Raw genomic sequence first — 56,156 nt, 5'->3', positions numbered from 1 at the left:
GGGCGGCCCGAACGCGCACCTGCTGCCCGTTCCGATGATGAACATCCTGAACGGTGGCTCGCACGCCGATTCGAATGTCGACATCCAGGAATTCATGATCGCCCCGATCGGCGCGGAGTCCTTCTCCGAGGCGCTGCGCTGGGGCGCCGAGGTCTACCACACGCTCAAGAAGGTCCTGAAGCAGAAGGGCCTCTCCACCGGCCTGGGCGACGAGGGCGGCTTCGCGCCCAACCTGGAGTCCAACCGCGCCGCGCTCGACCTCATCCTCGAAGCGGTCAAGGAGGCCGGTTACGTCCCCGGCCGTGACATCGCGCTCGCGCTCGACGTCGCCGCGTCCGAGTTCTACAAGGACGGCTCCTACGAGTTCGAGGGCAAGTCGCGCTCGGCCGCCGAGATGACCGAGTACTACGAGGAGCTGGTCGCCGCCTACCCGCTCGTCTCCATCGAGGACCCGCTCTTCGAGGACGACTGGGCCGGCTGGAAGGTCATCACCGACAAGCTGGGAGCCAAGGTCCAGATCGTCGGCGACGACCTCTTCGTCACCAACCCGGAGCGCCTCGCCCGGGGCATCGAGGAGGGCTCGGCCAACGCCCTGCTCGTCAAGGTCAACCAGATCGGCTCGCTGACCGAGACCCTGGACGCCGTCGAGCTGGCCCAGCGCAACGGCTTCAAGTGCATGATGTCCCACCGCTCCGGTGAGACCGAGGACGTCACGATCGCCGACCTCGCGGTGGCCGTGAACTGCGGTCAGATCAAGACCGGCGCCCCGGCCCGCTCGGACCGCGTCGCCAAGTACAACCAGCTTCTGCGCATCGAGGAGATCCTCGACGACGCGGCGGTGTACGCGGGCCGCAGCGCGTTCCCGCGCTTTCGCTCCGCGAACTAGTTGACCAGAGGGCGGGCGGCGCGCAACGCGTAGCCCGTCGCGGGCGGTGAACCGCCCGTCGTCCGTACGTCCCCGGCCGCGGTCCCGTACCGTGTCCGGGGACGTACGTACGTGACAGGGGAGGCGGGCCATGGCCGGGAACCGCGACCGGTTCTCCACCTCGACCAGACTGCGGCTGCTCGGCGAGCAGACCGCGGCCCGGGTCTACCGCTCGCAGAACCGCAGGCAGGACCGCCGGTCCCGGCTCACGGGACGGGCGGCCTTCCTCGCGCTGGTCGTCTGCACCCTGGTGGTGGCGCTCGCGTACCCGATGCGGGAGTACGTGTCGCAGCGGAACGAGATCGCCGACCAGGAGCGGCTGAGCCAGGAGGCCCAGCGGCAGGTGGAGGAGTTGCGCGACGAGAAGGCGCGGCTCCAGGACGACGCGTACATCGAGCGGCTGGCCCGCGAGCATCTGCACTACCTGCGGCCGGGGGAGACGGGTTTCACCGTCATCGACCCGGCGGAGGCGGAGGAGCGGCGCGCGGAACAGGGCGCGGCGGACCGGCCCTGGTACTCGAACGTCCTGGACGGCGTGGACGAGGCGGACCGCCCCGGCACCTAGCCCCCCACCCCTCCCCGCACGCAAGCACCGCATGACATGAATCCGCTGACATGAATCCGTTTGACATGAATCCGGAACGGCAGAACCAGGCAGGCATGAAGACGCCCCCTCCGCAGACCGTACGCACCGAGCCCACCGAGGCGGACGTCGCCGCTTTCAAGGAGCAGCTCGGCCGCCCGCCGCGCGGGCTGCGCGCCATCGCGCACCGCTGCCCCTGCGGACAGCCGGACGTGGTCGAGACCGCCCCGCGGCTCCCCGACGGCACGCCCTTCCCGACGACGTACTACCTGACCTGCCCGCGCGCGGCCTCGGCCATCGGCACGCTGGAGGCGAACGGTGTCATGAAGGAGATGACCGAGCGCCTCGCGACCGACCCCGAGCTGGCCGCCGCGTACCGCGCGGCGCACGAGGACTACCTCGCGCGGCGCGATGCCATCGAGGTGCTGGAGGGCTTCCCCAGCGCGGGCGGCATGCCGGACCGGGTGAAGTGCCTGCACGTCCTGGTCGGCCACTCGCTGGCGGCCGGCCCCGGGGTGAACCCGCTGGGTGATGAGGCGCTGGCGATGCTCCCGGAGTGGTGGGCGAAGGGCCCGTGCGTCACGCCGTGCGGTTCCGGTCCGTCCGACGCGGGGACGGGTACGGCATGACCAGGGTCGCGGCCGTCGACTGCGGTACGAACTCGATCCGCCTGCTCGTCGCGGACGTCCACCCGGAAACGGGCGAACTGGTCGATCTCGACCGGCGGATGACGGTCGTACGGCTCGGCCAGGGCGTCGACCGGACGGGCCGGCTCGCGCCGGAGGCGCTGGAGCGTACGTTCGCCGCCTGCCGGGAGTACGCGGCGGTCATCGCGGAGCACGGCGCCGAGCGGATCCGCTTCGTGGCCACGTCCGCCTCGCGCGACGCCGAGAACCGCGACGACTTCGTGCGCGGGGTGCTGGACATCCTGGGCGTGGAGCCCGAGGTGATCACCGGCGACCAGGAGGCGGCGTTCTCCTTCACCGGCGCGACGAAGGAGCTGCCCGGCCAGGACAGCTTCCTCGTGGTGGACATCGGCGGCGGCTCCACCGAGTTCGTCGTCGGTGACGACCGGGTGCGGGCGGCCCGGTCGGTGGACATCGGCTGCGTACGGCTGACGGAGCGCCATCTCGTACGGGACGGCGGCGCCGTCCTCGACCCGCCGACGCCCGCCGCGATCGCCGCGATCCGCGCGGACATCGAGGCGGCGCTCGACCTCGCGGAACGGACCGTCCCGCTGCGCGAGCCCCGTACGCTGGTCGGCCTGGCCGGCTCGGTGACGACGGTGGCCGCGATCGCGCTGGGCCTGGAGACCTACGACTCCGCGGCGATCCACCGCTCCCGCGTCCCGTACGAGCGGGTCAAGGAGATCACCGACCACCTGCTCGCCGCCACCCACGCGGAACGGGCCGAGATCCCGGTGATGCACCCGGGCCGGGTGGACGTCATCGGCGCGGGCGCTCTCATCCTCCTCGCGATCATGGAACGGACCGGCGCCCAGGAGGTCGTCGTCAGCGAACACGACATCCTGGACGGAATCGCCTTTGGCTGCGCGCTCGACGGGTCGTGACGGTACGGAAGCGAACGGGCCGCCCCGGGTCCTCGGACTCGGGGCGGCCCGCTGTCAGATGGCGCGGTAGACGTCGCGCCGGTCGCCGACCTTGACGACGAGGATGACGAGCGCGCCGTCCTCGACCTGGTAGGCGACCCGGTAGTTGCCGACCCGGAGCCGGTAGAGGTCCGAGGGCCCGGCGAGCTTTTTGACGTCGGCGTCCTCACGGTACGGATCGTCGCCGAGCGCGGTCAGCGCGGTCAGGATGCGCATGGCGGCATGTCGGTCGATGGCCCGGAGCTGCCGCTGTGCCGCCGTCGTGAACCGGAACGCGTACTTCACGCCGCGTCTTCCGCGTGCTCGGCGAACAGGTCTGCCAGTAGTTCCCCCATGGTCACGGTGGGGCCGCCCTCGGCCAGTACCGCTTCCGCCTCGCGGGCCAGCAAGAGGTCGGCCGCCTCTTCCAGGGCCTCGAAGTCCGTGATCGGCACCACGGCGGCCACGGGTACGCCGTTGCGGGTGATCACTGTGGGCGTGCCCTGCTCGGCGCGGTTGATGTGGTCCGCGAGGTGTGCACGGGCTTCGCGTACGGTCACGGTGCCTTCAGTCATGGAGCCAGTGTACGCCTCGGCGTGTACACGGGTTCAGGTTCACCCGTGTTCCGCGCGGAGACGTGACCCCCGTGGACACCCGGTGATCCGCATGGAAACATTGCGCTCTCTTCGCCCGGGTTTACCGAGCGAATCGAGACGGGGGGAACAATTGATTCCGCATAAGCGTGTCCGTATGCCTCGCCCGCTGCTGAGAGCGGGAATGGTCGTCGCGGCGACCGCGCTCGTCGGCACGATGGTGACCGGGGGAACGGCCTCCGCCGTACAGGCCGCTCCGCCGATTTCGACGGGGGCCGTGTTCAACGATCCCCTGGGTTCTTCCGATGCGCAGAACACGGTGAAGAACCACATCATCGGCGCCATCAACAATACCCAGAGCGGGCGGCTGATCCGTGCCGCGCTCTATGCCCTGAACGATCAGGATTACACGAACGCGCTGAAATCCGCCCATGCGCGCGGTGTCATGGTCAGGGTCGTGCTCGACGCGAAATACGCGGACTCGGCGGCGGCCAGGAGCCTGGTCGCCGAGTTGGGGACGGATCGTACCGCCACCTCGTGGGTGCGGGTCTGTACGGCGGGTGGGGCGTGTATCTCCACCGGTCACAGTTCGATGATCAACCATAATAAATTCTTCACCTTCTCCCGGATCGGCAGCGCGGGAGAGGCCGAGGACGTGGTGATCCAGACGTCCGCCAACCAGACAAGTCTCAACACCGCGAAATACTGGAACAACGCCTATACCGTGGTCGGAAATACCGATCTCTACACGGCGTACGTGGGCTATTTCAATGACCTGGCAGCGATGAAGAAGAACGCCAACTACTTCACCAGCGGCAAGGTCGGTACGGAGAAGTACTACTTCTTCCCGCAGAGCACGGGCGACATCGTGGTGGGCCTTCTCGACAATGTCTCCTGCGCCGCCCGGAGCAAGGTGAGCGTGGCGGCCTTCGCGCTGCACCGGGACGAGGTCGCGGACAAGCTGAGCTCCATGGCCGCCCAGGGCTGCGTCATCCGGATCGTGTACGCGGAGAGCAACGACGCGGCCAAGCTCGCGGGCCGGCAGAACATCGACATCCGCCGACTCAACACGGCAGACGGCCACCTCGTGCACTCGAAGTACTTCCTGGTCGAGGGAACGTACGCGGGCCACGCCGACACCAAGTGGACCTTCACCGGCTCCCACAACCTGGACTACGCGTCGCTCCGGCGGAACGACGAGGCCCTGCTCCGTCTGGAGGGCGCCGCGCCGTACGACGCGTACAGCCAGAACTTCACGAACCTGCTGAACGCCGCCACCCGGGACTGACGCGGCGTCCCGGGGCTGATGCCGCGACCCGGGACTGACGCCGGTACCGCCCCTTTCGCGGCGCCCCCGGATCCCTTCGCCGGAAACTTCGTGAACTTCTTCACAAGGAAAACGCTCCCGGTGGGCGCCGTACCCGGTCGGGAGGGTCCGCTGTCAGGAGCGCCGACCCTCCGAGCCCTTGTACCGGGTGGTTCGGGGGGTGGGGCGGCGGCGCGAATCGTATGGCCGGTTCGGCGTGCGGGGGGCGGTGGAATGGCCAGCTCACGAGGGGTGGACAACGTCTAAACGCCCGGTCTGGTTCCCCTGGGTCGACATGACCTGGATCACGTGAGCCGCGCAGTGTAACACGAGGGGGGTAACACCTTGTGAAGGGGCTCACGAGCACCCCCTCCGAGGGGGGTGGATACTCGATGGCATGAGCACCACGGAGCGTCCCAGGATCCTCGTTGTAGGCGGTGGGTACGTAGGCCTGTACGCAGCTCGTCGCATTCTGAAGAAGATGCGCTACGGGGAGGCGACCGTCACGGTCGTCGACCCTCGCTCGTACATGACGTACCAGCCCTTCCTCCCCGAAGCCGCCGCCGGCAGCATTTCGCCTCGGCATGTCGTCGTACCGCTGCGACGCGTGCTGCCCAAGGCTGAGGTGCTCACCGGCCGGGTCACCACCATTGACCAGGACCGCAAGGTCGCCACGGTCGCGCCGCTCGTCGGCGAGTCCTACGAGCTGCCCTTCGACTACCTCGTCATCGCGCTCGGCGCGGTCTCCCGTACCTTCCCGATCCCCGGCCTCGCCGAGCAGGGCATCGGTATGAAGGGCATCGAGGAGGCCATCGGCCTGCGCAACCACGTCCTCGAACAGCTCGACAAGGCTGACTCGACGACCGACGAGGAGGTCCGCCGCAAGGCGCTGACCTTCGTCTTCGTGGGCGGCGGCTTCGCCGGCGCGGAGACCGTCGGCGAGGTCGAGGACCTGGCGCGCGACGCGGCCAAGTACTACACGAACGTCAAGCGCGAGGACATGCGCTTCCTGCTCGTGGACGTCGCCGACAAGATCCTCCCCGAGGTCGGCCCGAAGCTGGGCGCCTGGGGCAAGGAGCACCTCGAAGGCCGCGGTGTCGAGGTCTACCTCAAGACCGGCATGGACTCCTGCGTCGACGGTCACGTCGTGCTCAACAACGGCCTTGAGGTCGACTCCAACACCATCGTGTGGACCGCGGGCGTCAAGCCCAACCCGGCGCTCGCCCGCTTCGGTCTGCCGCTCGGCCCCCGCGGCCACGTGGACACCAGCGAGAAGCTCCAGGTCCAGGGCACCGACTACATCTGGGCCGCCGGCGACAACGCCCAGGTCCCGGACCTCGTCGGCCGCAAGGCCGGCAACCCGAACGCCTGGTGCCCGCCCAACGCCCAGCACGCGCTGCGCCAGGCCAAGGTCCTCGGCGACAACGTCATCTCGGGCATGCGCGGCTTCCCGCAGGGCGACTACAGCCACGCCAACAAGGGTGCGGTCGCCGGTCTCGGGGTCCACAAGGGCGTCGCGATGATCGTCATGGGCAAGATGAAGATCAAGGTCAAGGGCCGGCTGGCCTGGTACATGCACCGTGGCTACCACGGCATGGCCATGCCGACCTGGAACCGTAAGATCCGCGTCTTCGCCGACTGGACGCTCGCGATGTTCCTCAAGCGCGAGGTCGTCTCGCTCGGCGCCATGGAGACGCCGCGCGAGGAGTTCTACGAGGCCGCGAAGCCGACCCCGGCGCCCGCCGCCGCGTCGGCCGCGCCCGCGGAGAAGGCCAAGGCTTCTTAACGCACGCGGTACTGAAAGGGCCGTCCGCCATCCGTGGTGCGGGCGGCCCTTCCGCATGCCCGGACGCATGCCGACCGCACACCCCGACCGCACACCCCGACCGCACACCCCGACCGCACACCCGACCCCATGCCCGACCGCATACCCCGGACGCATGCCCGACCCCGTGTCCGGACCGCACACCGACCCCGTGTCCGGAGCGCGCGCCCCGGCGTGCGCCGGTCGCTCTGACGGACCAGCAGGCCCGTCCTGGATCTCCGCGCCCCGAAAGGGCACGGGCGGGGTACGGGTCGAAGGTGCGGGGCCGCACCCGGCCAAAGTCCGTGGTAGATGCAAGTATTTTGCCGTCTCATTGCCCGTCACAGGGACTGCATCCGTACCCGACCGGTGTTTACGTGGTGTTGAGCATGTCCGGTATCCACCACCACGGAGGTGTACGCCATGGCCGACGCCGCGCTGCGGCTGACCACTCTTGCCGAAGAGTTGCTGGGGGCCCCGCTCCCGGTCCGTATCCGCGCCTGGGACGGCAGTGAATCGGGTCCTCCCGGCGCCCCCACCCTGATCATCCGTCATCGCCGCGCACTGCGCCGTCTCCTCTGGAAGCCCGGTGAGCTGGGGCTCGCCCGCGCCTGGGTCGCCGGGGAGATCGACGTGGACGGCGATCTGTACGCGCTCCTCGAACGTCTCGCCGGGCTCATCTGGGAGCGCGGCGCCGACCCCAAGGACAAGGTCCACCCCGTACGCGACCCCCGGATGCGCGCCGCGGCCCGCGGGCTCGTGGAGATCGCGGGGCCCTGGCCGCCGCCCGCCCCGCCCGTCGAGGAGATCAGACGCAGACACGGCGCCCTGCACACCAAGCGCCGCGACAAGGAGGCGATCAGCCACCACTACGACGTCGGCAACGACTTCTACGCACTGGTCCTCGGCCCGTCCATGGTCTACTCCTGCGCCTACTGGGACGCGGACCCGGGCTTCACCCTCGAAGACGCACAGCGCGACAAGCTCGACCTGATCTGCCGCAAGCTCGGCCTCCGGGAGGACGAGCGGCTCCTGGACGTCGGCTGCGGCTGGGGCTCCATGGCCATCCACGCGGCCCGCGAGTACGGCGCCCGGGTCACCGGGATCACCCTCTCCCGGGAGCAGGCCGCGTTCGCCCGCAAGCGCATCGCGGAGGAGGGGCTGACCGACCGTATCGAGATCCGCGTCCAGGACTACCGGGACGTCAGGGACGGCCCGTACGACGCGATCTCCTCCATCGGGATGGCCGAGCACGTGGGCTCGGTCCAGTACCGCGAGTACGCCGACGATCTGTACGGCCTGCTCAAGCCGGGCGGCCGGCTGCTGAACCACCAGATCGCCCGGCGCCCCGAGAAGGACGAGGGGCAGTACCACATCGACGACTTCATCGACTCGTACGTCTTCCCCGACGGCGAACTGGCGCCGCTCGGCCGCACCGTCTCCACCCTGGAGGAAGCGGGCTTCGAGGCCCGTGACGTCGAGTCGATCCGGGAGCACTACGCGCTGACCCTGCGCCGCTGGGTGGCCAACCTGGAGGAGCACTGGGCGGAGGCGGTGCACGCGACCTCCGTGGGCCGCGCCCGCGTCTGGCGGCTCTACATGGCCGCGTCCGCGCTCTCCTTCGAGCGCAACCGGATCGGCGTCAACCAGATCCTGGCCGTCCGGCCCCCGGACGACGGCGCGTCCGGGATGCCGCTGCGGGCCCGCCGCTGGGGCGCCTGAGCGGACGAGAAGGGTCGGGCCCCTGGAATCCGCCAGGGGCCCGACCCTTCCGTACGCCGTCGTACGCCCAGGTACGCCTTCGTACGTCTCCGTACGCCGTCCTCGCCAGCCGCTACTCGGTCTTGATCGCCGTCAGCATGTTGAGCTTTGCCGCGCTGCGCGCCGGCCACAGCGACGCCAGGACGCCCACCAGCGCGGCCAGCGCCAGGAAGAGCGCGATCCGGTCCCACGGCATGAACAGCGCGTACCCGGGGATCGCGTTCTTGATCGTCTGGCCGATCGCCCAGGCCAGGAAGGAGCCGAGGCCGATACCGACCACGGCGCCGAAGAGCGAGATCACCACGGCCTCCAGCCGGATCATCCGCTTCACCCTGCGCCGGTCCAGACCGATCGCCCGCAGCATGCCGATCTCCTGCTGCCGCTCGAACACCGACATCGCCAGGGTGTTGATGACCCCGAGGACCGCGATGATCAGAGCCATCGCCAGCAGGCCGTACATGATGTTCAGCGCCGTGTTGATCAGGCCGCTGGTCTGGTTCCTGATGTCCTGCTGGTCCATCACCGTGATCGCCGGGTTCTTGCCCAGGGCGTCCACGAGGGCCTGCTCATGGGCGCTGCTCGCGCCGCCGTCCGCCTTCACCCACACCTCGCGGACGTACTGCTTGGTCTCGTGCGGGTTGGCCAGGTCGGTCGAGATGAGCAGGGGGGAGAGGAACTCCATCCCCTTGTACGTCGCGCCGATCTTCAGGTTCTCGGTCTTCCCGTCGGCGAACTTCACCGGGACGGTGTCGCCGGTCTTCCAGCCGTTGGACTTCGCGGTGTCCTCCGCGACCGCGACCGCGTCGCCGGAGAGCGAGCTCAGCGAGCCGGAGACCGTGGTGAGGTTGAAGACCTTCTCGATGTCCCCGGGGGTGACCGCGGAGCCCGAGTGGTACTCGCCCTTAATGTCCAGGTCGACCGGCTGCTGCGGGGAGACCGCGCTGATGCCGGGCGCCTTCTCCAGCGCGCGGACGGCGGTCGGGTCCAGCGGGCTGCTGTTGGCCATCATGACCATGTAGTCGGCCTTGATGTTGTCCGTGGTCATCTTGTCGATGGCCTGGCCGACCGTGACACCGAGCACCGTCAGAGCGGTGACCAGGGTGAGTCCGATGGCCAGCGCGGAGGCGGTCGCTCCGGTACGCCGCGGGTTCCGTACGGCGTTCTGGCTCGCCAGCTTGCCCGACACCCCGAAGGCCCGTACGAGCAGCGGCCGGACGAGCGCGATGACCGGCCGGGACAGCAGCGGGATCAGCACGATGACGCCGATCATCGTGACGAACGCGCCCGCGGCCAGGATGAACCGGCCGTCGGAGCCGATGTTCGCGCCCGCCAGGATCCCGGCCGCGCCGAGCAGGGCGATGACGAGGCCGATGGAGTTGCGGATGACGAGGGACTTGGTGGTGGCCACGGCGTGCACGCTGCTCATCGCCGCCACCGGCGGGATCTTCGCGGCCCGGCGGGCGGGCAGCCAGGCGGCGAACACGGTGATCAGCACCCCGACGGCGAGCGCGGCACCGATCGCGACGGGGGAGACGACCAGCGGCCCGCCCGGGATCTTCGCGCCGAACGAGTCCATCAGGCCGCGCAGTCCGATCGCCAGGCCGAGGCCGAGGGCGAAGCCGATCACCGAGGCGATGACCCCGACGATGGTCGCCTCGGCCAGCACCGAGCGCTTGACCTGCTTGCGGGAGGCGCCGACGGCGCGCAGCAGCGCCAGTTCCTTGGTGCGCTGGGCGACCAGCATGGTGAAGGTGTTGGAGATCAGGAAGATGCCGACGAACAGGGCGATGGCGGCGAAGGCCAGCAGCATCTGGTTGATGCCTTCGAGGCCCGTCTCGATGTCCTTCGCCTGCTTCTCGGCCAGCGCTTCGCCGGTCTCCGCCTCTGCGTTCTTCGGGAGGATCTTCTTGACCTCGGTGAGGAGCGCGGCGTCGGAGGCGCCGGACGCGGCGGTGACCGTGGCGTCCGAGTAGTAGCCGGGCTCCAGGTAGAGCTTCTGGGCGACCTTCGTCTCGAAGAGGACCAGGCTGCCGCCCGCGTTGACCGCGCCGTCCTTGGAGGTGAAGACGCCGGAGAGGGTGTACTCCTTCACCGGCCCGTTGGTGGCGACCCGTACGGAGTCGCCGACCTTGTACTCACCCTTGGCGGCGGTCGACTTGTCGAGCGCGATCTGGCCGGCCTCGCGGGGGCCGGAGCCGTCGGTGAAGGTGTACGCCGAGTCCTTGCCGTTCTCGCCGGGCGAGAAGTTGGAGCCGGTGTTCGACCAGCCGTCGCCGATCAGCTTGCCGTCGGGGTCGGCGACCCCGGCGAAGCCGTTGACGCGTCCGGTGACGGAGGCGACCCCGTCGAGGGCCTTGATCCGGTCCATGGCGGCCTCGCTGAGGCCCGGGTCCGACGTGCGTTGCTCCTCGTCGCTGCTCTCGCGGAAGTCGTAGGAGGTGACGGAGACGGCGACGTCCTTGTAGTTCTTCGCCGACTCGTTGCGGAAGGCGTTGCCGAGGGTGTCGGTGAAGACCAGGGTGCCGGAGACGAAGGCGACGCCGAGCATGACGGCGAGCACGGTCATCAGCAGCCTGGCCTTGTGCGAGAGCACAGTGCGCAGGGCGGTACGGAACATGGTGGGAGTCCTGGTGAAGGTGGGCCGGACGGGACGGGACAGGGCGTACGGCGGGGACGTACGGGCGTACAGAGACGTACAGGCGCGTACAGGTGCGTACGGACGCGTGTACGGGCAGGCGTACGGCCGTACGGTCAGGCAGGTGGCCGTACGGTCGGGAAGGGCGGGCGTCCGGTCAGCTCGTGCGGCCCTTGGCGTCGAACGCCTTCATCCGGTCCAGCACGCCGTCGGCGCTGGGCGCGAACATCTCGTCGACGATGCGCCCGTCGGCGAGGAAGATCACCCGGTCCGCGTAGGACGCGGCCACCGGGTCGTGCGTCACCATCACGACGGTCTGGCCCAGCTCCCGCACCGAGTTGCGCAGGAAGCCCAGCACCTCGGCGCCGGAGCGCGAGTCCAGGTTCCCGGTCGGCTCGTCACCGAAGATGATCTCGGGCTGCGAGGCGAGGGCGCGGGCGACGGCCACGCGCTGCTGCTGGCCGCCGGAGAGCTGCGTGGGCCGGTGGCCGAGCCGGTCGGCCAGTCCGATCATCGTGATGACCTGGTCCAGCCACTGCTTGTCGGGCTTGCGACCCGCGATGTCCATGGGGAGCGTGATGTTCTCCAGGGCCGTCAGGGTCGGCAGCAGGTTGAACGCCTGGAAGATGAAGCCGATCTTGTCCCGGCGCAACTGCGTGAGCTTCTTGTCCTTCAGGGTGGACAGCTCGGTCTCGCCTATGCGTACGGAGCCGCTGCTGAAGCTGTCGAGGCCGGCCACGCAGTGCATCAGCGTGGACTTGCCGGAGCCGGACGGGCCCATGATCGCCGTGAACTCGCCCTGGTGGAAGTCGACGGAGACATGGTCGAGCGCGACCACTTGGGTCTCGCCCACTCCGTAGACCTTCGAGAGATCGGAGGCGCGGGCGGCCACCGTGGTGGCGCGGTGGGCGAGCGGGGTGGTGGTCACGGAAGAACACTCCTGTCGGGACGGAGCCGGAAACGGGGCCGGCGGCGAGGACGCGGCGAGTGGAGGAACCCCTCCCTCGGCGACCCCTCCATCCTCGGCGCGGCAGGCCCCCCGGGTCGTCCCTCCCGATGCCCGTTCCCGTGGCCCTCTTGGGGCTGACCGTCGGGGCGCGTTCTCCTCCTCGGGTATGACACCGTCCCTGAGAAGCTGTACGTACGCCCCCCGAGGGATCCCCGATCATCCGTGACCATCCGCGCGCCCACATGTGCGCCGGAGGCGCCCCGGCGCTCGTCCGGAGCTGCGACTGTGCCGGATGCGTGACCGGGCGGCGACTTTTCGTCATTCTCGTGCGCCTCGGTACGAGATGACCACCCGCGCCCGGCATGTGCCGATGGCTCGTTACGTGCCCTGACGCACCCTCAGACCTCAATAAAATAAGACAACATCGGGTAGGCGCTCGGCTGTTCGAGTGGTGTGTCCCGATAGGCTCCTGTGCCAACGCGGCGTCGCGCGCCTTGCCCGGATGGTGGAATGCAGACACGGCGAGCTTAAACCTCGCTGCCCCTCGGGGGCGTGCCGGTTCAAGTCCGGCTCCGGGCACATCACGCGCCACGTGCCGGTCGGCGCCGCGATCCTTTCGGGGTCCATTTGGGGTGGTTCTGTGACGAGCGGCACGTCGCGAGCGTCCCGATTTAACGAAAGATCCTCCCCGAGCACTAGGGCGTACGCTTTGCTGTCCCATTACTCTTGTCGCAAGGCCGCGCTGGGCGGCCATGGAGGAGTGAGATGAGGAGCAGCAACCCGGTCTTCTCGCGACGGGGCTTCAGCCGCGACAACGGCCACGCGGGCTTCAACGCGGCGCCGCAGGCCGGGGGCCCCGCCGTAGGAACCAACCCGTACGCGACGAACCCGTACGCGACCAACCCCTACGCGCAGCAGCAGGGCGCCCCGGTCGGCACGCCGCAGGCACCGCCGAACACCGGCGCCATGACCATCGACGACGTCGTCACCCGTACGGGTATGACGCTGGGCACGGTCGTGCTCACGGCGGTCCTCTCCTGGGTGCTGCTGCCGGTCGACCAGGCGAACATCGGCAAGTCGTACGGCGTCGCCATCGGCGCCGTGCTCATCGCCTTCGTCCTGTCGATGATCCAGTCCTTCAAGCGCAAGCCGTCCCCGGCGCTGATCCTGTCGTACGCGGCGTTCGAGGGTGTCTTCCTCGGAGTGATCAGCAGCGTCGTCAGCACCTACATCGCGCCCGGCGTGGTGGTCCAGGCGGTGATGGGCACGATGGCGGTCTTCGCCGGCGTGCTGTTCGCGTACAAGATGCGCTGGATCCGCGTCACGCGCCGCTTCTACGGCTTCGTGATGGCCGCCGCGATGGGCTTCGTGCTCCTCATGGTCGCCAACATGCTCTTCAGCGTCTTCGGTGGCGGTGACGGCCTCGGCTTCCGCAGCGGCGGCCTCGGCATCCTCTTCGGGATCATCGGCATCATCCTCGGCGCGTGCTTCCTGGCGCTCGACTTCAAGCAGGTCGAGGACGGCGTCGCGTACGGCGCTCCGCGCGAGGAGTCCTGGCTGGCGGCGTTCGGTCTCACGCTGACCCTGGTCTGGATCTACATGGAGATGCTGCGGCTCTTCTCGATCCTCAGCGGCAACGACTAGCAGGACCGGGCGGTACGGCCGGGAGACCGGTGGCGGCCGACCGAGTGACGGAGGGGTCCGCGGGCATCGAGCCCGTGGACCCCTCCGTCGTGTTCCGTCGTGGTCGGTGCGGGTCGGCCGGTCAGGTGAGGCGGCGCGCCGCGCGCCTCAGGTCGTACTCGTGGACGATCGCTTTCGCGTGTCCGTACGCGAGGTCGTGCTCACTCCGCAGCCAGCTCACCTTTTCCTCGAAGCGGAAGAGGGACGGGCCGTCCTCGACGGTGCGGAGCCAGTCGGAGATCTCACGACCGGTGCAATGGGGGATACGGGCGAGCAGATTGCGATGGGTCTCTTCGGAGAAGACAAGGGACATCGGCGCCTCCGGACGCTCTGCGCGTGCTGGTCCTTCTGGACGGGATCCTTTCGGTCCTTCGGGTCCTTCTGGTCCTTTACGCCCACCGTGCCTGAGCCGGGGGCCGTTGGCAAGAGCTGTTGGCAAGCCGGTGGCCGTGTGTCCGGGCGGCCGCGTAGGGTCGGGCGGGTGCTCGATACAACGCCTCTGACGGCTGCCGTGGACCGTTTCGCCGACCGGCTCAGGACCGCCCCGCAGAGCCGGCTCCAGCGCGGCGCCGCGGCCCGCGCCCTCGAACTGGCCAGGGAGTTGTCCGTACGGGCCCAGCGTCTGGAGAGCCCGGGGGCGGCGGTACGGGTCATGCCGGACGCCGGCGTCTTCGCCGTCGCGGACCAGCTCACGGTCGCGGCCGTGGACCTGGCCGAGGCACTGCGAACGGCCCCGTCCGAGGCGGAACTGGACGAGGCCGTGCGGTCGGTGGGGAAGGCGGTCTCCGAGGCGTCGCTCTGACGCTCCCAAGAGCTCGGAGCTCGGAGCTCGGAGCTCAGGGCTCAGGGCTCAGAGTGAGGCTATGACGCGGTCCGCCAGGATGTAGATGTGCTCGGCGCCGGTGTCGCCGTGCCGGTAACCGTCGCCGCCGCAGGAGAACGTCAGGGTGTACGCGCCCGACACGCCGGACCCGCCGAGCAGGAACGGGGCCTCGCCCTCGCGCAGCGCGTCGGAGAGCCGCTCGGCGGTCTCGCGGTGGCCCGGGGTCATGCACAGCGTCGTACCGTCAGCGAAGACGTAGACGTCGAGCGTGCCCAGCGGCCCGGGGCGGACGTCGGCCAGCGCCGTACGCGTCCGGGCCAGCTCCTCCAGCCGGGCGACGGTGCGCTCGTGGTCGGTGACGACCGGGGTCTGCACGGGGACGAAGTCCGGGTGCGAGGGGTGGCGGCGGCGCGCGGCGGCCAGCTCGGGGGAGTCCTCCGCGAACTCGACGGCCTCGCTCATGCCGGTCATGCCGCCCATGCCGAGCGCCGTGCCGACCGGCTCCGTCAGCTCACCGGCCGCCGAGTGGTCGGGGTGCCCCGTGTAGTCGTCGAACGCCTCCGCGGCGTCCAGGTCGAGCGCCTCCAGGGCCTCCAGCGACTCCAGGCCGACGAAGTCCATCTGGCGCGGTACGAAGAACGGCGTGTCCTCCGCGCCGAGGCCGGAGAGCCCGCCCAGCATCGACGGGGAGTCGGTCGCGTCGCGCGCCTCCTGCGCGGCCCAGAAGGCCCGCGCCTCGGCCAGCTCGCGCTCCCGCTCCTCCGCCAGCGCCTCGGCGACGGCGGTCCGTATGGCGTCGGTCTGCGCGGGGTCGGACGCGCTTCTGGCCTGCGGAACGGCGGCGGTGAGACCGCCCGGGTGCGCCGCGGCCAGTTCACCGCGCAGGGCGCTGACCTGGCGACGCAGCGAGTGAGCGGCGTGCAGGGCAGCGACGCCCACGGCCGTGGCGGTGGCCGTGGTCAGCAGCAGGGCAAGAGACATGGTGCTCACTGACTACTCCCGATTCCGATCGATACCCCCGACTTCCTACCTCAGCTTGTCGGGGGCGGGGACCGCGCGGCAGTGCATTACGTCATGAAATGGACAGGTCTTTCGGCCTTACGTATCGTCGGTTCAAGGTCCTGACCAGGGCAAACGAATCTCCCCCGGGCATAGGTCACATCCTGGGGGAGATTCAGTCACGACTGGGGTTCGGGGGCGTCAGGGTCACCCTTCCGGAATCGTATGGATACGCAGAGTGAGCGAGAGGGGGCCGCGCCTCAGCTCAGCCGCTCGATCACCATCGCCATGCCCTGCCCGCCGCCGACACACATCGTCTCCAGCCCGAACTGCTTGTCGTGGAACTGGAGGCTGTTGATCAGCGTGCCGGTGATGCGCGCGCCGGTCATGCCGAAGGGGTGGCCCACGGCGATCGCGCCGCCGTTGACGTTCAGCTTCTCCAGGGGGATGCCCAGGTCCCGGTAGGACGGGATGACCTGGGCCGCGAACGCCTCGTTGATCTCGACCAGGTCGATGTCGCCGACGGTCAGCCCGGCGCGGGAGAGCGCCTGCCGGGACGCCTCGACCGGGCCGTACCCCATGATCTCCGGCGACAGGCCGGTGACGCCGGTGGAGACGATCCGCGCCAGCGGGGTCAGGCCCAGTTCGCGCGCCTTGGTGTCCGACATGATCACGAGCGCGGCGGCGCCGTCGTTGAGCGGACAGCAGTTGCCGGCGGTGACCCGTCCGTCGGGGCGGAAGACGGGCTTGAGGCCCCGTACGCCCTCCAGGGTGACGCCCGCGCGCGGTCCGTCGTCCGCCGCGACGACCGTGCCGTCCGGCGTGGTCACCGGGGTGATCTCGCGCTCCCAGAAGCCGTTCTTGACGGCTTCCTCGGCGAGGTTCTGCGACCGTACGCCGAACTCGTCCATGTCCTCGCGCGTGACGCCCTTGAGGCGGGCCAGGTTCTCGGCGGTCTGCCCCATCGCGATGTACGCGTCGGGCACCAGGCCGTCGGCGCGCGGGTCGTGCCACTCGGCGCCCTCGCTCTGCGCGACGGCGGCGGTCCGCGCCTCGGCGTCCGCGAAGAGCGGGTTGTGCGTGCCCGGCATGCCGTCCGAGGAGCCGTTGACGGAGCGCGAGACCATCTCCACGCCCGCCGAGATGAAGACGTCGCCCTCGCCCGCCTTGATGGCGTGCAGGGCCATCCGGGAGGTCTGGAGCGACGAGGAGCAGTAACGGGTGATCGTGCAGCCCGGGAGGTGGTCCATGCCGAGCTGTACGGCGACGATACGGCCGAGGTTGTGGCCCTGTTCGCCGCCCGGCAGGCCGCAGCCGAGCATCAGGTCGTCGATGTCGCGGGGGTCCAGCTCGGGGATCCGGTCGAGCGCGGCGCGGATGATCGTGGCGGTCAGGTCGTCGGGCCGCAGGTCCTTGAGCGAGCCCTTGAAGGCACGGCCGATCGGGGAGCGGGCGGCAGAGACGATCACGGCTTCGGGCATCACGGCTCCAGGGGTGCGGAAGGTGCGGGTGCGGGGCGCAGGGTGCGGAAAGGGGTAGGGGTCGGATTCGGATACGGGGTCGGATCCGGAGGCGGGACTCACTGGGAAGTTACCCGTACGTAGCGCACGGGTCACCCGGCCCGGCATGTGATGCGGGCCTCTTTTCTAAGCGCTTGCTCACGTCCCGACGCGCCGTCTCACGCCTCCCGTCCCACCCCGTGCGCCTCCGCCGTGCTCGCGTCCTCCGGCGTCGCCTCCGCAGGGGACGGCAGCGGGTGCCGCCTGCGCCGGTGCTTGAGCAGGGCCCACGGCGCCCGGACGCCCGTGACCTCCGTACCGGCCCGGGACGCCGCCGCCGAGGCCGCCTTCGCGACCGGCAGCATGTCCTCGTCGCGCGAGGCGTCGAGGTGGTCCGTCTCCGGCCACAGGCCGAGCACCGCGCAGAGCGTGGGCAGGACCGCCATGGCGGCCGTCGCGTACCCCTCCGCCGACGGGTGGTAGTTGTCCGGGCCGAACAGCTCGCGCGGGTTCGCCGCGAACTCCGGGCCCAGCAGATCGCCCAGCGAGACCGTACGGCCGCCCTGCTCCACCGCGACGATCGTCTGCGCCGCCGCGAGCTGCCGGCTCGCGCGCCGGGCCAGCCAGCGCAGCGGCTGGTACACCGGCTCGATCGTGCCCAGATCCGGGCAGGTCCCGACGACCACCTCGGCTCCGGCCGTACGCAGCCGCCGTACCGCCGCCGCCAGGCACCGTACGGACTCGGTGGCCGGCATCCGGTGCGTGACGTCGTTCGCGCCGATCATGATCACGCAGACGTCCGGGACGCGGTCGGCGGCGGCGCCGGAACCGGCGCCGGAACCGGAGGCCGTCAGGAGCTGGCTCACCTGCCGCTCCAGATCGTCGGACCTGGCCCCGGGGAGCGCCACGTTCCGCAGGTCCACCGGGCGCTCGGCGACCGCCGCCAGCCCCGAGGCGAGCAGCGCCCCCGGGGTCTGCCCGGCCCGCCGTACGCCCTGCCCCGCCGCCGTGGAGTCACCCAGCATGCCCATCCGCAGCGGCTGCGTATGGCCGAAGGCCAGTCCGTACCAGCCGTCGCCGCTGGGCGGTACGGGGGCGGTCCCGCCGCCCACCGACCGCTTCGCGAGCTGGACCTCCGCCAGCACCACCCCGATGCCCGCCGCTCCCAGCAGGCCGATGGACCCGCCGCCGTAGGCCGCGCCGGCCGCGATCCGTCGTGCCACCCTCGCCCTCGACACAGTGCGAGCCTCCTCGTCGTCTTACGCACGAGTACGTACACCAGCTAACTGCCCCGTGGGTACGGTCGCCCAATCTCACCCACGGGCGCATACGCTGGCCGGACCATCACGGAGACCCCGGAGACAACGGTGCAATTCCACGACTCGATGATCAGCCTGGTCGGCAATACCCCGCTGCTGAAGCTGACCAGCGTGACCGAAGGCATCCAGGCGACAGTCCTGGCCAAGGTCGAATACTTCAACCCCGGCGGCTCGGTCAAGGACCGGATCGCCCTGCGCATGATCGAGGCGGCCGAGGAGAGCGGCGAGCTGCTGCCCGGCGGCACGATCGTCGAACCGACGAGCGGCAACACGGGCGTCGGCCTCGCCATCGTGGCCCAGCAGAAGGGCTACAAGTGCGTCTTCGTCTGCCCTGACAAGGTCTCCACGGACAAGATCAACGTACTGCGCGCGTACGGCGCCGAGGTCGTCGTCTGCCCCACGGCGGTCGACCCCGGGCACCCCGACTCGTACTACAACGTCTCCGACCGGCTGGTGCGGGAGACGCCGGGCGCCTGGAAGCCGGACCAGTACAGCAACCCGAACAACCCGCGCTCGCACTACGAGACCACCGGTCCGGAGCTGTGGGACCAGACGGACGGGAAAATCACCCATTTCGTCGCGGGCGTCGGCACCGGCGGCACGATCACCGGCACCGGCCGCTATCTGAAGGAGAAGAGCGGGGGCCACGTACGGGTGGTGGGCGCCGACCCGGAGGGGTCCGTCTACTCGGGCGGCTCCGGGCGGCCGTACCTGGTCGAGGGGGTCGGCGAGGACTTCTGGCCGACGGCGTACGACCGTACGGTCACGGACGAGATCGTCGCCGTCTCCGACAAGGACTCCTTCCAGATGACCCGCCGCCTCGCCAAGGAGGAGGGTCTGCTCGTCGGCGGCTCCTGCGGGATGGCCGTCGTCGCGGCGCTGAAGGTCGCGGAGGGGCTCGGCCCGGACGATGTCGTGGTCGTCCTGCTGCCGGACAGCGGACGCGGCTACCTCAGCAAGATCTTCAACGACGAGTGGATGAACGACTACGGCTTCCTCGACCACGAGGGCGACACGGCGAGCGTCGGGGACGTCCTGCGCCACAAGGCCGGCCCGATCCCCACGCTCGTCCACATGCACCCCGAGGAGACCGTGGGCGAGGCCATCGACGTCCTGCGGGAGTACGGCGTCTCCCAGATGCCGATCGTGAAGCCGGGCGCCGGCCACCCGGACGTGATGGCCGCGGAGGTCATCGGCTCGGTGGTGGAGCGGGAGCTGCTGGACGCGCTGTTCACCCAGCGCGCCTCGCTCGGCGACCCGCTGGAGAAGCACATGTCGTCCCCGCTGCCCCAGGTCGGCTCGGGCGAGCCGGTCGCCGACCTGATGGCCGCGCTGAGCGGTTCGGACGGCGCGGACGCGGCGATCGTCCTGGTCGAGGGGAAGCCGACCGGGGTCGTGAGCAGGCAGGACCTGCTGGCGTACCTCGCCGGTGGCCTGGTCGGCAGCACGGCCGGCAGCGCGGGCGGCTCGGTCGGCGGCCCGGTCGGCGGCGCGAAGTAGCCGCTGGTGGGTGGCCGGATCCGGCCACCCATGAACGGTCGGCGCCGATGCGGAAGCTCAGGTTCGCGAAAGTGGTACGAGCGCGACACGTCCACGCAGCACTCGCTTAACACGCGACCTGCATAGTCGTTGTTGTCGGCGTCAAGGACCTCCGGAGCGGCTCCCGGACCTCCATGGACGCCAGGACACGTCAGCCGGCCCTGACCCGGACCGTGTCCCTCGCGGGGACCGCCGTCGTCCCGCCCCCCGTTCACGGGGGTGCGGCGGTCCCCGCGACTATCCTTCCGCTCAGTCCTCTCCCCGCCCTCCCTGTCCTCTCAGTCCTCCCAGTCGGACTCCGGGCGCCGCCGCTGGGACATCCAGGGCCAGCCGCGTGAGGCGTGCACCGCGTTGACCGCGACGATGCCGATCCAGCAGACCACCAGGCCCTTGAAATCCGCGTTCACCACGGCGATCGCGGTGAGCGGGACGGCGAGGATCAGGGAGACGAGCCCGAACCCGAAGCGCTCGCCGAACCCCTCCACGGGTGCGGACGAGGGCGCGCTGCCACGGGCGACGACCATCTGTTTCTCGGCGAGTTGACGCCGGACACGGCGGTCGACCGTGCTGTCCAGCCGATGCTCCACTTTCTCCAGGAACGACTCGATGAGCGCCGAGTCGTACTCCGCCCCCAGATCGTGGCGGGCCTGGAGCGTGGCGTCGAGTTCCTTCTTCAGCTCAGGGTCGCGGGCTTCCATACCGGTACCGTACGAAGCGGGCGGGCCCCGGTCAGTGGGGCTACCCCCCGTCTTTTTTACGGGTTAGGGGTTATGGGGTGCGGGGCGGCGCGTCCGCGTAGTGGGGCAGGGGGACGACGCCCACGCACGCCCCGTCCCGGTCGAGCAGCCGGCCCATGTGCTTCGTGGTGCGCAGGACCACCGAGCGGTCGTCGACGGTCAGACGCGGCAGCCGCTGGGCGAGGTGGGCCTCGAAGGTGTGCACATCGGCCAGGGTGCGCAGCCAGACGTCGAGCACCACGTTGTGCGGGCCCGCGGTGATCGAGCACGACCGTACCTCCGGCACCGAGGAGAGCAGCCGGACCGTCTCGTCGAGGTGTTGCGCGGGTACGGACGCGAAGTACACGGCGGACAACGGCCAGCCGGAGAGCGGTCTGGCCAGGTCGCAGCGGAGCCACAGCCAGGAGGAGAGCAGCGTCTGGAGCCTGCGGCGGACGGTGGTGAACCCCGCGCCCGTGGCCTTCGCCAGGTCGGGGACGGACATCCGGCCGTCGGTGCCGAGGAGTTCGGCGAGCCGGGTGTCCAGCTCGTCCCGGACATGCGTACCCGGGCCGTGCGCGCCCCCGCCGCCCAGCGCGTCCCGTGTGTCCCGCGCGTCCCGTGTGTCCCGCGTGTCCCGTGTGTCTCGTGTGGGGACCGTGCGTGGCAGCGCCCGCTCCAGTCGGGCCCGCTGCGTCGCGTCCAGGCTGCGCAGCCGCCAGCGGCTGCCTTCGGTGGGGACGGCCGTGGCCACGTGCGTACGGGTCGCCCGCACCCCCGGCGTCGCGCGGAACAGCTCGTTGGTGAAGTGGGCCAGCGCTTCGAGACCGCCCGCCTGGATGGTGGCCACCAGGTCCCGGCCGCCCGCCGTGAGCTTGACGTTCACCACCTCGGGGTGGATGCCCAGCGCGTCGGCGACCTCCTCGCCGTAGCCGGGGTCGGTGTCGATCTCGACGACCCCGGTCACCACGATCCGGGGGTCGGAGAGCCGTCCGTACGCGGTCACCCACGCCAGCCCGGCCCGCTCCAGCCGCTGCCAGCGCCGGGCGGCCGTCACCGGGTTCACCCCGAGCACCTCGCCCACCAGCGTCCAGGGGGCGCGCGGATGGATCTGGAGCGCCTGTACGACGGACCGGTCCAGCTCGTCCAGCGGCCGGGGCCCGGCGGATTCCGGCTCCCGGGCGGCAGAAACCTGCATGTCCATGGGTGGCCTATTCCTGCGATCGGAGTGCTGGAGACGGAGGAAGGCTGCACATTAACACGGGATTCACGTGATCTTCCGACACTCGCTGCCATGACGCATCCCCTGAACCCCGATGCCCCCAGGACCGCGCTGCGCGTCGAGAACGCCACCCTCGTCGACGGCACCGGAGCCGCCCCCGTCACCGACGCCGTCGTGATCGCGGACGCCGATGGAACGATCACCTACGCCGGTCCCGCCGCGACGGCGCCCCCGGCGCTCCCCGGGGCCCCCGGGTCGGCCGGGTCGGCCGGGTCCGGAGCGGCGGGCGGTACGACCGTCGTCGACGCGGGCGGGCGCACCGTCCTGCCCGGCTTCTTCGACTGCCACGTCCACCTCGCGTACGCGCACGGCGCCCACCCCGGCCGCCGCGGCGAACTCGACCCGGTCCTCGTCACCCTCGACACCGCGGCCCGGCTTCGCCAGACCCTCGACGCGGGCATCACCACCGCCCGCGACCTGGCCGGGCTCTCCGCCGGCTTCCGTACCGCCGTCGAGTCCGGCCGGATCGTCGGCCCCCGGCTGCACACCGCCGTACGGGTCATCAGCCACACCGGCGGACACGCCGACGTACGCCTGCCCGACGGCACCGACCTCAGCGGCGGCATGTCCGAACTCGCCGACTCCGTGGACGAGTCGCGCCTCGCGGTACGGCGCGTACTGCGCGAGGGCGCCGACCTCGTGAAGATCTGCGCCACCGGCGGCATGGGCAGCCCGTACGACCAGCCCGACGACGAAGGGCTGCTGGAGGAGGAGATCCGGGCGGTCGTCGACGAGGCCAGGCGCCACGGGAACAAGCCCGTCGCCGCGCACGCCCAGGGCAACGCGGGCATCCTCAACGCGATCCGCGGCGGCGTCACCAGCATCGAGCACGGGTACGGCATGGACGACCGGGCCATCGAGATGGCCGGCGAGCGGGACATCTTCGTCGTCCCGACGCTCTCCACGGTGTACGCGGGCATCAACAAGGACACGATGGCGCCGTACCACTACGAGAAGAAGGTCCGCTGGTCGGGCCTGACCAAGGAGAACATCGCCCGCGCCATCGCCCGCGGCTCCCGGATCGCGCTGGGCACCGACGCCGCCGTCGGCCCGCACGGCCAGAACCTGATGGAGCTGAGCTATCTGGTGGACCTGGGGATGAGCCCCATGGACGCCATCGTCGCCGGTACCCGCACCTCCGCCGAACTCCTCGGCCTGGCCGACCGGTTGGGCACGCTGACCGCCGGGCGCACCGCCGACCTGGTCATCGCCGACGGCGATCCGCTCGCGGGCATCGGAGTGCTGGGCGACCCCGCGAACATCGTCTGCGTCGTCCAGGACGGGCGCGTACGCAAGGACACCCTGGGCACGTCTTCTCTGGCTTCTCCGGACCGGAGGGAGCCATGACGAAGACGGTACCGACCGGCGCGCCCGCCCCGGAGCGGGAACAGGACGAAGGGCAGGAGCAGGAGTCCCGTACCGGACTCGACCGTGTGCTCGCCACCATCGAGCGCGCGGGCAACGCCCTCCCCAACCCCATCGCCCTCTTCGCCTCGCTCTTCGTGCTCCTGGCGGTCGTCTCCACCGTCCTCGCCCTCGCGGACGTCGCCGTCGAGGTGCCCGGCACGGACGAGACCAAGACCGTCAACGGGCTGCTCAGCGGCGCGGGTGTGGCGTGGCTGCTGGAGAACCTGGTCCCGAACTTCGCGACCTTCCCGCCCATCGCGGCCGTACTGGTCATGATCATGGCGGTCGGCCTCGCGGAGAAGACCGGACTCCTGGAGACGGTGATGCGGGCCACCCTGGCCCGCGCGCCCCGCTCCGTCCTGCCGTACGCCGTGGCCCTGATCGCCTGTCAGGCGCACCTCATGAGCGACGTCGCCAATATCGTCATACCGCCACTCGCGGCCATGGTCTTCAAGAGCGCGGGCCGCCACCCCGTCGCCGGCCTGATCGGCGGTTTCGCCTGTGTGGGCGCCGGGTACGCCGCCGGGTTCACCATCGGCTCGCTCGACGCCCTGTACGTCGGCATCACCCAGCAGGCGGCGGCGGTGCTCCCCGGTGCCGAGTCGCTCCACATCCACCTGCTCATCAACTACTTCTTCACCGCCTCCAGCAGTCTGGTGCTCGGCGCGCTCGGCGGCTTCCTCATCAGCCGCGTACTGGAGCCGCGCCTCGGCCCGTACACCGCCGCCGGTGACGAACCCCCGCAGGAGGACCTGACCCTCACCGGCGCGCAGCGGCGCGGTCTGCTGTGGACCGGGCTCGTCCTCGCCGGGTACGCGGCGGTGGTGCTCGTCCTGTGGCTGCCCTCCGGGGCCCCGCTGCGCGGCGAGGGCGGGGCGTTCGTGCCCTCGCCGGTGCTGAGCGGGATCGTCCCGATCCTGTTCGGCGCGTTCCTGCTGGCCGGGCTCACGTACGGGGTCACGGTCAAGGCGCTGACCGGCACCGAGGACGTGGTCACCGCCATGTCCGACTCGGTCAGGAACATGGCGGGCTACGTCGTCCTGATGTTCGTCGCCGCCCAGGTCATCGCCGTCTTCAACTGGTCCAACGTCGGTGTCCTGCTCGCCGTGAAGGCCGCCGCGCTGCTCAACTCCGTGGGTCTCACGGGGTTCTGGGCCGTCGTCGCCTTCGTCGTACTCGTCGCCGTCCTCAACCTCTTCATCGTGTCGGGGTCGGCGCTCTGGTCGCTGGTCGGGCCGGTCTTCGTACCCGCGTTCATGCTCCTCGGGATGAGCCCGGCGCTCAGTCAGGCCGCGTTCCGTATCGGCGACTCGGCCACCGGCATCATCACGCCGATGAACCCGTACCTCTTCCTGCTGCTCGCCATGCTCCGCCGCTACGAACCCGACGCCCGCCTCGGCACCCTCATCTCCCGGCTCGCCGTCTTCGTCGTCCCGTTCCTGGTGGTGTGGCTGGCGATCCTGGGGATCTTCTACGGGTTCGGGCTGCCGCTCGGACCGGGTGCGGAGATCGGCCTGGACGCGCACACGAACACGAACGGCGGCTGACCGATCGACCGACTGACCGGCTGACTGACCGACCGACCGACCGACCGACGGAGCGGCACCCGCACCCCGTATCTCCGTCAGGCCGCTACTCCTTGGTCAGGCTATTTGGTCAGGCCCCGCTCGGCCGTCCACTCCCTCGCCACGTCCTCCGGGTCCTTCTTGTCCTTGTCGACCTTGCGGTTCAGCTCCGTCAGATCCTCCGTCGACAGCGCGTTGCCCAGCCGCGCCAGCGCCTTGCGCACCGTCGAGTCGGCCTTGCGGTCGGCGATCAGGGGGACGATGTGCTGCCCGGGGATCAGGTTCTTCGGGTCGGTGAGCACCACCCAGCCCTCGTCGGCGATGTCCGTGTCCGTGGTGAAGAGGTTGGCGACGTCCACGTCCCCCTTCCTCAGTGCCCCCTTGACCAGCGGCCCCGAGGAGTCCAGCGACTTGAACTCCTTGAACTCCACGCCGTACACCTCCTTGAGCCCCACGACACCCACCACCCGCTTCTTCACCTCGGGCGCCGCCCCGATGACCAGCTTCCCGTTCTGCTTCTTCAGGTCCGCCAGCGTCCGCAGCCCGTACTTGTCGGCGGTCGCGCGCGTGACGGCGAAGGCGTCGGAGTCCTCGGCCTTCCCGTACGGGAGGATCTGGAGCCCCGCAGGGAGGACGACGGCCAGGGCGTTCTGCATCTCGCCCTCCTCCGCCGCGGTGGCCTTGGGGGAGAGGTAGTGGAGCAGCGCGCCCTGGTACTCGGGGAGCAGATCGATGTCGCCGCCCTTGAGCGCGGGGATGAGGATCTCGCGGGTGCCGAGACCGGGGCGGACTCTCGTCTTCACCCCGGCGGCGCCGAGGACGGACGCGTAGAGGTACCCGAGGATCTGGTTCTCGGTGAAGTTGGCTGTGCCGATGGTGAGGCCGTCCGCGCTGGACCCGCCGCCTCCGCTCCCGCCTGCCGAACTCTGGCCGTCGAGGGAGGTGATGCCGCCGCTGCACGCGGCGAGCACGGGGACGGAGGCCGCGGCGAACAGGCCGCCGAGGAGGGTGCGCCGGTTCATCGGTGCGTTCATTGGAAGGGCTCCCGGGAGGGGTACGGAGGAGGGGCGGAGGGGGAGGGGGAGGGGGAGGAGAGGGCGGTCACGCGGGGCGTCACACGGGTTGTCACGCGGGCTGTCACACGGTCTGTCACGCGGGCGTGCGGTGGCGGAACAGGACGCGCTGGAGCCCGGAGAGCGCCAGGTCCAGTGCGACGGCGACCATCGCCACCAGCACCGCCCCGCCCAGCACCTGGACGAGGTCGCGCTGCGCCAGGCCGTCGAAGACGTACCGGCCCAGGCCGCCGAAGCTGACGTACGCGGCGATCGTCGCCGTCGCCACCACCTGGATCAGCGCGAGCCGCAGCCCGGTCATGATCAGCGGCAGCGCGAGCGGGATCTCGACCTGGAACAGCACCTGGTGGCCGCGCATGCCCTGGCCCCGCGCCGCGTCCTTCACCTCGGGGTCGATCGCGCTCATCCCCGCGTACGTGTTCGTCACGATCGACGGGACCGCGAGGGCGACCAGCGCCACGTACACCGGGGTCATGGAGAGCCCGCTGGCCAGGAAGACCAGCACGACCAGACCGACCGTCGGCAGGGCGCGGCCGAAGGAGGCCAGGTTGATGGCGACGAACGCGCCGCGCCCCGTGTGCCCGATCAGCAGCCCGACGGGCAGCGCGATCACGGCGGCGATGAGGGTCGCCAGCAGCGAGTACTGGAGGTGCTCGGCGAGCCGGTGGCCGATGCCGTCGGACCCCGCCCACTGCTCGCTCGCGGTCAGCCAGGAGCCGAGGTTCTTGAAGAGTTCGTACATGCCGGGGTCACGCCTTCCCGCTCGATGACCGGGTCCTGGGACGACTGGGCCGTCTCGTCCAGGGGGTGAGTACGTACTGCACGCCGACCAGAGCCGCGTCCGCGACCAGCGCGAGCAGCAGGGTCAGGACGACGCCGGCCACCACGGGGGTGGGGAAGTTGCGCTGGAACCCGTCGGTGAAGAGCTGGCCGAGGCCGCCGTCACCGATGTACGTGGCGACGCTGACGAGCGAGATCGACATGACCGTGGCGATCCGCACACCCGCCATGATCACGGGGAGGGCGAGCGGCAGCTCGACGGTGAGGAGCGTACGGAGCGGACGCGTCCCCATCGCCACGGCGGCCTCGCGGGCCTTGGCCGGTACGGAGTCGAGCCCTTCGACCGTGTTCCGCAGGAGGACGACCAGCGTGTAGATCGTCAGGCCGATGACGGTGGTGGTCCTGGTCAGCCCGGAGACCGGCAGGAGGAGCACGAAGACCGCGATCGACGGGATCGTGAACAGGACGTTCGAGAGCCCGAGCAGGAAGCCCCGCAGCGGGCGCACCCGGTGCGCGAGGACGGCGAGGGGGAGGGAGATCAGCAGCCCGAGGAGTACGGAGGTGAGGGCGGCCTGGAGGTGCGAGAGGGTGAGGGTGGTGAGATCGCCCGCGTGGTCGGATATCCACGACCATTGGATGGTCATACGGCCGCGTCCTTGGCCAGGCCCTCGGGGGCCGCGTCGGTGCCTGTGCCCGCGTTCGTGTCCCCGTCCGGCTTCGTGCCCGCGTCCGTGTCCGCGTCCGTGGCGGACGTGTTCTTCGCCACGGATGTCGCGGAGTCCCTCGTCGCGTTCTTCGTCGCGCCGAGCTCCTTCGTCGCGCCGAGCTCCTTCGTCGCGCCGAGCTCCTTCGTCGCACCGAGGTCCTTCGGCGCCGCCTCCGTCGCCGCCTCCCGGTGGCTGCGGCCCGCGTGCTCGTGGATCGCCTCGCGTGAGGTGACCCCCGTCAGCACGCCCTCCGCGTCGACCCGGGCTATCAGCCCCGTGGGCGAGGCGATCGACTCGTTCAGCGCCGCGAGCAGCGAGTCCGTGTCACGCAGCGGCCGTACGGGGGCGAGGGTCTCCCCGCGTGCCGAGCCCGTGGCCGAGCCCGAGCCGGAGCCCGCGCCGGAGCTGTCGGGGTCCAGCCAGCCCAGCGGCTCGCCCTTCGCGGAGACGACCAGATGCGGCCCGCTGCCACGCGCGGGCATCGGCGCGTCCTCCCGTACCGTCGTCGCCCGCTGGACCGGCACCCGTGCGAGCGTCGTCAGCGACAGCAGCTTCAGCTCGCGCTCCGCGCCGAGGAAGTCCGCGACGAACGCGTCCGCCGGGCGGGCCAGCAGCTCGGCGGGTGCGGCGCACTGGACGAGGTGGCCGCCCGTACGGAAGACGGCGATGCGGTCACCGAGCCGTACCGCCTCGTCGATGTCGTGTGTGACGAACGCGATGGTCTTGTTCAGCTCCTGCTGGAGGCGGAGCAGCTCGTCCTGGAGCTGGGTCCGTACGACCGGGTCGACCGCGCCGAACGGTTCGTCCATCAGCAGCACCGGCGGGTCGGCGGCGAGCGCCCTGGCCACGCCGACGCGCTGCTGCTGGCCGCCGGAGAGCTGGTGCGGGTAGCGCTTGCCGGCGTCCGCCGTCAGCCCCACCGTCTCCAGCAGCTCCGCCGCCCGCGTCCGCGCCTTCCTGCGGCCCCAGCCGAGCAGCAGGGGCACGGTCGCGATGTTGTCCAGGACGGTGCGGTGCGGGAAGAGCCCCGCCTGCTGGATGACGTAGCCGATGCCGCGCCGCAGCTCGGCGGCGTCCTGGTCGAGGATGTCCTTGCCGCCCAGCCGGATCGTGCCGGAGGTCGGGTCGACCATCCGGTTGATCATGCGGAGCGTGGTGGTCTTGCCGCACCCGGAGGAGCCGACCAGCACGGTGATGCCGCCCTCGGGCATCTCCAGCGTCAGGTCGTGGACCGCCGTGGTGCCGTTGGGGAAGCGTTTGTTCACCGCGTCGAATGTGATCATCAGTAGTCCCTTGAGTCGGCCTGACCGCGTCCCGTGCCCGCGTCTCTTGCCTCGCTGCATATAGTCATGCAGAGTTCTTGTTCTCTGAATAGATTGTCAATGCCTGCGCGTAAATCACAGGTTACGGATGACCGCAGGGCGAGACGTGAGGTCCGAAAAGAGGCGTTTGAGCATGATGTCGTCCCGCATGACGGACTCAGAGAGTGGTGAGGGTACGAGTCCGGCCACTACGACTATTCCATCCATTGTCGTGCTCGACGGACAGAGCCTCCCGGTGGCCGACATCGTCCGACTCGCCGACGGCGCCGCCCGTCCGGTACCCGGGACCGAGGCGATCAAGCGCGTCGAGCAGAGCTGGCACGTCGCCCGCGAGCTGGCCGCCTCCGGGCGGGTGTACGGGCGCTCCACCGGCGTCGGCGCCAACCGCACCGAGGCCGTGCCCACCGAGGCCGCCGCCGACCACGGGCTGCGCCTGCTGCGCAGCCACGCCGGCGCCATCGGGGATCCGCTGCCCGCCCGCGAGGTCCGCGCCATGCTCGCCGTCCGCGCCAACCAGCTCCTGGCGGGCGGCGCCGGGCTGCGGCCCACCGTCGTCACCGCGCTCTGCGACGCCCTGGAGTCCGGCGCGTACCCGCTGGTGCACGCGTTCGGCTCGGTCGGCACGGGCGACATCGCCGCCCTCGCGCAGATGGGCCTCGCCCTCGCCGGGGAGCACCCGTGGCGGCTCGCCGAGGGGTACCCGGGGAGGGGCGGGCAGCCGCCCGCCGCCCAGGCCCTCGACAACAACGACGCCCTCGCCCTGATCAGCAGCAACGCCCTGACCCTCGGGCAGGCGGCGCTCGCCCTGCACGAACTGCGCCGCCTCGTCGCCGCCACCGAGCTCGTCGCCGCCCTCTCCCTGCTGGCCGTCGACGGCTCGTACGAGGCGTACGCGGAGCCTGTGCACGCCGCGCGCCACCACCCCGGCTCGTACGCCGTCGCCGCCGACCTGCGCGCGATACTCGGTGCCCCTGAACGCCCGGGGCCGCCGCTCGGCCGCATCCAGGACCCGTACGGCTTCCGCTGCGTCCCGCAGATCCACGGCCCGGCCCGCGACGCCGCCGACGCGCTGGAGCGCGCGCTCGCCGTCGAGATCAACGCCGCCGCCGAGAACCCGCTGATCCGCCCCGGCACGGACGAGGACCCGCTGCCCGCCGCCTACCACCACGGCGGCTTCTACCTGGCGCAGATCGCCCTGGCGCTCGACCACTTCAGGCTCGCGCTCGTCCAGACCGCGCGGCTCTCCACATCCCGGCTCTCCGCGCTCAACGAGCCCGGCTTCACCCGGCTGCGCCCCTTCCTCGCCGACGCGGAGCCCGCCAGCTCCGGCGTGATGATCCTGGAGTACGCGGCGGGCGCGGCCCTCGGCGACCTGCGGTCGTTCTCCGCGCCCGCCTCGCTCGGCCACGCGGTGCTCTCCCGGGGCGTGGAGGAACAGGCCAGCTTCGCTTCCCTGGCCGCCCGGCAGACCCTGCGTCTCGCCGACCCGTACCGCCTGGTCGTAGGGTGCGAACTCGTCGCCGCCGTACGGGCGTTGCGCCAGCGCGGGCTGCGTCCCGAGCCGGACCTGCCGGTCGGCAGGGCGTTCACGCTGGCCGAGTCCGTACTCGACGAGGAGGTGGGGGACCGGCCGTTGACCGATGATGTGACGGCGGCGGCCACCCTGCTCGACCGGTTCACGGAGCTGACGAACGACCTGACCGCCCACCCGCCGGCCACGGCGGACCACGACGGATCCCACGACCGGTACCACGGGTACTACGACCGGTCCTACGACCGTTTCCACGACCGATCCCACGACTGACCCCACGACCGATCCCACGACCGTTTCCACGACCGATCCCACGAAGGGAATTGAGGGAATCTCGCATGAGCGACAGCCCCGCCGCCCGCCTCCAGCAGCTCTTCGAGGGCCACCGCCTCACCCCCACCCAGCGGCGCATCGCGCACAGCATGGTGCGCCAGGCGGTGGACGCGCCGTTCCTGTCCAGCGTCGAGCTGGCGGAGCTGGCCGGGGTCAGCCAGCCCTCCGTCACCCGCTTCGCGGTCGCGCTCGGCTTCGACGGCTACCCCGCGCTGCGCCGGCACCTGCGGGAGGTCGCGCCGGGTGAACGGGCCGAGGGGGAGACCCCGTACAACGAGTACCAGCAGGCCGTGCGCGGCGAGATCGAGAATCTGCGCCGGCTCGCCGAACTCCTCGCCGACCCCGAGCCCGTGGAGCGCGCGGGCAAGCTCCTCGCGGACTCCCGGCCGCTGCCGGTGCTCGGCCTGCGGGCGGCCTCCTCGCAGGCGCGCGGCTTCGCCTACTTCGCGGCCAAGGTCCACCCGGACGTCCGGCTGCTGGACGAGGGCGGCACGATGCTCACCGACCGGATCGACACGGCGCGGGGCGCGGGCGCGAGCGCGCTGCTCTGCTTCGCGCTGCCGCGCCATCCCAAGGAGGTCGTGGACGCGCTGGCGTACGCGCGCTCGGCGGGGCTGACGGTGGTGACGGTCGCTGACTCGGCCTTCGCCCCGGTCGCCGCCCACAGCGATCTGCTGATCCCGGCGGCGGTCGGCACGGGCCTCGCCTTCGACACGGCGTGCGCCCCGATGCTGCTCGGCCGGGTGCTGCTGGAGGCCATGTGCGACGGGCTGCCGGACGCGCAGGCGCGTCTGGAGGAGTTCGACGCGCGGGCGGCGGCCCGGGGTCTCTTCGTGGAGTGAGGAGGCATGAAGGGGGCGTGAGGGGAGGCGTCCGCTCCGCCGGTTCTCAGGAAACGCTCAGAGTCCGTCATTAACCTGCCGCCACACAGTTGGCAGCACGCTTGAGGAGGCGGCAGGCCGTGGGGCGCGCAGGACAGTCTCTGGTACGGGTGGCGGTGGTCGTACGGGCCGGGGCGGCCCCTTTGTGGTGGCTGGGGGTGCTCGCCGCCGGGATCGGGTTCCTGATTCCCGGGCTGACCGGACGCCGCGTCGGCGGGTACGCGGGGGCCGCGCTCTTCCTGGTGTGCGCCGCGCTGGTCGCCCTCGTACGGAAGGGCCGGTACACCGCGTGGGCCGACGCCGCGACGCGCGCCGGGAAGTTCGACTTCCTCCAGGACCGGTCCGTGACGGTACGGAACTGGCGGCGCGCCCACCGGTGGTGGCTGCTCGGGGCGTTTCTCGTGGCGGTGGGATTCTCGTTCGCGGTGCCCGTCGCCGGGGGCCTGGCCCTCGCCGGCGCGGGCGCCGGGCTGTGGCTCAAGGCGGGCTGGCTGGGGCGGCGCGAGGAACGGGACGACGCGCTGCTGTGGGTACGTACGGACTGGGCCGGAGCCGGCCGGCCGGTCGGCGCGCGGGTGAAGGGCTACCGGACGACGGGGCTGGGCGCGGGCGACGCCGTGCCCGGCGGGGCACGGCGCCGTCGCTGAACGGGTTCAGAACGGTTCTGAACGGGTTCAGGGACCGGTTCGGAACGGGTTCAGGGCCGGTTCGGAATCGGCTCGGCACCGGCGGCGAACCGGCACCGAACCGGATCAGACCTCCAGGCTGGACTCGATCCTGCCGAGCTGGTGGCGGGCCATCGCCAGGTTCGCCCGCGACTTGTCCAGCGCCAGGTAGAGGAACAGTCCGCTGTTGCCACGGCCCTTGAGCAGCCGGATCAGGTGGTACTGGCTGCCGAGGGTGATCAGGATGTCCTCGATCTCGTCCTTGAGGCCGAGCAGTTCCATGGTGCGGACCTTCGACCGGACCACATCGGTGTTGCCGGCCGCGGCGACGGTCAGGTCGAGATCCTTGCTGCCGCCGACCGTACCGAGGGCCATACCGCTGGAGTAGTCGACGAGGGCGGCCCCGAGGACCCCTTCGATGGTGGTGACCGCTTCTTTGAGGGCGGCTTCGGTGTTGGCCATGAACGTCGCACTTCCTTTCCGTCGTACGGGCGTCCGGGGTGTTCCGGACGCCCGGGGGGCGCGTGTTCTGCGTGAGGGGGAGGGGGTGGAGGAGCTTTCGGAACCGGCGGAGCCTGCGGAGCTGTTGCTGTTGCTGGAGCTGGAGCTGGAGCTGGAACGGGGCGAGGGGCGCTGGGAGTTGGAGGAGGCCATGGGTCAGGCGTTCTCCAGCCGTTCGAGGGCGCCGTCGACCAGTTCGCCGATCCGGGCGCTCGAACGGCGCGCCTCCAGATGGAGTCTGCCCACATTGGTCCTCGGTTCCGCCAAAAGTGTCAGTACCGCCGAAGAACCCGCCGCGTACGTCGCCACGTACCCCAGCTCACCCCGGATCAGCAGCTCCTTGAAGGCGCCCTGCCCGGTGGAGTCCGTGAGCCGCATGGCGACGCCCAGCGCGGCGGCGGTGAGCGCGGCGACCCCCTCGGCCTCCACGTCCGCGGTGTCCTGGGCCAGCACCAGACCGTCGGTACTGGCCGCGAGGGACCCGGTGAGGTGCGGGAGTCGGGCCCGAAGGCGCCTGAGTTCACCGAGCACGTCGGCCTCCGCTGTCATGAGCTGTCTCCTCTCGGCGCGCGCCCGCAGAGCACGCCTCATGACGCCGTGGCGCGGCCTGCTCGGACCGGGCCGTACGGCCCCTGTCCCGGCCGGGGACCCTCGGAGTCTCGGTGGATGGGACGGAAGGTCACAGGGTTGCCTCCAGTGCGTCGCGGAGCCGGCGTAACAGGGCGATGTCCGGGGCCGCGGAGACCGTCGCGATCCAGGAGGGAACCGTCGCGTGGGGGACCGACGACGGGTCGTCGGGTGTCTCGACCAGACCCGCGGCGGCCAGCCTGCGGATGTCGAGAAGGGTGTGGAACGCGGGCCGCCCCAGCGTCCAGGCGATGGCCACCGGGGTCCGTACGCCGTCCGCCAGCTCCAGCAGGGCGCGCTGTCTGCGGGTGACCGTCTGGCCGGGAGCCGGTCTTCGGGCGACCACGGGGGCGGTGTCGACGGCGGCGTACGGCCAGACCTGGTCGAGGAGTTCGCGCCGCCGCAGGGTCTCGCGCTCCACGGCCGTCGCGGTGACGGGCCGTACGGAGCCGAGCCAGTGGGCCGCTCCGTAACGGAAGCGGGTGGGGCCGCCGGTGGGGGCGAGGGCGAAGAAGGCGGCGTCGAAGAGCGCGCCCGTATGGGCTATCTCCAGCTCGCCGTTGTGGAGCCGGCCGCTGTCGACGAGGAACCTGCCGACCTCGCGGCGGGTGCCCGCCCGGTCCACGGCCTCCTCCCACCCCGCCCGGGGCAGCCGGCCGCCGGCGGTGAGGAGGACGTCGATGCCGGGGGCGGCGGGGCTCTCGGCGTGCACGACGCGGCCGTCGGTGAGGTAGAGCGTGCCGTGGTCACGGAGGAGGGCGCCGGTGGCGCGTTCCCCGGCGAGCCGCACGAGCATCGGGGAGACGGCGGAGTGGCCGGAGGGGAGCGGGGGTCCGGAGGGCAGCGGGGGTCTCGCGGCGGTCATCCCAGCACCAGCCGTTCGGCGAGGCGGCCGAGGCGTAATCGGGCGAGGGCGAGATTGCCGGTGTCGCGGTCCATCCAGAGATGCAGGAAGACGCTGCTGTCGAAGGTCGTCTCGACGAAGGTGAGGATGTGGTAGCCGGTGCGAGTGGTGACGATGAGGTCCTGGACGGGGGGCCCTTTGCCGCCCTCGCCTTCTCCGTCGTCGTCGCTCTCACGCGTGTCCGTGCCGTTCGCGGCGGGCCCGTCCGTCGCCTGGGACGCCTCGGACGCTTCTGACGGCGCGGGCGGCGAGGGTGGTGCCGGTGGTGACGCTGGTGCCGGAGCTTCGGGTGCGAAGGCCGTGTACTCGGCGGCGGCGCGGGCCAGTTCGGCCGTCTCGGCCGCCGTGGCCTCGTGGTCGCCGTTGGGCGACTGTCCCGCCGTGCCGAGCGCGAGTCCGCTCGTCCAGTCGACGATCGCCGCGCCGCGCGCTCCCGGCAGGCTCATGGCCTCTTCCAAGCACGCATCGATTCCGGGCACGCGGACTCCCCTCCCAGCCGGGCGTGCGGGCGCACTGCCGTACAGCAGTAACCGCGAGGTTACGCAACGTCCGCGCGAGGGGTGGGCGTTCTGGCATTTTCCATCGGAACATGCGCGCGATTCCGAGGTAGTTGATATGAAGAAGGCTGGATGTGATGGGTCCGGCCCGGTCGTGCCCGCCGTGACGCCGAGGCGCTCCGCTCCTCAGTCCAGCAGCGCGTCGCCGTACGCGCCGCCCGACTCGGCCACGATCTCGTCGGTGGTCTGCTGTTCTCGTACGGTAGCGAAGCGCACCTCGGCACCGGTACCCGCTTTCACGACAAATCCGTGAATCCCAGGCCGGGCAAGGCTGTTGTAGGAGTAATGGGCGGTGAAGAAGTACGCCCCCGTGTCGAGCGCGGCGACCAGATCGCCCTGCTCCAGCAGGGGCGCCGGCCGGTTCTCGGCGAGCAGATCGCCCGCGAAGCAGGCGGGCCCCGCGATGTCCTGCGCCACGACGGGGCCCGTCCTGGGCCGCCCCTCGGCGTCGTACGCGGCGATACGCACTGGCCAGGAGGCCGGCGCGTAGACGGTACGGGTGGCGACCTGCGCGCCAGCGTGGGTCACCGCGATGGGCCGGCCCCCGGCGGACTTGGCGTATTCGACGCGCGTGAGGACCGTGCCGTGCTTGGCGAGCAGCGAACGGCCGAACTCCGTCACCAGCCCGTACCGCCCGTCCAGCATCCCGGGCACGGTGTCCCTGAGGAGCCGGGCGTACGCGGCGTAGGTGGGCGTCTCCTCGTCGGAGGCGAAGTTGACCGGGAGGCCGCCGCCGATGTCGAGGGTGTCGATCTGCCGGCGGCCGGCCGCCGCGTTGATCTCCTCGGCCAGCTCGTAGAGGGTCCGTACGCCCTGGGCCATCAGATCGAACGGGATGCCCTGCGAGCCGGAGTGGGTGTGCAGCCGGGTGAGCCACGGGCGGTCCAGATAAGCCTGGATCACCCAGGCGCGGGCGCCCTCGTCGCGCAGCGCGACGCCGAACTTTGAGGTGGCGGTCGCGGTGGACAGCGCCCCGATGGACCCGGCGCCGAGCTGCGGATTGACCCGCAGCCCGCAGGGCGGGGCGGCCGGCGCGGAGTGCGGTGCCGCGCCGGCGGGGGTCGCGGCGGCGGGGGCCGCGGCGACCAGGGCGTCGAGGCGGGCCAGCTCCTGCGGATTGTCCGCGTTGACGGCGATGCCGAGGGCGAATGCCTCGCGCAGCTCCGCGGTGGTCTTGGCGGGGGAGTCGAGGACGGTGCGGTCGGCCCGTACCCCCGCCGCCCGCGCGAGCGCCAGCTCCCCGGGGCTCGCGACCTCCGCGCCGATGCCCTCCGCCGCCAGCAGGCGCAGCACGGGCACGAGGGGCGCGGCCTTGACGGCGAAGGCGTGCAGCACGGGCGTGCCGGGGGCGGTGACCTCGGCGAAGGCGGTACGGAGCGCGGCGGCCGAGGAACGGATTCCGGCCACGTCGAGCAGGGCGATGAGCGGGGTCGCGTCGCTGATCAGCCCCTGCTCCACCGCGGCCCGTACGGCCCGGTCGCGGCGGGCCGCGGGGGAGTGCGGGGGCGTCTCCTGAGGCATGTCTGAGGGCATGGACGCCAGCCAATCATCCGGGGGCCCGCGGTGCAGTGGTTGACTACTTCTATTCATCCGGACAGGATGTGAATAGATTATTCAACAAGAGCGTCACGGAGGAGGCACCGCCATGTCAGGAACGTCAGGACCCCGCCCCGTACGGGCACCGCGCGGTACGGAACTGAGCGCCCTGGGATGGCAGCAGGAAGCCGCCCTCCGCATGCTCCAGAACAACCTGGACCCCGAGGTCGCGGAACACCCCGACAAGCTCGTCGTCTACGGCGGCACCGGCAAGGCCGCCCGCGACTGGCGCTCCTTCGACGCCATGGTCCGTACGCTGCGCACCCTCAAGCAGGACGAGACGATGCTCGTCCAGTCCGGCCGGCCCGTGGGCGTCATGCAGACCCACGAGTGGGCGCCGCGTGTGCTGCTCGCCAACTCCAACCTGGTCGGCGACTGGGCCAACTGGGAGGAGTTCCGGCGGCTCGAATCCCTCGGGCTCACCATGTACGGCCAGATGACGGCCGGGTCGTGGATCTACATCGGCACGCAGGGCATCCTCCAGGGCACGTACGAGACGTTCTCGGCCGTCGCCGCGAAGAAGTTCGGCGGCACGCTCGCCGGGACGATCACCCTCACCGCCGGTCTGGGCGGCATGGGCGGCGCGCAGCCGCTCGCCGTGACCATGAACGACGGGGTCGCGATCTGCATCGACTGCGACCCGCGCGCCATCGACCGCCGTATCGAGCACCGCTACCTCGACGTGCGCGCCGACAGCCTGGACCACGCGCTCCAGCTCGCCACCGAGGCGCGCGACGCCCGCCGTCCGCTCTCCATCGGGCTGCTGGGCAACGCGGCGGAACTGCTTCCGCGCATGCTCGCCGAGGGCGCGCCCATCGACATCGTCACCGACCAGACCTCCGCCCACGACCCGCTCGCCTATCTGCCGCTCGGCGTCGACTTCGACGACATGGCCTCGTACGCCGCCGAGAAGCCCGCCGACTTCACCCAGCGCGCCCGTGAGTCGATGGCCCGGCACGTCGAGGCGATGGTCGGCTTCATGGACGCGGGCGCCGAGGTCTTCGACTACGGCAACTCCATCCGCGGCGAAGCCCAACTGGCCGGATACGACCGCGCCTTCGCCTTCCCCGGCTTCGTGCCCGCCTACATCCGGCCGCTGTTCTGCGAGGGGAAGGGCCCGTTCCGCTGGGCGGCGCTCTCCGGCGAGGCGTCGGACATCCACAAGACCGACCGGGCGATCCTCGACCTCTTCCCCGAGAACGAGTCCCTCCACCGCTGGATCAAGATGGCGGGCGAGCGCGTCCACTTCCAGGGCCTGCCGGCCCGGATCTGCTGGCTCGGCTACGGCGAGCGCGACAAGGCGGGCGAGCGCTTCAACGACATGGTCGCCTCCGGTGAACTCGCCGCGCCGCTCGTCATCGGCCGGGACCACCTGGACTGCGGCTCGGTTGCCTCCCCGTACCGCGAGACCGAGGCCATGCTCGACGGCTCCGACGCCATCGCCGACTGGCCACTCCTCAACGCCATGGTCAATGTCGCCTCCGGCGCCTCCTGGGTCTCCCTCCACCACGGCGGCGGCGTCGGCATGGGCCGCTCGATCCACGCGGGCCAGGTCACGGTCGCCGACGGCACCCCGCTCGCGGGCGAGAAGATCCGCCGCGTCCTCACCAACGACCCCGGCATGGGCGTCATCCGCCATGTCGACGCCGGATACGACCTCGCGGAGACGGTCGCCGAGGAGCGCGACGTCCGCATCCCCATGAGGGAGGACGCCCGGGAGGGCGCCAGGGGCGACGCCCGGGACGACGCGTCCGCCGCCGCGCCGGCCGAGGACGCCACCGCATGACCTCCCCCGAACCGCGCCCACCGGCCCCCGCCCGGCCCTCCGACCCCGCCTCCTTCCAGGAGATGTGGCGCGACCTCGCCCCCCTCGGCCGCGACCCCGGCAGCGGCGGCTACCGCCGCTACGCCTGGACCGCCGCCGACACCGACTGCCGCGCCTGGTTCCGCGCGCAGGCCGAGGACCGGGGGCTCACCTACGAGGTCGACCGCAACGGCAACCAGTGGGCCTGGCTCGGCGACCCCCTCGCCGGGGACGCCGTCGTCACCGGATCGCATCTCGACTCCGTACCCGACGGCGGCGCCTTCGACGGACCCCTCGGTGTCGTCTCCTCCTTCGCCGCGCTGGACGAACTCCGGCGCAGGGGGGCGCGGTTCACCAAGCCCCTGGCCATCAGCAACTTCGGCGACGAGGAGGGCGCCCGCTTCGGTCTCGCCTGCGTCGGCTCCCGGCTCGCCGCCGGGCGGCTCACCGCCGCCCAGGCCCATGAGCTGCGCGACGGCGACGGCATCCCGCTGCCGAAGGCGATGGAGGACGCCGGGTACGACCCCGCCACCCTCGGGCCCGACCCCGAACGCCTCGCCCGGATCGGGGCGTTCGTCGAGCTCCACGTCGAGCAGGGGCGCGCCCTCGACCTCTCCGGCGACCCCGTGGGCATCGCGTCCGCGATCTGGCCGCACGGCCGCTGGCGCTTCGACTTCCACGGCGAGGCCAACCACGCGGGCACCACCCGTCTCGCCGACCGCCGCGACCCGATGCTGACGTACGCCGAGACCGTCCTCGCCGCCCGCCGCGAGGCGGAACTCGCCGGGGCCCTCGCCACCTTCGGCAAGGTCTCCGTCGAGCCCAACGGCGTCAACGCCATCCCCTCCCTCGTCCGCGGCTGGCTGGACTCCCGCGCCGCCGACCAGTCCGCCCTGGACACCGTCGTCGCCGCGATCGAGGCCGCCGCCCGAGAGGCCGCGGACCGCACGGGCATCGACGTACAGGTCGTACGGGAGTCCTTCACCCCCGTGGTCGAGTTCGAGCACGCCCTGCGGGACGAACTCGCCCGGATCCTCGGAGACCGCCCCGGAGCCGACCGTCCCGAAGCCGACCGCCCCGGAGCCGGGCGCCGCGGGATCCCCGTGCTCGGGACCGGCGCCGGACACGACGCGGGTATTTTGTCCGGCTCCATCCCGACCGCCATGCTGTTCGTACGGAACCCCACGGGCGTCTCCCACTCCCCGGCCGAGTCCGCGACCGAGGACGACTGCGCGGCCGGGGTGCTGGCCCTCGCCGACGTACTGGAAGGACTCGCGTGCCCATGACGCAGCCGACCGCCGCCCCGGGCAGGACCCAGGTCACCACCCGGCCCGGGACGTCCACCGGGACCACCGGACCCGATGCCCCGCCCGAACCGGCCCGCACCTACTGGCTGGAGCACGCCTGGCTCACCGACGGTCGGCCCCACGTCGAGCCCGGGGTCACCGTCGGCGTCACGGACGGCCGGATCACCGACGTACGCACCCAGGTCACGACCCCGCCCCCGGGCGCCACCGTCCTGCGCGGCCTGACCCTCCCGGGTCTGGCCAACGCCCACTCCCACGCCTTCCACCGCGCCCTGCGCTCCACCGTCCAGGTCGGCTCCGGCACCTTCTGGACCTGGCGCGAGATCATGTACGGGATCGCCGCCAAGCTCACCCCCGACTCGTACTTCACCCTCGCCCGCGCGGTCTACGCCGAGATGGCGCTGGCCGGCATCACCTCCGTCGGTGAGTTCCACTACCTCCACCACGCGCCCGGCGGCACGCCCTACGCCCATCCCAACGCCATGGGCGAGGCCCTGATCGCGGCGGCGGCCGAGGCCGGGATCAGGATCACACTCCTCGACACCGCCTATCTCTCCTCCGGCATCGCGAAACGGCGCGGCGGCGAGCCCCCCGAGCGGCATCAGCTCCGCTTCTCCGACGGCGACGCGACCGCCTGGGCCGAGCGCGCCTCCGACCTCGCCTCGGCCGTCAAGGACAGCGACCAGGCGCTGATCGGCGCGGCCATCCACTCCGTACGCGCCGTCCCGGCCGAGCAGCTCGCCACCGTCGCCGCCTGGGCCGAGGAGCGGCGAGCCCCGCTCCACGTCCATCTCTCCGAGCAGACCGCGGAGAACGAGGCATGTCTCGCCGTCCACGGCCGCACCCCCACCCGGCTCCTCGCCGACCACGGCGTGCTGGGCGCCCGTACCACCGGTGTCCACAACACCCACCTCACCGACGAGGACATCGCCCTGCTGGGCACCGCGGCCACCGGCACCTGCATGTGCCCCACCACGGAGCGCGATCTCGCCGACGGCATCGGCCCCGCCGAACAGCTTCAGCGCGCGGGCTCGCCGCTCTCGCTCGGCAGCGACAGCCATGCCGTCATCGATCTCTTCGAGGAGGCCCGCGCGATGGAGCTGAACGAACGGCTGCGCTCGCGGCGCCGCGGGCACTGGACGGCGGTCGCGCTGCTGCGCGCGGCCACCGCCGACGGCCACGCGGCCCTCGGCCGGCCCGACGCGGGCCGTATCGAACGCGGCGCGCTCGCCGACCTCGTCACGGTCGCGCTGGACTCCGTCAGAACAGCGGGTTCGCTGCCACGGCTCGGAGCGGAGACCGCCGTATTCGCCGCCTCCGCGGCCGATGTACGCCATACGGTCGTGGGTGGCCGTCATGTCGTACGCGACGGAACCCATGCCCTGATCGCCGACGTCCCGGCAGCCCTCGACCGGTCCATCGCCGCCCTGCGCGGCTGACCCCCCGGCCCGCGCCGCCGCCCCCACGGCCGAAGCCGCCGACACCCCGGCCCGCGCCGCCGAAGGAGAGCATTCCTCCCATGACGACGACCACGACCGTCATCACCAACATCGCCAGTCTGGTCACCAACGACCCCTCTCTCGGTGACGGAACCTCCATCGGTCTGATCCAGGACGCGGCCGTCGTCATCGACGGCGACCGCATCGCCTGGGTCGGTGAATCAAGCAAAGCACCCGCCACTGACAATGCCGTCGACGCCGGTGGCCGGGCCGCCCTCCCCGGCTTCGTGGACTCCCACTCCCACCTGGTCTTCGCGGGCGACCGGACCCAGGAGTTCAACGCCCGTATGTCCGGCCGTGCCTACTCCGCCGGCGGCATCCGCACCACCGTCGCCGCCACCCGCGCCGCGACCGACGCCGAGCTGACCGCCAACGTCGCGCGCTACCTCGCCGAGGCGCTCCGTCAGGGCACCACCACGCAGGAGACCAAGTCCGGCTACGGGCTGACCGTCGCCGACGAGGCCCGTGCCCTCCGTATCGCCCGCGAGCAGACCGACGAGGTCACCTATCTCGGCGCGCACATCGTCCCGCCCGACCACGCCGCCGACCCGGCCGCGTACGTCGACCTCGTCACCGGCGAGATGCTGGACGCCTGCGCCCCGTACGCCCGCTGGATCGACGTCTTCTGCGAGCAGGGTGCCTTCGACGGCGACCAGGCCCGCGCGATCCTCACCGCGGGCCGCGCCAAGGGCCTGCACCCCCGTGTCCACGCCAACCAGCTCTCGTACGGCCCCGGTGTCCAGCTCGCCGTCGAACTCGACGCCGCCTCCGCCGACCACTGCACCCACCTCACGGACGCGGACGTCGACGCCCTCGCGCACGGCGCCACCGTGGCCACGCTGCTGCCCGGCGCCGAGTTCTCCACCCGTGCCGCCTGGCCGGACGCCCGCCGTCTGCTCGACGCGGGCGCGACCGTCGCGCTCTCCACCGACTGCAACCCCGGTTCGTCCTTCACCTCCTCGATGCCGTTCTGCATCGCCCTCGCCGTACGCGACATGGGCATGACCCCGGACGAGGCCGTCTGGTCGGCGACGGCGGGCGGTGCGGCCGCCCTGCGCCGGACGGACATCGGCCGCCTCACCCCCGGCGCCCGCGCCGACCTGGCCCTTCTCGACGCCCCGAGCCATGTCCATCTCGCCTACCGGCCCGGGGTCCCCCTGGTCTCCTCGGTCTGGCGGAGCGGCACCCGCGTCCACTGACACCGCTCCGTCGAAATGAGGTCTCTCACCCCTTCAGTGCGGCTATCTCGTCGATCCTCGGCCGCAGTTTCCGTACCGCCAGAGTCTTCGCGTACGGCCGCAGCCTCCGCCGCATCGTCTCGAAGTGCTCGTCCCCCCGGGCCGACGAGACGTGCTCGTAGTCGTCCAGGAACTGCCACCAGCTCCCGCACGCCGCCTCCAGGTGCCCCAGCTCCAGTTGGCGCTGGGCCAGGACGGCGAGGAAGTGGACCCGGCCCTGCCGCTCGTGTTTCTGCTGCACCTGAAGGGACTGCTGGAGCGCGGTGATCGAGCCCGGCAGGTCCTTGAACTCGTACAGCACGTGCGACACATGGAAGAGGTACGCGGTCCTGTCGTAGCCCCCGATCGACTCACGCCGGTTGTCCGCCTTGGTCAGGGCGGCCTCCGTCTGGCGCAGCCGGCCGAACGCCTGCCGCTTGTCCCCCACCATCGCCGCCGCGTGCGCCTGCTGCCCGGACAGGAACGCCTGGAGCCGCGGTTCGGCCTTCGGCGACGCCTCGGCGGCCGAGTCGGCCAGCTCCAGCGCCCGTTTGCCGTACCCGAGGTTCGACGCCTGGAGCGACATGCCGCGCAGCGTCCGGCAGTACGTGACATGGTCCCCGGCGGAGCCGGCCAGCTCCAGGGCCCTGAGGTAGTACTGCTGGCCCAGTCCGTGCGCCCGCTCGTACATCGCCATCCAGCCGGTCAGGTAGACCAGGTCGGAGGCGGCGGCCAGCATGTCGTTGCGTACGGACTCGACGGCCTCCGCCTTCAGCCACGGCATGACCGTGTTCACCAGAAAGGCAGCGGCCATCGGGCGCGCGTGACCACCCCCGAGTTCATCCAGAATGTCCGCTATCCGGTCCGTCATTGTGCGTACGGCCTGTACCTGCGGCGCCCCGATACGTACGGTCCGCTTCCCCGGAGCGGGCGTAGAGGGGGCTGCCGCGTGGGCCAGATCGGGGAAGAGCGGAACGACGACGGCGGCGGAGAACAGCCCTGCGGCGATCAGGCCGCGCCGTGACGGATCCATGTCTGCTCTCCCCATGTCGACCAGTTCTTCGAGCGTGTTGACACCGGAGGTGCCGGAGACGCCGGAGACACCGGAGGAGCCGACGGAACCGGCGGAACCGAAGGGGCCCGAGGGACCGGCGGCGCCGGAGCCCGAACGGCCCGAACGGCCCGGCGATTCCCCGGCCGACGAGGAGAAACGAGCGGACGGTACGACGGGAAGACCGGCCTCCGAGTGGGTGACCGGGCGTCCGAGTTTCCGTGCGAAAGCCTCCACGATCAACGGCCTGACCTGGTCCTTGGGCATGGTGCCCGCGACCCAGTGGGAGACCGCCGACTGGTCGTAGTGGAGTTCGAGCCCGGCCTCGGCGCCGATGCGGTTGATGATCAGTGCGAACTGTGCGCGGGACCACTTCGCCTGCGCCAGCAGACCGGCCAAACCGGTGTTGGGTGTGCGGGAATTACTCGCCATGTGTCCAACTCCCCCAAGCGTTCATGGCTTTCATCATCAGACTGTTCCCCACGGTACTCGTGGAGGGTCTTCAGGCTGTTTTCTGTTCAACAGGGCCAAGCAGCACAGCACACGAAGACGGGGGCCAAGGTGAACACAGTGACAGACAACAGAACAGGTGGCACAGCCGAAAACGCGCACACCACCTACACCGCCGACTCCACGCAGACTCCGCACACTTCACACACTCCGCACGACCGGCACGCCGTCCGGAATCACGCCGTGGACCACAACGCCATAGGTCTCGACGCCGATCGCGCACTGGCGCCGCATCGCATGATGCCGCCGCCCGCCGAGATCGCGGACCTCACCGACCGGCTCGTCGGCCACGGCGCGGGGCTCGTCTCCCTCGTCGAGGCGATCCCCGAGGACGAGCACACCGTACGGACCAAAGGAGCGCTCAAGGACTGGTACGACCTGACCGACAGCGGGCCCGGTGCGGGCGCCATGGCCAACTGGGTCCACATGCGGGCACTGGCGCGCATGTGCCGTACGTTCATGGACTACCTGCGGGAGCGCGAGCGCGAAGGCCGGTACCGGCCGTGAGCCCAGAAGGGAAACAGCAAGCCTGGTTCGTGATCGCGGTCTGCACCCTGGGACTGACCATCGCACTCGCCGTGGGGCTGCGCCTGTAAGGCGGAGGCGGCCCCACGGCGGAGGCGGCCCCGTATGCAGACCCGTAGGCCGGCATGCCAGACCCGTAGGCCGGCATGCAGACCCGTAGGCCGGCGGGGAAGGTCAGGACGCCGACCGCCCCAGCACCACCGGAAGTTCCCGCACGCTGTTGCCCACGAAGCTGCGCTGGCGGGCCAGTTCCGTTTCCGGGACCGCGATCCTCAGGTCCGGGAACCGGGTGAACACCTGCCGCAGGGCGATCGTGGTCTCCATCCTCGCGAGAGGGGCGCCCAGGCAGTAGTGGGCGCCATGTCCCAAGGAGAGATGGCGCGTCGTGGAGCGCCGTGCGACATCGAAGCGGTCCGCGTCAGGCCCGTGCGCCGCGGCGTCACGGCCCGCCGCCGAGAACCCGGCCAGCACGGCTGTGCCGCGCGGGATCACCGTCCCGTCCACCGTCACGTCGCGCGTCGGATAACGGAACGGGAAGAAGCTGACCGGACTGTCCCAGCGCAGGGTCTCCTCGACCGCGTCCGCCCAGTCCGCGGCGCCGGTCCGGATCAGCTCCAACTGGTCCGGATGGGCGCACAGCGCGCGGACCGCGTTGGTGATCAGGTTCAGGGTCGTCTCATGTCCGGCGACGATCATCACCAGCATCGTGCCGATGAGTTCGTGCTGAGTGAGCCGGTCGCCGCCGCCCGCCGACTCGGCGCTGTCACCTTCGCTTCCGTCGTCGTCCCGCGAGGCGATGAGGGCGCTGGTGAGGTCCCGACCCGGGCGTGCCCTGCGGGACGCGGCCACCGCGCCGAGCACGGCCACCATCTCCCGGTTCGCGGCCACCGCCTCCTCCGGGGCGATGTCCGTACTCACCAACTGCGTCGAGAGCGTGTGCAGCCGGTCCCGGAACTCCGCGTCCACCCCGAGCAGTTCGCTGATCACGCTCATCGGCAGCGGGAGCGCGAAGTGCCGGCGCAGGTCCACCACCGCGTCGTCCGCCGCTGCCGCCGCCGCGGCCATCCCGTCCAGCAGCTCCGCCGTCAGCCGCTCGACGCCCGGCCGCAGCGCCGCCACCTGCCGCGCCGTGAACGCCTTGCCGATCAGCGACCGCAGCCGCCGGTGCTCGGCGCCGTCCGCGGTGACCATGCCCGGTACGGTCGCGAAGGTCGTCAGCGGCCAGCCCACCGGGATCCGCCCCTCCTGGAGCGCCGCGAAGTGCTCGGCGTTCTTGGCGACATCCGGGTGGCCCATGAACTCCTTCAGCGCCTCGTGCCCGAGGACCGCCATGCCCGGGACGTCGCCGGGCAGCACGACCTCGGCGACGGCGCCCCGCGCGAGCATCTCGGCGTTGAGGGCGTGCGGGCAGGAGCCTGACGGGTCGAGCCGATACACGTACGGGGGCTCGGAAGCGTGGGACCGGGTCACGGGAACCCTCCTCACCCAGATCCTATGAGTAAGTGAGAGGTTACGGAAAGGAGCGGTTCGGCCGCAGGCTCTTCCGGTATCCCTCTCGATCTCCGGCACCTCCAGCACCACGGGTCGCACCCGTTGCGTGCGATCCCCCGATCCGTGACGAGATGGGCGACTGCCCCTGTCCCGGAGGGATTTGGGCCGGTAACGTCCTGTCGGGTGTGAGCCCGCAGGGGACACGGGCTCGCGGGGGGATGCGACCGGGGGGTCGAGTTGAACGATGTACGGAGTGCGGCGCGCCTGCGCGTGGTGGCGCCCGCTGATCTGGACGAGGCGGAAATCGAGTCCTGGCGCGAGCTGCGCGCCAAGTCGGGGGCTCCGGCCAACCCGTTCATGGAGCCGGAGTTCACCCTGGCCGTCGGCCGGGTACGGCCGGGGGCGCGCGTCGCCGTCGTACGGGAGGGGGCAGGGACGGAGGGGGCAGGGGCGCCCACCGCGTCCGGAACGGCCGCCGCCGAGCCCGTCGGGTTCTTCCCGTACGAGCGCGGTCCCCTCGGGCGCGGAAGGGCCATCGGGCTGGGCGTGTCCGACTGCCAGGGCGGGGTGTTCCGCGGCGGAGTGCGGCTCACGGCGCGCGAACTGCTCGGCGGCTGCTCGCTGACGTCCTGGGAGTTCGACAACCTTGAGGCGGGACAACGGCTGTTCGTCCCGGCCGAAGCCGAAGCCGGTGCCGGCGTCGGCTTCGGCGTCGGCGCGTTCGCGGGGTTCGAGTCCCCGGTGATCGAGGTCGGGGAGGGGTACGGGGCGTACGAGACGGCTCTGCGCGCCCGGTCGCCCAAGTTCTTCCGTACGACGGCCGCGAAGGAGCGGAAGCTCGCCCTCCGCGCGGGCGGGCTCCGTTTCGTCTTCGACGAGCGCGACCCGGCGGCGCTGCGCACGCTCATGGAGTGGAAGTCCGCGCAGTACCGCAGGACCGGCCGCCGCGACCGCTTCGCCAAGGAGTGGATCAGCGCGCTGGTACGACAGCTCGCCACGACCCGTACGCCGGGCTGCTCGGGCGTGCTCTCCGTGCTGTACGTGGCGGACCGCCCGGTCGCGGCGCACTTCGGGCTGCGCTCGCGCACCGTGCTGTCCTGCTGGTTCCCGGCGTACGACCCGGAGTTCGCCAGGTTCTCGCCGGGCCTGATCCTGCATCTGCGGATGGCGCGGGCCGCCGCCGATGCGGGGATCGGGGTGCTCGACCTGGGGCGCGGGGCGGCGGAGTACAAGGACGCGCTCAAGACGGGCGGACTACAGGTCTACGAGGGCGCCGTGACACGCCCGGGCGCGCGGGCCGCCCTCTACCGGCTGGGCCGGGAGCCGGTCCGCCGGGCGCACGGCTTCGTACGGGAGCGGCCCCGGCTGGCGGCGTACACGAAGGCGGCGCTGAACCGGGTGGGCCGCCTGCGGGACAGGTGACGGACCGGCCGCCGGAAGGGCACAGAGCGGCAACGGCACAGCGCATCAACCGAGCAGGGGGAGCCGATGACGTACACACCGCACACGGCCGGCACCGGCACCGGCGCAGACACCGGCACCGGCACCGGGACCGCGTGGGGGAGGGGGAGTGCGGGAGACGGGCCGGGCCGCCCGGCGCCGCGTCGCCTGCCGGTCCCCCCGGCCGTCGCCGTCGCCGAACTCGATCTCCGCGCGGCCGACGGCGCCGTCCTGTCCCTCCGCCCCGCGCCTGGCGGCCCGCCGGTCGAGGAGGGCGCCGTGTTCGCGCTCGTACGGATCGACGGCCGCCCCGTCGCCACGGTGACGGGCCAGGTGGCGGCGGGCCAGGACCCGGCGCAGGCGCTGACGGCGGCCTTCCGCGCGCAGGGCCGGGCCACGGCGACGCCGTCGTCCCCGCCGTCCCCGTCTGCGGACCCGTCGCTCCCTCCGCCCCGTACCACCGTCGTCGTCGCCACTCGCGAGCGCGCCGGCCAACTCGCCCGCGCCCTCGACTCGCTCCTCGCCCAGGACCACCCCGACTTCCGCATCCTGGTCGTCGACAACGCGCCCGTCACCACCGCCACCCGCGACCTCGTCACCTCCCGCTACGCGGGCCGCGTCGACTACGCGCACGAGCCGCGCCCCGGCCTGGCCGTCGCCCACAACCGGGGCATCGCGGCGGCGGACCGCGCGGCCCCGGTCCTCGCCTTCACCGACGACGACGTGATCGCCGACCCGCACTGGCTCTCCGCGCTCACCGCGCCCTTCGCGGCCGACCCCTGCCTCGGCTGCACCACGGGCCTCATCCTCCCGGCCCGGCTGACCACCCCCGCGCAGATCCTGCTGGAGAGTCACGGGGGCTTCGCCAAGGGGGTCGTGTCCCGGCTGTACGACCCGGCGGCGCCGCCCGCCGACCAACCCCTCTTCCCGTTCACGGCGGGAAGCTTCGGCTCCGGTGCCAACATGGCGTTCCGCGCCGATGCGCTGCGCGCGGTCGGCGGCTTCGACCCGGCCACCGGCACCGGTACGCCCGCCAAGGGCGGCGACGACCTGTACGCCTTCGTCCGGATCCTGGCCGCCGGACACCGGCTGCGCTACACGCCCGAGGCGCTGGTCTGGCACCACCACCGCGAGACCTGGCAGGACCTGCGGAACCAGGCGTACGGATACGGCGCCGGCCTGACCGCGTACCTCACCGCGATCCTCGTACGCCACCCCGCCCTGCTGCCCGCGCTGCTCGCGAAGGTGCCGCGCGGGCTGGCGCACGCCCGCGCGATCACGGCGCACGGCACGCAGACGTACCCCTGGCCGCGTTCCCTCTCCCGCCTGGAGCGCCGGGGGATGCTGTACGGGCCGCTGGGCTACGCGAAGGCGCGGATCCGCGCCCGCGCGGGGGCGCCCGGGAGCATGCCGTGACGGAGCGGAACGCATCGGACCGGAGCGCTCCGGACCGGAACGCACCGGAGCGGATCCCCGTCCTCCTCTACCACGCCGTGATGGACGACCCACCCGCCTGGATCGCCGAATTCACCGTCACGCCGAGGGACTTCGCCGCCCATCTCGACGCGGTCGTCGCCTGCGGCCGTACCCCCGTCCCCGTCAGCACCCTGGTCGGGCACCTCACGCGGCGCGCGCCGCTGCCGTCCCGGCCCGTCGTGCTCACCTTCGACGACGGCTTCGCCGATCTGCCGGGCCCGACGGCCGACGCGCTCGCCGCCCGCGCCCTGCCCGCGACCGCCTATCTGACCACCGGGGCCATCACCCCGGGCCGCACCAGCCTGCTGCCGCCCGCGCCGATGATGACGCTCGCGCAGGCGGGGCGACTGGAGGCGTACGGGCTGGAGGTGGGGGCGCACACGGTCACCCATCCCCAGCTCGACACCCTGCGCGGACCCGCCCTCCGGCGTGAACTGCGCGAAGCCAAGGACGTGCTGGAGGACCTGCTAGGCCAGGAGGTCGCGCATCTCGCCTATCCGCACGGTTACAACAGCCGCGCCGTGCGCCGGGCCGCCGAGGGCGTGGGGTACGCCTCGGCCGTCGCCGTACGGCACGCCCTCAGCTCCGGGCGCGACGAGGCGTACCGCATCGCCCGGCTCATCGTGCGCCGTACGCACACCGCGGCGGACGTCGCGTCATGGATGGCGGGCGGGGCCGCCGCGGGGGAGAGGGCGAGGGTCGCGCCGTACCGGGATTCACCGGCCACGGTGGGCTGGCGGCTGTACCGGCGCGCGCGGGCCCGGGTGAAGGGGCCGGAATTCGCCGGATAGTTACGGATAGTCATGGATGACGCTGGGTAGTGACCGAGTGTGACGAGGGGGGAAGGCATCTCATGACCACGCGTACCGACACCAGGACCGGATCCGGCGACGGCCCGGGGAACGGCTCAGGCTCCGACCTTGCCGCCACGGCCGGCCCGGAAGCGCAGGAGCCCCGTCCCGCCCGTCCTCCCCGCCCGCCTCTTCCACCGCGCAGGGGCCCGGGGCCGTCGTTCCTGATCCGCTTCCAGCGGTTCCTCACCTGGCCGCCGCTGCTGATCGGGGCGGCCCTCTGGACCTGGTCGTTACCCCGGATCGGGTTCCGTGACATCGGGGAGTTCGGGCTCCTCGACCGGTTCCCGGTCGCCTTCTACGCCTCGCTGGCCGTCCTCTCCGCCGGCTTCCTCATCAGCCTGCGCCGGGCAGGGACCGCCCCGTGGTGGCCGCTGACCTACTGCGTCGCGATGCTCGTCGCGCTCAAGGCGCCCCCCGGCATCCTCTACGACTCCGTGCGCTACGCCTGGGCGTCCAAGCACGACGCCGTGATAGCGCGACTGCTCGCCGAGGGGACCTTCCATCCGCAGGCGCGGCTCTCCGGCGGGATGTCCGCGTACGACCAGTGGCCGGGCTTCTTCTCGCTCAACGCGGCGCTGATCAGGGCCTTCGGGGTGCATGGCGCCGCTTCGTACACCAACTGGGCGCCCGTTCTCTTCGGGCTGCTGATGCTCCCGGTGCTGATACTGATCTACCGCACCTTCACCGACGACTGGCGTCTCGTCTGGACGGCCGTCTGGATCTTCCAGCTCGCCAACTGGGTGGGGCAGGACTATCTCGCGCCGCAGGCGTTCGCCTATCTGCTCTTCCTGACCGTGTTCGCCGTGGTCGTACGGCACTTCGTACGGCCCGGATCGGCCGGACGGCTGCGCGAGCGGTCCCGGCTCGATCCGTCGGCGACCTCCGTGCCGCCGCCCACCACCCTGAGACAGCGGGCGGTCTGCGTGGCGATCCTCGCCCCGCTGATCGGCGCCATCAACGCCTCGCACCAACTCACGCCCGTGATGCTCTGCATGACGCTGACGGCCCTCTGCCTGACCCGCCGCTACCGCAACATCGGGCTGCTCGTGGTCACCGGTCTGCTCATGCTCGTCTGGGATCTCACGATGGGCCGGGTGCTCTTCCTGGACACGCTGTCCACCTTGCGCGACTCGGCGGGCGACCTGCTGAAGAACTCCCGCCCCGGATTCGCCGGCGAACCGACCGGTCCGGGACCCGAACTGGTGGGCACCGCCAACATCCTGATGGTGCTCGTCCTGGGCGGGCTGGCCGTGACCGCCGTGCTGCTGCGGCGCAGGCTGGCCCGGAGCGCGCTGCCGCTGCTGCTGGCCGCCGCCGCGCCCGTACCGCTGTTCGCCGTGAACGACTACGGCGGCGAAATGCTCTTCCGCGTCTATCTGTTCGGGCTGCCGGGCACGGCGTTCTTCGCCGCCGCCGCGCTCGTCCCGCCCGCCGCCGGACGGGAGAAGGCCAGACGCCTCGCCCGCCGCGCCACGGCCTTGGTGCTCCCGGTGGCCCTGGCCGCCCTGCTCGTGGGCTTCCTGCCCTCGTACTACGGCAAGGAGGGCATGCAGTACGCGCCCCCCGCCGAGAACGCGTTCGTCGAGCGGGCCTACGACCAGGCGCCGGACGGCTCGCTGATCCTCGCCACCACCGGGTCCTTCCCCGGCGCGTACTACCGCTACGACCACTACGAGCGCTGGTTCTTCACCGAACAGGAAGTGCCGGAGAACCTGATCATGCTCAGGGATCCCGCCGGCTATCTCGACGCGGGCATCCCGGACGGGCGTCCGGCGTACGTGATCCTCACGCCGTCCCAGGAGAAGGCCACCATCGGCGAGGGATATCTGCCGGCCGGGAGCTTCGCCCGGATGACGGAGGCGCTGAAGCGGTCGCCGCACTTCAGGGTCCTGGAGGAGAGCCGGAACGGCCTCCTGCTGGAACACGTGGAGACCCCCGTCCCGGCTCCGGCCACACCGGCCACACCGGCCACTCCTGTCGGCCCCGCCACCCCAGCCACTTCCGCCACCCCCACCACCCCCACCACTCCTGCCCGATGACGAACCCGGAGGCAGCCGTCATGGACCAACGCACGGCCCCCCAGCCCCAGCCCCCATCCCAGAGCCAGCCCCCACCCCAGCCGCAGTCCCGGCTCCGGTCCTGGCCCCAGCGCCAGTTCTGGCTCAGAGCCGGGCTCGCGCTCTCCGGATGGCCGGCCCTCGCGGCGACGGCGCTCCCCGACGGGCAGCCGCTGCGCTGGATCCCCGTCCTGCTCTTCGTCACTCTCGGCCCCGGGTGCGCCCTGCTCCTCCCGCTGCCCGGGAGCCTGCGCCCCGCCGCCCGGCTGGAGGCCCTGGCGCTGGCCGCGCCGCTCAGCCTCTCCCTCGCGACGCTCACCGCCACCGCGCTCTTCCTCGTGGCGGGCTTCTCGGTCCCGCTGTTCCTCGGCTCGCTCGCGGTCTTCTGCACGGTCGTGGCACCCCTGCCCGCCGTACCCCTGCCCGCCGCGACCCGAGGCGCGGCCGAGCGCACCAAACCCGGTCCGGAGGGCCCTATATGACGGCACGACGTATCCACGGCACGGGCCGCGGCACGTATCTGGCGCTCGTTCTCGCGGCCGTCGGCGCCCTGCTGGCCGGGCTCGGAGTCTGGGTCGCCCGGGTGGAGAAGAGCGACAAGGAGGCGGACCGGGCGCTGCCGGAGAACGCCGCCTCCGGCGCCCTGCCGCACGGGCGGTGCGCGCCGGGCGAGCGGCTGGAGCCGCCGTGCGGGGCCTGGTGGGGCGCGTACGTCCCGTACGCGGCGAACGGCTCCCTCACGGACGCCGTCCACGGCTTCGAGAAGAAGATCGGGCGCAAGCTCGATCTCGTCTACAACTACCACGACATGTCCAACACCCAGCGCGACGGAGTGCTGCTCACCCCCGAGGAACAGGAGCTGGGCCGGGACCGGATGCTGATGCTGGCCTGGGAGTCCACCGTGTGGACCGAGCCGCACCACGAGAACTGGACGGAGACACAGCTCGGCTGGGCCGAGGTCGCGGCCGGGAAGTTCGACGAGGAGATCATCGATCCGCAGGCCGCACGGCTCAAGGCGTACGGCAAGCGGATCTTCCTCTCCTTCGACCAGGAGACCGACTTCCGTACGCCGGACGCGGGGACGCCCGAGGAGTTCGTCGCCGCCTACCGCCATCTCCACGACCGGTTCGAGAAGCTCGGCGTGGACAACGTGGTGTGGGTGTGGACGGTCTCCGGCTACCTGGGGAACGCGGAACTGATGAAGTCGCTCTATCCGGGCGACGCGTACGTCGACTGGATCGGCATGGACCAGTACAACTACTACCGCTGTCAGCGCGAGGCGCGCTGGCTGGACTTCGAGGACAGTCAGCGCCCCACCTACGACTGGCTGCGCGCGAACATATCGGACCGCAAGCCCCTCATGCTCTCCGAGTTCAGCACGGCGCCCGATCCGGACGACCCGGACCGGCAGCGTGGCTGGTACCAGCAGGTGCCGCGGGTGGCGCGGACACTGCCGCAGGTGAAGGCGCTCGTCCAGTGGAACCGGCCCGTGCCGGGACCGCACTGCGATCTGACCGTCGACCGGGGCCCGGCGCTGGAGGGATACCGGGAGGCGGGCCGCGACGACTACTTCCGCCAGCCGGTCCCCTCACGCTGACGGCGCCCGCTCCGTACCCCCCGTACCCCCCGCACTCCCCGTACCTTCCGCACCCGGCGGACGAGGAGGACCGCACCCGTCACCACGGACAGCCCCAGGAACACCGGCAGGGCCACCGCCGCGAACGGATCCTGCGCCGACCACCCGGCCACCGCCAGCACCCACACCACCCCCGACACGGCCCGCCCGTCCGCCTTCAGTGCCCACAGGACCAGGGCGACCAGCGCCAGACAGAGCAGATGCAGGACGACGGGCAGGGCGCGCAGCACACCGTCGCGCCCGGCCGGCCCGGCCGTCCACGCCAGCGCGTCCGCGAGCTGCCGGTGCCAGAGCCCCGACGCCCGGTCGGGCCGTACACCCAGCAGCAACGGCGCGGTGTGCAGCGCGGCGAAGGTGACCAGCGGTCCCAGGGCGAGCAGGACGGGCCCCGGCCGTTCCAGCGAGACGGCGGCGCACTGGACGACGATCAGCAGCATGCCCGCGACGAGCGTGAGAGGAGGCAGTACGTCCAGAAGCTGGGCGCCGGTGAGCTGATCGCGGCCGATGTCGCCGAGCCGGGCCAGCGGCGTCCAGAACAGCCCGGCGGAGAGCCCGAGCAGCAGCCACAGCACGGTGACGGTCCGGCTCTCGTCGATCCGGTCGGCGTCCCCCGGCGGATGCGCGGGCGCGTTCCCAGGACCCCGTACGGGAACGGGGACGGCCATACCGAAGGCGGGCGTCGGCGCGTCATGGGCGCCGCGCAGATAGGCGGTGCGCCCGGCCCAGGTCGTGCCGTACGCGGCGTCCTCCTCGGCCCGCGGGTCGTCCGCCGTCTCCTCCGGCGCCGCGGGCACCCCCGTCCGGCGCAGCGCGGCCCTGCGGGCCCAGGCGGTCCCGTAGTACGCGTCCTCGCCCTCCCGCGCCGCCCCCGTCCGGCGTCCGCCGATCCAGTCGGCGCCGTCCTTCGTACGGTGGCGGTAGCGCAGCGCCGCGCGCAGCCCCGGCGCCGCGACCAGGGCGATCAGCGTCATGGACAGCAGCATCGCCAGCCCCGCGCCGGAGATCCCGGCCGGTCCGAGCAGTACCAGCGCACTGCCCAGGACCAGAACACACATGGCGCCCTGGAGCGCGGCGAGCATGCCCGTACGGCCCTGGACGCGCAGCACCCCGATGTACAGCTCGACGACGACCCGGGGCAGCGCGGCGGCGGCGAGCAGCCGGAGCACGGTGGTGCCGTGCTCGGCGTAGTCGGCGCCGAACGGGGTGAGGATCTGCGGCGCGAAGACCACCAGCACCAGCACCACGGGCACCAGCAGGAGCGTCATCCGGCGCAGCGCCCCGCGCACGCCCTCCGCCAGCCGGTCGGGGCTGTGCGAGGCGTGCGCGGTGAGGGAGGAGGCCATGTTGATGGCCATGAACTCCATCGTGCCGCCGACGGTGTAGGCCGTGTAGAAGAAGGCGTTGTGCGCGGAGTCGAAACGGACCGCGACCATCACCGGCAGCAGATTGATCATGGCGAGGCTGAAGAGCGCCCCGACCGAGTCGCCGGCGAGGAACCGTCCGATCTCCTGGAGCCGGGGCGGCTCGCGGTCCCGGTCGGCGGCGGCCTGGCGCGGGATGAGCCTGCGGAAGATCAGCCAGCCCAGCGGCAGTACGGAGAGGGCGATGGCGGCGGCCCAGGAGACGAAGACGCCGAGAACGGGCAGGGCGGTGGCGAACGCGGCGAGCATGAGCAGCTTGCCGATGGAGAAGACTGCGTTGCCGACGGGCACCCAGAACGCCTTGCGCAGCCCTGTCAGCACCCCGTCCTGGAGCGTGAGCAGCGCCCAGGCGACGCAGGACGCGGTGAAGACCAGCCCGGCCGTCAGCCCGTCGAGCGGCGCGTAGGACGGACCCCACAGGTCCAGGGTCGAGAGGAACACCACGCACGCGACGCACACCACGAGCGAACTGACCGCGTACGCGCGCCACACGAGCGGCCCGGTGGCCCGCCCGGCCCGGGGGACGTAGCGGACCACCGCGCCGATCATGGTGGTCGCGGTGATCGAGGCGAGCAGCCGCATGGCGGCGATGGCGGCGGAGCCCTGGCCGACGGCCTCCTCGGTGTAGTAGCGGGCGGCGACGAGCCAGAAGCCGAGGCCGAGGGCGGCGGAGACGCCGGTGGAGAGCATGAGCGCGTAGGCGTTGCGGAACATGGAGTCCCGCTCCCGGTCGCCGCTGCCCCGCCCGCTGCCCCCGCCCCCGCCGTGTCCCTCTCCCGAGCCCGGCGGCGCGCCGGACGGGACGACCGCACCCCCCGAACCACCGTCCACGAGGCCCTCGCCCCCCGGATGCGCCCCGGGGAGCCGGGCGGTGTCAGCCACCGCTGCCGGTCCCCTCCCACTCCACCGGACGGGCACCCAGTCCGGTGAGGACGGCGATCGCCCGGTCCGCGTGGCGCGGATCGACGGGCAGTGCGTGCCGGGCGAACCAGGCCGCCCGGGCCGGTACCGGCGACGGATCGGTGAACTCCGCGCCCGCGTACGCGTCGAGCGGCGGATCGTAGAGGTAGCCGGTGGTGAGACGGTGCCGCGCCAGGGCGGCGATGGCCGCGTCGCGGTCCTCGACGAGCAGCGGCACCCGGAAGAGCGGCTGTACGGGCCCCGCCGCGGCGCCCGGCGCGGCCCACGGACCGGCCAGCAGCCGCCGCGTCCCCTCGCGGTGCGCGGCGAGCGTCCCGTCGAGTCCGCGCAGCAGCCGTTCGGTGCGTCCGAGGCGCGGGCGGCCGGGCCGGAGCCGGTAGTCGTGCAGGTCGACCCGGATCCAGGAGTGGAATCCGCCCAGTCCCGGCGCTCCGGCGAGGGCCTCGCGTAACTCCGCGCTCCGCAGGGGCATCCGGATCTTCTCCCGTTCCTCC

49 protein-coding genes and 1 tRNA gene (2 of these 50 cut by a window edge) are annotated in these 56,156 nt (G+C 71.6%); 27 read left to right on the top strand and 23 right to left on the bottom strand.

All coding sequences use genetic code 11. The annotated features are described in order from the left end of the window. From eno to ACIO3P_RS19745, 4 genes are all read left to right on the top strand, one after another. A protein-coding gene (gene eno / locus ACIO3P_RS19760; RefSeq protein WP_329823435.1) for a phosphopyruvate hydratase crosses the window boundary here: on the top strand, nucleotides 1-886 show its 3' portion. It extends 407 nt beyond the left edge of the window; 886 of the gene's 1,293 nt are visible here — the last part of the coding sequence; the start codon falls outside the window, past its left edge; its stop codon occupies nucleotides 884-886. Nucleotides 887-1,016: 130 nt separating this feature from the next. Beyond that, the gene (locus tag ACIO3P_RS19755; protein ID WP_329823436.1) at nucleotides 1,017-1,490 is read left to right on the top strand and encodes a septum formation initiator family protein; all 474 of its coding nucleotides are present in this window, start codon (nucleotides 1,017-1,019) and stop codon (nucleotides 1,488-1,490) included. A 95-nt stretch (nucleotides 1,491-1,585) separates the two neighbouring features. Beyond that, a complete protein-coding gene (locus ACIO3P_RS19750) occupies nucleotides 1,586-2,137 on the top strand; it encodes a DUF501 domain-containing protein (protein WP_401795624.1) in 552 nt (183 codons plus the stop codon). Continuing rightward, nucleotides 2,134-3,078 (top strand): Ppx/GppA phosphatase family protein, encoded by a 945-nt coding sequence (locus ACIO3P_RS19745; RefSeq protein ID WP_329823440.1) that lies wholly within the window; start codon nucleotides 2,134-2,136, stop codon nucleotides 3,076-3,078. The genes ACIO3P_RS19750 and ACIO3P_RS19745 overlap by 4 nt, the downstream gene beginning before the upstream one ends. Nucleotides 3,079-3,132: 54 nt before the next feature. Here the strand turns inward: ACIO3P_RS19745 and ACIO3P_RS19740 are convergent, their stop codons facing one another. Then, entirely contained in the window at nucleotides 3,133-3,402 is a 270-nt protein-coding gene (locus ACIO3P_RS19740) for a type II toxin-antitoxin system RelE/ParE family toxin (protein WP_329823441.1), read from the bottom strand. Beyond that, a complete protein-coding gene (locus ACIO3P_RS19735; protein WP_329823442.1) occupies nucleotides 3,399-3,671 on the bottom strand; it encodes a type II toxin-antitoxin system Phd/YefM family antitoxin in 273 nt (90 codons plus the stop codon). Before ACIO3P_RS19735 ends, ACIO3P_RS19740 begins: the two co-directional genes overlap by 4 nt. Before the next feature lie 175 nt (nucleotides 3,672-3,846). Between ACIO3P_RS19735 and ACIO3P_RS19730 the strand changes: the two genes are divergently transcribed. The 3 genes from ACIO3P_RS19730 to ACIO3P_RS19720 all read left to right on the top strand — a co-directional run bounded on the left by ACIO3P_RS19730 (nucleotide 3,847) and on the right by ACIO3P_RS19720 (nucleotide 8,521). Then, nucleotides 3,847-4,977: a phosphatidylserine/phosphatidylglycerophosphate/cardiolipin synthase family protein gene (locus ACIO3P_RS19730; protein WP_401852658.1), complete on the top strand. Its 1,131-nt coding sequence runs from the start codon at nucleotides 3,847-3,849 to the stop codon at nucleotides 4,975-4,977. Between the two features lie 415 nt (nucleotides 4,978-5,392). Beyond that, nucleotides 5,393-6,781: an NAD(P)/FAD-dependent oxidoreductase gene (locus tag ACIO3P_RS19725; RefSeq protein ID WP_329823444.1), complete on the top strand. Its 1,389-nt coding sequence runs from the start codon at nucleotides 5,393-5,395 to the stop codon at nucleotides 6,779-6,781. Between the two features lie 441 nt (nucleotides 6,782-7,222). Next, entirely contained in the window at nucleotides 7,223-8,521 is a 1,299-nt protein-coding gene (locus ACIO3P_RS19720; RefSeq protein ID WP_329823445.1) for a cyclopropane-fatty-acyl-phospholipid synthase family protein, read from the top strand. Between the two features lie 112 nt (nucleotides 8,522-8,633). Here the strand turns inward: ACIO3P_RS19720 and ACIO3P_RS19715 are convergent, their stop codons facing one another. Continuing rightward, nucleotides 8,634-11,177 carry an ABC transporter permease gene (locus ACIO3P_RS19715; RefSeq protein ID WP_401852655.1) on the bottom strand — a complete coding sequence of 848 codons (2,544 nt, stop codon included), beginning with the start codon at nucleotides 11,175-11,177 and terminating at the stop codon, nucleotides 8,634-8,636. Between the two features lie 175 nt (nucleotides 11,178-11,352). Then, nucleotides 11,353-12,123 (bottom strand): ABC transporter ATP-binding protein, encoded by a 771-nt coding sequence (locus ACIO3P_RS19710; RefSeq protein ID WP_329823449.1) that lies wholly within the window; start codon nucleotides 12,121-12,123, stop codon nucleotides 11,353-11,355. A gap of 517 nt (nucleotides 12,124-12,640) precedes the next feature. Here ACIO3P_RS19710 and ACIO3P_RS19705 point away from each other — a divergent pair. Continuing rightward, nucleotides 12,641-12,723: transfer RNA gene (locus tag ACIO3P_RS19705), tRNA-Leu, on the top strand. Nucleotides 12,724-12,909: 186 nt separating this feature from the next. After that, on the top strand, nucleotides 12,910-13,788 hold the full coding sequence (locus ACIO3P_RS19700; protein WP_329823450.1) for a Bax inhibitor-1/YccA family protein: 879 nt from the start codon (nucleotides 12,910-12,912) through the stop codon (nucleotides 13,786-13,788). 121 nt (nucleotides 13,789-13,909) lie between these two features. Here ACIO3P_RS19700 and ACIO3P_RS19695 read toward each other — a convergent pair whose 3' ends face one another. After that, complete coding sequence (locus ACIO3P_RS19695) at nucleotides 13,910-14,140, bottom strand: DUF4287 domain-containing protein (RefSeq protein WP_329823452.1); 231 nt, start codon at nucleotides 14,138-14,140, stop codon at nucleotides 13,910-13,912. A gap of 168 nt (nucleotides 14,141-14,308) precedes the next feature. On the opposite strand from ACIO3P_RS19695, the gene ACIO3P_RS19690 reads away from it, so the two are divergent. After that, nucleotides 14,309-14,629, top strand: coding sequence for a hypothetical protein (locus ACIO3P_RS19690; RefSeq protein ID WP_329823454.1), 321 nt, complete (start codon nucleotides 14,309-14,311; stop codon nucleotides 14,627-14,629). Nucleotides 14,630-14,677: 48 nt separating this feature from the next. Here the strand turns inward: ACIO3P_RS19690 and ACIO3P_RS19685 are convergent, their stop codons facing one another. From ACIO3P_RS19685 to ACIO3P_RS19675, 3 genes are all read right to left on the bottom strand, one after another. Further along, nucleotides 14,678-15,631, bottom strand: a complete 954-nt coding sequence (locus ACIO3P_RS19685; protein ID WP_329823558.1) for a hypothetical protein — start codon at nucleotides 15,629-15,631, stop codon at nucleotides 14,678-14,680. Nucleotides 15,632-15,909: 278 nt separating this feature from the next. Beyond that, the gene (locus ACIO3P_RS19680) at nucleotides 15,910-17,130 is read right to left on the bottom strand and encodes an acetyl-CoA C-acetyltransferase (protein ID WP_329823456.1); all 1,221 of its coding nucleotides are present in this window, start codon (nucleotides 17,128-17,130) and stop codon (nucleotides 15,910-15,912) included. A 197-nt stretch (nucleotides 17,131-17,327) separates the two neighbouring features. Next, nucleotides 17,328-18,371, bottom strand: a complete 1,044-nt coding sequence (locus tag ACIO3P_RS19675) for an SGNH/GDSL hydrolase family protein (protein WP_329823559.1) — start codon at nucleotides 18,369-18,371, stop codon at nucleotides 17,328-17,330. A gap of 144 nt (nucleotides 18,372-18,515) precedes the next feature. Here ACIO3P_RS19675 and ACIO3P_RS19670 point away from each other — a divergent pair, with 144 nt between their 5' ends. Beyond that, nucleotides 18,516-19,967, top strand: a complete 1,452-nt coding sequence (locus ACIO3P_RS19670; RefSeq protein WP_401852652.1) for a cystathionine beta-synthase — start codon at nucleotides 18,516-18,518, stop codon at nucleotides 19,965-19,967. Between the two features lie 317 nt (nucleotides 19,968-20,284). Here the strand turns inward: ACIO3P_RS19670 and ACIO3P_RS19665 are convergent, their stop codons facing one another. Further along, nucleotides 20,285-20,704 carry a hypothetical protein gene (locus tag ACIO3P_RS19665; protein ID WP_329823458.1) on the bottom strand — a complete coding sequence of 140 codons (420 nt, stop codon included), beginning with the start codon at nucleotides 20,702-20,704 and terminating at the stop codon, nucleotides 20,285-20,287. Nucleotides 20,705-20,774: 70 nt separating this feature from the next. Next, nucleotides 20,775-21,926 carry an Lrp/AsnC family transcriptional regulator gene (locus ACIO3P_RS19660; RefSeq protein WP_401852650.1) on the bottom strand — a complete coding sequence of 384 codons (1,152 nt, stop codon included), beginning with the start codon at nucleotides 21,924-21,926 and terminating at the stop codon, nucleotides 20,775-20,777. Nucleotides 21,927-22,016: 90 nt separating this feature from the next. Between ACIO3P_RS19660 and ACIO3P_RS19655 the strand changes: the two genes are divergently transcribed. Together ACIO3P_RS19655 and ACIO3P_RS19650 are read left to right on the top strand one after the other, a co-directional pair. Beyond that, complete coding sequence (locus ACIO3P_RS19655) at nucleotides 22,017-23,351, top strand: amidohydrolase family protein (protein ID WP_401852648.1); 1,335 nt, start codon at nucleotides 22,017-22,019, stop codon at nucleotides 23,349-23,351. Beyond that, nucleotides 23,348-24,958, top strand: a complete 1,611-nt coding sequence (locus tag ACIO3P_RS19650; RefSeq protein ID WP_329823462.1) for an AbgT family transporter — start codon at nucleotides 23,348-23,350, stop codon at nucleotides 24,956-24,958. The genes ACIO3P_RS19655 and ACIO3P_RS19650 overlap by 4 nt, the downstream gene beginning before the upstream one ends. A gap of 101 nt (nucleotides 24,959-25,059) precedes the next feature. On the opposite strand, the gene ACIO3P_RS19645 is transcribed toward ACIO3P_RS19650, so the two are convergent. The 4 genes from ACIO3P_RS19645 to ACIO3P_RS19630 all read right to left on the bottom strand — a co-directional run bounded on the left by ACIO3P_RS19645 (nucleotide 25,060) and on the right by ACIO3P_RS19630 (nucleotide 28,819). After that, on the bottom strand, nucleotides 25,060-25,998 hold the full coding sequence (locus tag ACIO3P_RS19645; protein WP_329823560.1) for an ABC transporter substrate-binding protein: 939 nt from the start codon (nucleotides 25,996-25,998) through the stop codon (nucleotides 25,060-25,062). 127 nt (nucleotides 25,999-26,125) lie between these two features. Further along, nucleotides 26,126-26,791, bottom strand: a complete 666-nt coding sequence (locus tag ACIO3P_RS19640) for an ABC transporter permease (protein WP_329823464.1) — start codon at nucleotides 26,789-26,791, stop codon at nucleotides 26,126-26,128. 7 nt (nucleotides 26,792-26,798) lie between these two features. Beyond that, on the bottom strand, nucleotides 26,799-27,473 hold the full coding sequence (locus ACIO3P_RS19635; protein WP_329823466.1) for an ABC transporter permease: 675 nt from the start codon (nucleotides 27,471-27,473) through the stop codon (nucleotides 26,799-26,801). Next, nucleotides 27,470-28,819 carry an ABC transporter ATP-binding protein gene (locus ACIO3P_RS19630; protein WP_401852646.1) on the bottom strand — a complete coding sequence of 450 codons (1,350 nt, stop codon included), beginning with the start codon at nucleotides 28,817-28,819 and terminating at the stop codon, nucleotides 27,470-27,472. The genes ACIO3P_RS19635 and ACIO3P_RS19630 overlap by 4 nt, the downstream gene beginning before the upstream one ends. Before the next feature lie 175 nt (nucleotides 28,820-28,994). On the opposite strand from ACIO3P_RS19630, the gene ACIO3P_RS19625 reads away from it, so the two are divergent. The 3 genes from ACIO3P_RS19625 (at nucleotide 28,995) to ACIO3P_RS19615 (ending at nucleotide 32,250) form a co-directional block, all read left to right on the top strand. After that, nucleotides 28,995-30,662, top strand: a complete 1,668-nt coding sequence (locus ACIO3P_RS19625) for an aromatic amino acid ammonia-lyase (RefSeq protein WP_401853237.1) — start codon at nucleotides 28,995-28,997, stop codon at nucleotides 30,660-30,662. Between the two features lie 65 nt (nucleotides 30,663-30,727). Continuing rightward, on the top strand, nucleotides 30,728-31,564 hold the full coding sequence (locus ACIO3P_RS19620; RefSeq protein WP_329823470.1) for a MurR/RpiR family transcriptional regulator: 837 nt from the start codon (nucleotides 30,728-30,730) through the stop codon (nucleotides 31,562-31,564). Nucleotides 31,565-31,683: 119 nt separating this feature from the next. Continuing rightward, nucleotides 31,684-32,250, top strand: a complete 567-nt coding sequence (locus ACIO3P_RS19615; protein ID WP_329823472.1) for a hypothetical protein — start codon at nucleotides 31,684-31,686, stop codon at nucleotides 32,248-32,250. Nucleotides 32,251-32,355: 105 nt separating this feature from the next. Here the strand turns inward: ACIO3P_RS19615 and ACIO3P_RS19610 are convergent, their stop codons facing one another. From ACIO3P_RS19610 to ACIO3P_RS19590, 5 genes are all read right to left on the bottom strand, one after another. Beyond that, nucleotides 32,356-32,730: a hypothetical protein gene (locus tag ACIO3P_RS19610; RefSeq protein WP_329823473.1), complete on the bottom strand. Its 375-nt coding sequence runs from the start codon at nucleotides 32,728-32,730 to the stop codon at nucleotides 32,356-32,358. Nucleotides 32,731-32,925: 195 nt separating this feature from the next. After that, a complete protein-coding gene (locus tag ACIO3P_RS19605) occupies nucleotides 32,926-33,360 on the bottom strand; it encodes a roadblock/LC7 domain-containing protein (RefSeq protein WP_329823474.1) in 435 nt (144 codons plus the stop codon). Between the two features lie 88 nt (nucleotides 33,361-33,448). After that, nucleotides 33,449-34,261: a transcriptional regulator gene (locus ACIO3P_RS19600; RefSeq protein ID WP_329823475.1), complete on the bottom strand. Its 813-nt coding sequence runs from the start codon at nucleotides 34,259-34,261 to the stop codon at nucleotides 33,449-33,451. Next, nucleotides 34,258-34,779 carry a hypothetical protein gene (locus ACIO3P_RS19595; RefSeq protein WP_401852644.1) on the bottom strand — a complete coding sequence of 174 codons (522 nt, stop codon included), beginning with the start codon at nucleotides 34,777-34,779 and terminating at the stop codon, nucleotides 34,258-34,260. Before ACIO3P_RS19595 ends, ACIO3P_RS19600 begins: the two co-directional genes overlap by 4 nt. 204 nt (nucleotides 34,780-34,983) lie before the next feature. Beyond that, entirely contained in the window at nucleotides 34,984-36,390 is a 1,407-nt protein-coding gene (locus ACIO3P_RS19590; protein WP_329823479.1) for a diaminopimelate decarboxylase, read from the bottom strand. Nucleotides 36,391-36,502: 112 nt separating this feature from the next. On the opposite strand from ACIO3P_RS19590, the gene hutU reads away from it, so the two are divergent. From hutU to hutI, 4 genes are all read left to right on the top strand, one after another. Further along, nucleotides 36,503-38,239 carry a urocanate hydratase gene (gene hutU, locus ACIO3P_RS19585; protein WP_329823480.1) on the top strand — a complete coding sequence of 579 codons (1,737 nt, stop codon included), beginning with the start codon at nucleotides 36,503-36,505 and terminating at the stop codon, nucleotides 38,237-38,239. After that, nucleotides 38,236-39,543 (top strand): allantoate amidohydrolase, encoded by a 1,308-nt coding sequence (locus ACIO3P_RS19580; RefSeq protein ID WP_401852641.1) that lies wholly within the window; start codon nucleotides 38,236-38,238, stop codon nucleotides 39,541-39,543. The genes hutU and ACIO3P_RS19580 overlap by 4 nt, the downstream gene beginning before the upstream one ends. After that, complete coding sequence (locus tag ACIO3P_RS19575) at nucleotides 39,540-41,003, top strand: formimidoylglutamate deiminase (RefSeq protein WP_329823483.1); 1,464 nt, start codon at nucleotides 39,540-39,542, stop codon at nucleotides 41,001-41,003. Before ACIO3P_RS19580 ends, ACIO3P_RS19575 begins: the two co-directional genes overlap by 4 nt. Nucleotides 41,004-41,083: 80 nt before the next feature. Continuing rightward, nucleotides 41,084-42,262 carry an imidazolonepropionase gene (gene hutI, locus ACIO3P_RS19570; protein WP_329823484.1) on the top strand — a complete coding sequence of 393 codons (1,179 nt, stop codon included), beginning with the start codon at nucleotides 41,084-41,086 and terminating at the stop codon, nucleotides 42,260-42,262. A 25-nt stretch (nucleotides 42,263-42,287) separates the two neighbouring features. On the opposite strand, the gene ACIO3P_RS19565 is transcribed toward hutI, so the two are convergent. Next, nucleotides 42,288-43,763: a hypothetical protein gene (locus ACIO3P_RS19565; RefSeq protein ID WP_329823485.1), complete on the bottom strand. Its 1,476-nt coding sequence runs from the start codon at nucleotides 43,761-43,763 to the stop codon at nucleotides 42,288-42,290. Nucleotides 43,764-44,024: 261 nt separating this feature from the next. Here ACIO3P_RS19565 and ACIO3P_RS19560 point away from each other — a divergent pair, with 261 nt between their 5' ends. Beyond that, entirely contained in the window at nucleotides 44,025-44,348 is a 324-nt protein-coding gene (locus tag ACIO3P_RS19560) for a DUF6415 family natural product biosynthesis protein (RefSeq protein ID WP_329823486.1), read from the top strand. 192 nt (nucleotides 44,349-44,540) lie between these two features. Here ACIO3P_RS19560 and ACIO3P_RS19555 read toward each other — a convergent pair whose 3' ends face one another. Beyond that, entirely contained in the window at nucleotides 44,541-45,752 is a 1,212-nt protein-coding gene (locus ACIO3P_RS19555) for a cytochrome P450 (protein ID WP_401853236.1), read from the bottom strand. Between the two features lie 342 nt (nucleotides 45,753-46,094). Between ACIO3P_RS19555 and ACIO3P_RS19550 the strand changes: the two genes are divergently transcribed. The 6 genes from ACIO3P_RS19550 to ACIO3P_RS19525 all read left to right on the top strand — a co-directional run bounded on the left by ACIO3P_RS19550 (nucleotide 46,095) and on the right by ACIO3P_RS19525 (nucleotide 53,281). Further along, a complete protein-coding gene (locus ACIO3P_RS19550) occupies nucleotides 46,095-47,279 on the top strand; it encodes a GNAT family N-acetyltransferase (RefSeq protein WP_401852638.1) in 1,185 nt (394 codons plus the stop codon). A gap of 66 nt (nucleotides 47,280-47,345) precedes the next feature. Next, nucleotides 47,346-48,713 (top strand): glycosyltransferase family 2 protein, encoded by a 1,368-nt coding sequence (locus ACIO3P_RS19545; RefSeq protein ID WP_401852636.1) that lies wholly within the window; start codon nucleotides 47,346-47,348, stop codon nucleotides 48,711-48,713. Between the two features lie 80 nt (nucleotides 48,714-48,793). Beyond that, complete coding sequence (locus tag ACIO3P_RS19540; RefSeq protein WP_401853234.1) at nucleotides 48,794-49,564, top strand: polysaccharide deacetylase family protein; 771 nt, start codon at nucleotides 48,794-48,796, stop codon at nucleotides 49,562-49,564. Between the two features lie 62 nt (nucleotides 49,565-49,626). Continuing rightward, nucleotides 49,627-51,666 (top strand): hypothetical protein, encoded by a 2,040-nt coding sequence (locus ACIO3P_RS19535; RefSeq protein ID WP_401852634.1) that lies wholly within the window; start codon nucleotides 49,627-49,629, stop codon nucleotides 51,664-51,666. A gap of 20 nt (nucleotides 51,667-51,686) precedes the next feature. Continuing rightward, on the top strand, nucleotides 51,687-52,166 hold the full coding sequence (locus ACIO3P_RS19530; RefSeq protein WP_329823492.1) for a hypothetical protein: 480 nt from the start codon (nucleotides 51,687-51,689) through the stop codon (nucleotides 52,164-52,166). Next, nucleotides 52,163-53,281: a glycoside hydrolase family 26 protein gene (locus ACIO3P_RS19525; protein ID WP_401852631.1), complete on the top strand. Its 1,119-nt coding sequence runs from the start codon at nucleotides 52,163-52,165 to the stop codon at nucleotides 53,279-53,281. Before ACIO3P_RS19530 ends, ACIO3P_RS19525 begins: the two co-directional genes overlap by 4 nt. Here ACIO3P_RS19525 and ACIO3P_RS19520 read toward each other — a convergent pair. After that, complete coding sequence (locus ACIO3P_RS19520; protein WP_401852630.1) at nucleotides 53,251-55,623, bottom strand: lipopolysaccharide biosynthesis protein; 2,373 nt, start codon at nucleotides 55,621-55,623, stop codon at nucleotides 53,251-53,253. The genes ACIO3P_RS19525 and ACIO3P_RS19520 overlap by 31 nt on opposite strands. Further along, nucleotides 55,616-56,156, bottom strand: partial view of a DegT/DnrJ/EryC1/StrS family aminotransferase gene (locus tag ACIO3P_RS19515; RefSeq protein ID WP_401853232.1) — the 3' end only. It continues 617 nt past the right edge of the window; the window shows 541 of its 1,158 coding nt (coding positions 618-1,158); its start codon lies beyond the right edge, outside the window; it ends in the stop codon at nucleotides 55,616-55,618. The genes ACIO3P_RS19520 and ACIO3P_RS19515 overlap by 8 nt, the downstream gene beginning before the upstream one ends.

Origin of the sequence: Streptomyces sp. NPDC087310 (genome assembly GCF_044744405.1) — a bacterium.
Lineage (GTDB): Bacteria > Actinomycetota > Actinomycetes > Streptomycetales > Streptomycetaceae > Streptomyces.
The sequence above is the reverse complement of the archived record's forward strand: the minus strand, read 5'-3'. Positions and strand labels throughout refer to the sequence as shown.

Excerpts from the sequence above, each read along its gene's own strand:
- hutU (WP_329823480.1), top strand. The coding sequence starts at position 36,503 with ATGTCAGGAACGTCAGGACCCCGCCCCGTACGGGCACCGCGCGGTACG.
- ACIO3P_RS19660 (WP_401852650.1), bottom strand. The coding sequence starts at position 21,926 with ATGGACATGCAGGTTTCTGCCGCCCGGGAGCCGGAATCCGCCGGGCCC.
- ACIO3P_RS19555 (WP_401853236.1), bottom strand. The coding sequence starts at position 45,752 with ATGCTCGCGCGGGGCGCCGTCGCCGAGGTCGTGCTGCCCGGCGACGTC.
- ACIO3P_RS19575 (WP_329823483.1), top strand. The coding sequence starts at position 39,540 with ATGACGCAGCCGACCGCCGCCCCGGGCAGGACCCAGGTCACCACCCGG.
- ACIO3P_RS19640 (WP_329823464.1), bottom strand. The coding sequence starts at position 26,791 with ATGTACGAACTCTTCAAGAACCTCGGCTCCTGGCTGACCGCGAGCGAG.
- ACIO3P_RS19540 (WP_401853234.1), top strand. The coding sequence starts at position 48,794 with ATGGACGACCCACCCGCCTGGATCGCCGAATTCACCGTCACGCCGAGG.
- ACIO3P_RS19735 (WP_329823442.1), bottom strand. The coding sequence starts at position 3,671 with ATGACTGAAGGCACCGTGACCGTACGCGAAGCCCGTGCACACCTCGCG.
- ACIO3P_RS19725 (WP_329823444.1), top strand. The coding sequence starts at position 5,393 with ATGAGCACCACGGAGCGTCCCAGGATCCTCGTTGTAGGCGGTGGGTAC.
- hutI (WP_329823484.1), top strand. The coding sequence starts at position 41,084 with ATGACGACGACCACGACCGTCATCACCAACATCGCCAGTCTGGTCACC.
- ACIO3P_RS19665 (WP_329823458.1), bottom strand. The coding sequence starts at position 20,704 with ATGGAAGCCCGCGACCCTGAGCTGAAGAAGGAACTCGACGCCACGCTC.
- ACIO3P_RS19535 (WP_401852634.1), top strand. The coding sequence starts at position 49,627 with ATGACCACGCGTACCGACACCAGGACCGGATCCGGCGACGGCCCGGGG.
- ACIO3P_RS19630 (WP_401852646.1), bottom strand. The coding sequence starts at position 28,819 with ATGATCACATTCGACGCGGTGAACAAACGCTTCCCCAACGGCACCACG.
- ACIO3P_RS19610 (WP_329823473.1), bottom strand. The coding sequence starts at position 32,730 with ATGGCCAACACCGAAGCCGCCCTCAAAGAAGCGGTCACCACCATCGAA.
- ACIO3P_RS19620 (WP_329823470.1), top strand. The coding sequence starts at position 30,728 with ATGAGCGACAGCCCCGCCGCCCGCCTCCAGCAGCTCTTCGAGGGCCAC.
- ACIO3P_RS19755 (WP_329823436.1), top strand. The coding sequence starts at position 1,017 with ATGGCCGGGAACCGCGACCGGTTCTCCACCTCGACCAGACTGCGGCTG.
- ACIO3P_RS19580 (WP_401852641.1), top strand. The coding sequence starts at position 38,236 with ATGACCTCCCCCGAACCGCGCCCACCGGCCCCCGCCCGGCCCTCCGAC.
- ACIO3P_RS19680 (WP_329823456.1), bottom strand. The coding sequence starts at position 17,130 with ATGCCCGAAGCCGTGATCGTCTCTGCCGCCCGCTCCCCGATCGGCCGT.
- ACIO3P_RS19655 (WP_401852648.1), top strand. The coding sequence starts at position 22,017 with ATGACGCATCCCCTGAACCCCGATGCCCCCAGGACCGCGCTGCGCGTC.
- ACIO3P_RS19700 (WP_329823450.1), top strand. The coding sequence starts at position 12,910 with ATGAGGAGCAGCAACCCGGTCTTCTCGCGACGGGGCTTCAGCCGCGAC.
- ACIO3P_RS19525 (WP_401852631.1), top strand. The coding sequence starts at position 52,163 with ATGACGGCACGACGTATCCACGGCACGGGCCGCGGCACGTATCTGGCG.
- ACIO3P_RS19695 (WP_329823452.1), bottom strand. The coding sequence starts at position 14,140 with ATGTCCCTTGTCTTCTCCGAAGAGACCCATCGCAATCTGCTCGCCCGT.
- ACIO3P_RS19605 (WP_329823474.1), bottom strand. The coding sequence starts at position 33,360 with ATGAGGCGTGCTCTGCGGGCGCGCGCCGAGAGGAGACAGCTCATGACA.
- ACIO3P_RS19600 (WP_329823475.1), bottom strand. The coding sequence starts at position 34,261 with ATGACCGCCGCGAGACCCCCGCTGCCCTCCGGACCCCCGCTCCCCTCC.
- ACIO3P_RS19650 (WP_329823462.1), top strand. The coding sequence starts at position 23,348 with ATGACGAAGACGGTACCGACCGGCGCGCCCGCCCCGGAGCGGGAACAG.
- ACIO3P_RS19685 (WP_329823558.1), bottom strand. The coding sequence starts at position 15,631 with ATGTCTCTTGCCCTGCTGCTGACCACGGCCACCGCCACGGCCGTGGGC.
- ACIO3P_RS19645 (WP_329823560.1), bottom strand. The coding sequence starts at position 25,998 with ATGAACCGGCGCACCCTCCTCGGCGGCCTGTTCGCCGCGGCCTCCGTC.
- ACIO3P_RS19625 (WP_401853237.1), top strand. The coding sequence starts at position 28,995 with ATGTCGTCCCGCATGACGGACTCAGAGAGTGGTGAGGGTACGAGTCCG.
- ACIO3P_RS19590 (WP_329823479.1), bottom strand. The coding sequence starts at position 36,390 with ATGCCCTCAGACATGCCTCAGGAGACGCCCCCGCACTCCCCCGCGGCC.
- ACIO3P_RS19750 (WP_401795624.1), top strand. The coding sequence starts at position 1,586 with ATGAAGACGCCCCCTCCGCAGACCGTACGCACCGAGCCCACCGAGGCG.
- ACIO3P_RS19730 (WP_401852658.1), top strand. The coding sequence starts at position 3,847 with ATGCCTCGCCCGCTGCTGAGAGCGGGAATGGTCGTCGCGGCGACCGCG.
- ACIO3P_RS19565 (WP_329823485.1), bottom strand. The coding sequence starts at position 43,763 with ATGGCGAGTAATTCCCGCACACCCAACACCGGTTTGGCCGGTCTGCTG.
- ACIO3P_RS19530 (WP_329823492.1), top strand. The coding sequence starts at position 51,687 with ATGGACCAACGCACGGCCCCCCAGCCCCAGCCCCCATCCCAGAGCCAG.
- ACIO3P_RS19745 (WP_329823440.1), top strand. The coding sequence starts at position 2,134 with ATGACCAGGGTCGCGGCCGTCGACTGCGGTACGAACTCGATCCGCCTG.
- ACIO3P_RS19635 (WP_329823466.1), bottom strand. The coding sequence starts at position 27,473 with ATGACCATCCAATGGTCGTGGATATCCGACCACGCGGGCGATCTCACC.
- ACIO3P_RS19715 (WP_401852655.1), bottom strand. The coding sequence starts at position 11,177 with ATGTTCCGTACCGCCCTGCGCACTGTGCTCTCGCACAAGGCCAGGCTG.
- ACIO3P_RS19720 (WP_329823445.1), top strand. The coding sequence starts at position 7,223 with ATGGCCGACGCCGCGCTGCGGCTGACCACTCTTGCCGAAGAGTTGCTG.
- ACIO3P_RS19545 (WP_401852636.1), top strand. The coding sequence starts at position 47,346 with ATGACGTACACACCGCACACGGCCGGCACCGGCACCGGCGCAGACACC.